The 55387-nt window shown below is 61.8% G+C and carries 56 protein-coding genes and 1 tRNA gene (1 of these 57 cut by a window edge); 9 read left to right on the top strand and 48 right to left on the bottom strand.

Features of this window, described 5'->3' with window-relative positions:
- From ACH2DG_RS08665 to secA, 3 genes are all read right to left on the bottom strand, one after another.
- On the bottom strand, positions 1-786 hold the 5' portion of the coding sequence (locus ACH2DG_RS08665; protein WP_395025518.1) for an ATP-binding protein. 171 nt of this gene lie to the left of the window's left edge; 786 of the gene's 957 nt are visible here — the first part of the coding sequence; it begins with the start codon at positions 784-786; the stop codon falls past the left edge of the window.
- 204 nt (positions 787-990) lie between these two features.
- The gene (argJ, locus tag ACH2DG_RS08660; RefSeq protein WP_395025517.1) at positions 991-2232 is read right to left on the bottom strand and encodes a bifunctional glutamate N-acetyltransferase/amino-acid acetyltransferase ArgJ; all 1242 of its coding nucleotides are present in this window, start codon (positions 2230-2232) and stop codon (positions 991-993) included.
- A gap of 97 nt (positions 2233-2329) precedes the next feature.
- A complete protein-coding gene (secA, locus tag ACH2DG_RS08655; protein WP_395025516.1) occupies positions 2330-5071 on the bottom strand; it encodes a preprotein translocase subunit SecA in 2742 nt (913 codons plus the stop codon).
- 209 nt (positions 5072-5280) lie between these two features.
- On the opposite strand from secA, the gene ACH2DG_RS08650 reads away from it, so the two are divergent.
- Positions 5281-5619 carry a hypothetical protein gene (locus ACH2DG_RS08650; protein ID WP_395025515.1) on the top strand — a complete coding sequence of 113 codons (339 nt, stop codon included), beginning with the start codon at positions 5281-5283 and terminating at the stop codon, positions 5617-5619.
- 94 nt (positions 5620-5713) lie between these two features.
- Here ACH2DG_RS08650 and ACH2DG_RS08645 read toward each other — a convergent pair.
- The 6 genes from ACH2DG_RS08645 to petA all read right to left on the bottom strand — a co-directional run bounded on the left by ACH2DG_RS08645 (position 5714) and on the right by petA (position 10045).
- A tRNA-Thr gene (locus ACH2DG_RS08645) sits at positions 5714-5789 on the bottom strand.
- Between the two features lie 49 nt (positions 5790-5838).
- Positions 5839-6360 (bottom strand): ClpXP protease specificity-enhancing factor, encoded by a 522-nt coding sequence (locus ACH2DG_RS08640; RefSeq protein WP_395025514.1) that lies wholly within the window; start codon positions 6358-6360, stop codon positions 5839-5841.
- A gap of 81 nt (positions 6361-6441) precedes the next feature.
- Entirely contained in the window at positions 6442-7053 is a 612-nt protein-coding gene (locus ACH2DG_RS08635; protein WP_184707100.1) for a glutathione S-transferase N-terminal domain-containing protein, read from the bottom strand.
- 124 nt (positions 7054-7177) lie between these two features.
- Positions 7178-7942, bottom strand: a complete 765-nt coding sequence (locus ACH2DG_RS08630; RefSeq protein ID WP_395025512.1) for a cytochrome c1 — start codon at positions 7940-7942, stop codon at positions 7178-7180.
- Positions 7943-7960: 18 nt separating this feature from the next.
- The gene (locus ACH2DG_RS08625) at positions 7961-9439 is read right to left on the bottom strand and encodes a cytochrome bc complex cytochrome b subunit (protein WP_395025511.1); all 1479 of its coding nucleotides are present in this window, start codon (positions 9437-9439) and stop codon (positions 7961-7963) included.
- Positions 9440-9448: 9 nt separating this feature from the next.
- Entirely contained in the window at positions 9449-10045 is a 597-nt protein-coding gene (gene petA / locus ACH2DG_RS08620; RefSeq protein ID WP_224150183.1) for a ubiquinol-cytochrome c reductase iron-sulfur subunit, read from the bottom strand.
- A gap of 126 nt (positions 10046-10171) precedes the next feature.
- Here petA and mscL point away from each other — a divergent pair, with 126 nt between their 5' ends.
- Positions 10172-10600, top strand: coding sequence for a large conductance mechanosensitive channel protein MscL (gene mscL / locus ACH2DG_RS08615; protein WP_395025510.1), 429 nt, complete (start codon positions 10172-10174; stop codon positions 10598-10600).
- 150 nt (positions 10601-10750) lie between these two features.
- Here the strand turns inward: mscL and pdxA are convergent, their stop codons facing one another.
- Positions 10751-11782 (bottom strand): 4-hydroxythreonine-4-phosphate dehydrogenase PdxA, encoded by a 1032-nt coding sequence (gene pdxA, locus ACH2DG_RS08610; RefSeq protein ID WP_395025638.1) that lies wholly within the window; start codon positions 11780-11782, stop codon positions 10751-10753.
- Positions 11783-11867: 85 nt separating this feature from the next.
- Positions 11868-12620, bottom strand: coding sequence for a Nif3-like dinuclear metal center hexameric protein (locus ACH2DG_RS08605; RefSeq protein WP_395025508.1), 753 nt, complete (start codon positions 12618-12620; stop codon positions 11868-11870).
- 112 nt (positions 12621-12732) lie between these two features.
- On the opposite strand from ACH2DG_RS08605, the gene ACH2DG_RS08600 reads away from it, so the two are divergent.
- A complete protein-coding gene (locus ACH2DG_RS08600) occupies positions 12733-13215 on the top strand; it encodes an AmiS/UreI family transporter (protein ID WP_395025507.1) in 483 nt (160 codons plus the stop codon).
- Here the strand turns inward: ACH2DG_RS08600 and ACH2DG_RS08595 are convergent.
- The gene (locus tag ACH2DG_RS08595) at positions 13199-14527 is read right to left on the bottom strand and encodes an MFS transporter (RefSeq protein ID WP_395025506.1); all 1329 of its coding nucleotides are present in this window, start codon (positions 14525-14527) and stop codon (positions 13199-13201) included. The two genes, ACH2DG_RS08600 and ACH2DG_RS08595, sit on opposite strands and share 17 nt — an antisense overlap.
- 7 nt (positions 14528-14534) lie before the next feature.
- A complete protein-coding gene (locus tag ACH2DG_RS08590; RefSeq protein WP_395025504.1) occupies positions 14535-14873 on the bottom strand; it encodes a hypothetical protein in 339 nt (112 codons plus the stop codon).
- 24 nt (positions 14874-14897) lie between these two features.
- Between ACH2DG_RS08590 and ACH2DG_RS08585 the strand changes: the two genes are divergently transcribed.
- The gene (locus tag ACH2DG_RS08585; protein WP_395025503.1) at positions 14898-16070 is read left to right on the top strand and encodes a S1C family serine protease; all 1173 of its coding nucleotides are present in this window, start codon (positions 14898-14900) and stop codon (positions 16068-16070) included.
- A gap of 279 nt (positions 16071-16349) precedes the next feature.
- Here ACH2DG_RS08585 and tatC read toward each other — a convergent pair whose 3' ends face one another.
- The 17 genes from tatC to ACH2DG_RS08500 all read right to left on the bottom strand — a co-directional run bounded on the left by tatC (position 16350) and on the right by ACH2DG_RS08500 (position 35859).
- Positions 16350-17144 carry a twin-arginine translocase subunit TatC gene (gene tatC / locus ACH2DG_RS08580; protein WP_395025502.1) on the bottom strand — a complete coding sequence of 265 codons (795 nt, stop codon included), beginning with the start codon at positions 17142-17144 and terminating at the stop codon, positions 16350-16352.
- Between the two features lie 74 nt (positions 17145-17218).
- Entirely contained in the window at positions 17219-17755 is a 537-nt protein-coding gene (gene tatB, locus ACH2DG_RS08575; RefSeq protein ID WP_184707079.1) for a Sec-independent protein translocase protein TatB, read from the bottom strand.
- Positions 17756-17833: 78 nt separating this feature from the next.
- Positions 17834-18082, bottom strand: a complete 249-nt coding sequence (gene tatA, locus ACH2DG_RS08570; RefSeq protein WP_395025500.1) for a Sec-independent protein translocase subunit TatA — start codon at positions 18080-18082, stop codon at positions 17834-17836.
- Between the two features lie 100 nt (positions 18083-18182).
- Positions 18183-18539: a histidine triad nucleotide-binding protein gene (locus ACH2DG_RS08565; RefSeq protein WP_395025498.1), complete on the bottom strand. Its 357-nt coding sequence runs from the start codon at positions 18537-18539 to the stop codon at positions 18183-18185.
- A gap of 109 nt (positions 18540-18648) precedes the next feature.
- Positions 18649-19761: a patatin-like phospholipase family protein gene (locus tag ACH2DG_RS08560; RefSeq protein WP_395025496.1), complete on the bottom strand. Its 1113-nt coding sequence runs from the start codon at positions 19759-19761 to the stop codon at positions 18649-18651.
- Complete coding sequence (locus ACH2DG_RS08555; protein ID WP_395025494.1) at positions 19754-20143, bottom strand: DUF4870 family protein; 390 nt, start codon at positions 20141-20143, stop codon at positions 19754-19756. Before ACH2DG_RS08555 ends, ACH2DG_RS08560 begins: the two co-directional genes overlap by 8 nt.
- The gene (locus tag ACH2DG_RS08550; RefSeq protein ID WP_395025492.1) at positions 20140-20544 is read right to left on the bottom strand and encodes a phosphoribosyl-ATP diphosphatase; all 405 of its coding nucleotides are present in this window, start codon (positions 20542-20544) and stop codon (positions 20140-20142) included. Before ACH2DG_RS08550 ends, ACH2DG_RS08555 begins: the two co-directional genes overlap by 4 nt.
- A gap of 66 nt (positions 20545-20610) precedes the next feature.
- Positions 20611-21000 carry a phosphoribosyl-AMP cyclohydrolase gene (gene hisI / locus ACH2DG_RS08545; RefSeq protein ID WP_395025490.1) on the bottom strand — a complete coding sequence of 130 codons (390 nt, stop codon included), beginning with the start codon at positions 20998-21000 and terminating at the stop codon, positions 20611-20613.
- A 265-nt stretch (positions 21001-21265) separates the two neighbouring features.
- Positions 21266-28579, bottom strand: a complete 7314-nt coding sequence (locus ACH2DG_RS08540; protein WP_395025488.1) for a beta strand repeat-containing protein — start codon at positions 28577-28579, stop codon at positions 21266-21268.
- A gap of 805 nt (positions 28580-29384) precedes the next feature.
- Positions 29385-30185 (bottom strand): imidazole glycerol phosphate synthase subunit HisF, encoded by an 801-nt coding sequence (hisF, locus tag ACH2DG_RS08535; protein WP_395025487.1) that lies wholly within the window; start codon positions 30183-30185, stop codon positions 29385-29387.
- Positions 30186-30426: 241 nt separating this feature from the next.
- Positions 30427-31437: a UDP-glucose 4-epimerase GalE gene (gene galE, locus ACH2DG_RS08530; protein WP_395025485.1), complete on the bottom strand. Its 1011-nt coding sequence runs from the start codon at positions 31435-31437 to the stop codon at positions 30427-30429.
- Positions 31438-31756: 319 nt separating this feature from the next.
- A complete protein-coding gene (hisA, locus tag ACH2DG_RS08525; protein ID WP_395025483.1) occupies positions 31757-32500 on the bottom strand; it encodes a 1-(5-phosphoribosyl)-5-[(5-phosphoribosylamino)methylideneamino]imidazole-4-carboxamide isomerase in 744 nt (247 codons plus the stop codon).
- Between the two features lie 47 nt (positions 32501-32547).
- Positions 32548-33216, bottom strand: a complete 669-nt coding sequence (gene hisH, locus ACH2DG_RS08520) for an imidazole glycerol phosphate synthase subunit HisH (protein ID WP_395025481.1) — start codon at positions 33214-33216, stop codon at positions 32548-32550.
- An 81-nt stretch (positions 33217-33297) separates the two neighbouring features.
- The gene (hisB, locus tag ACH2DG_RS08515) at positions 33298-33921 is read right to left on the bottom strand and encodes an imidazoleglycerol-phosphate dehydratase HisB (protein WP_395025480.1); all 624 of its coding nucleotides are present in this window, start codon (positions 33919-33921) and stop codon (positions 33298-33300) included.
- Positions 33918-35036 carry a histidinol-phosphate transaminase gene (gene hisC, locus ACH2DG_RS08510; RefSeq protein ID WP_395025479.1) on the bottom strand — a complete coding sequence of 373 codons (1119 nt, stop codon included), beginning with the start codon at positions 35034-35036 and terminating at the stop codon, positions 33918-33920. The genes hisB and hisC overlap by 4 nt, the downstream gene beginning before the upstream one ends.
- Before the next feature lie 101 nt (positions 35037-35137).
- Complete coding sequence (locus tag ACH2DG_RS08505; RefSeq protein ID WP_395025478.1) at positions 35138-35578, bottom strand: PIN domain-containing protein; 441 nt, start codon at positions 35576-35578, stop codon at positions 35138-35140.
- Positions 35575-35859, bottom strand: a complete 285-nt coding sequence (locus ACH2DG_RS08500; protein ID WP_395025476.1) for a DUF6364 family protein — start codon at positions 35857-35859, stop codon at positions 35575-35577. The genes ACH2DG_RS08505 and ACH2DG_RS08500 overlap by 4 nt, the downstream gene beginning before the upstream one ends.
- 121 nt (positions 35860-35980) lie before the next feature.
- Between ACH2DG_RS08500 and ACH2DG_RS08495 the strand changes: the two genes are divergently transcribed.
- Together ACH2DG_RS08495 and ACH2DG_RS08490 are read left to right on the top strand one after the other, a co-directional pair.
- The gene (locus ACH2DG_RS08495) at positions 35981-36853 is read left to right on the top strand and encodes an NAD-dependent protein deacetylase (protein WP_395025475.1); all 873 of its coding nucleotides are present in this window, start codon (positions 35981-35983) and stop codon (positions 36851-36853) included.
- 110 nt (positions 36854-36963) lie between these two features.
- Entirely contained in the window at positions 36964-38487 is a 1524-nt protein-coding gene (locus ACH2DG_RS08490; protein ID WP_395025474.1) for a glycosyltransferase family 39 protein, read from the top strand.
- Between the two features lie 64 nt (positions 38488-38551).
- On the opposite strand, the gene hisD is transcribed toward ACH2DG_RS08490, so the two are convergent.
- The 14 genes from hisD to ACH2DG_RS08420 all read right to left on the bottom strand — a co-directional run bounded on the left by hisD (position 38552) and on the right by ACH2DG_RS08420 (position 49587).
- Positions 38552-39871 carry a histidinol dehydrogenase gene (gene hisD / locus ACH2DG_RS08485; RefSeq protein WP_395025473.1) on the bottom strand — a complete coding sequence of 440 codons (1320 nt, stop codon included), beginning with the start codon at positions 39869-39871 and terminating at the stop codon, positions 38552-38554.
- Between the two features lie 93 nt (positions 39872-39964).
- Positions 39965-40609, bottom strand: a complete 645-nt coding sequence (gene hisG, locus ACH2DG_RS08480; RefSeq protein ID WP_184707169.1) for an ATP phosphoribosyltransferase — start codon at positions 40607-40609, stop codon at positions 39965-39967.
- 99 nt (positions 40610-40708) lie between these two features.
- Positions 40709-40951: a BolA family protein gene (locus ACH2DG_RS08475; protein ID WP_395025471.1), complete on the bottom strand. Its 243-nt coding sequence runs from the start codon at positions 40949-40951 to the stop codon at positions 40709-40711.
- Position 40952: 1 nt separating this feature from the next.
- Positions 40953-41708 (bottom strand): ABC transporter permease, encoded by a 756-nt coding sequence (locus ACH2DG_RS08470; protein ID WP_224150211.1) that lies wholly within the window; start codon positions 41706-41708, stop codon positions 40953-40955.
- Complete coding sequence (locus ACH2DG_RS08465; protein WP_395025469.1) at positions 41705-42655, bottom strand: ABC transporter ATP-binding protein; 951 nt, start codon at positions 42653-42655, stop codon at positions 41705-41707. Before ACH2DG_RS08465 ends, ACH2DG_RS08470 begins: the two co-directional genes overlap by 4 nt.
- Before the next feature lie 90 nt (positions 42656-42745).
- A complete protein-coding gene (locus ACH2DG_RS08460; RefSeq protein WP_395025468.1) occupies positions 42746-43024 on the bottom strand; it encodes a lipid asymmetry maintenance protein MlaB in 279 nt (92 codons plus the stop codon).
- Positions 43025-43027: 3 nt separating this feature from the next.
- Entirely contained in the window at positions 43028-43675 is a 648-nt protein-coding gene (locus ACH2DG_RS08455) for a phospholipid-binding protein MlaC (protein ID WP_395025467.1), read from the bottom strand.
- Positions 43676-43783: 108 nt separating this feature from the next.
- Positions 43784-44566 (bottom strand): VacJ family lipoprotein, encoded by a 783-nt coding sequence (locus ACH2DG_RS08450; protein ID WP_395025466.1) that lies wholly within the window; start codon positions 44564-44566, stop codon positions 43784-43786.
- Between the two features lie 25 nt (positions 44567-44591).
- The gene (gene mlaD, locus ACH2DG_RS08445; RefSeq protein ID WP_184707030.1) at positions 44592-45071 is read right to left on the bottom strand and encodes an outer membrane lipid asymmetry maintenance protein MlaD; all 480 of its coding nucleotides are present in this window, start codon (positions 45069-45071) and stop codon (positions 44592-44594) included.
- 38 nt (positions 45072-45109) lie between these two features.
- On the bottom strand, positions 45110-45892 hold the full coding sequence (mlaE, locus tag ACH2DG_RS08440; protein ID WP_395025465.1) for a lipid asymmetry maintenance ABC transporter permease subunit MlaE: 783 nt from the start codon (positions 45890-45892) through the stop codon (positions 45110-45112).
- Entirely contained in the window at positions 45892-46764 is an 873-nt protein-coding gene (locus tag ACH2DG_RS08435; protein WP_395025463.1) for an ABC transporter ATP-binding protein, read from the bottom strand. Before ACH2DG_RS08435 ends, mlaE begins: the two co-directional genes overlap by 1 nt.
- Before the next feature lie 354 nt (positions 46765-47118).
- Entirely contained in the window at positions 47119-47910 is a 792-nt protein-coding gene (locus tag ACH2DG_RS08430; protein WP_395025462.1) for an amino acid ABC transporter ATP-binding protein, read from the bottom strand.
- Positions 47891-48544, bottom strand: coding sequence for an amino acid ABC transporter permease (locus ACH2DG_RS08425; RefSeq protein ID WP_224150217.1), 654 nt, complete (start codon positions 48542-48544; stop codon positions 47891-47893). Before ACH2DG_RS08425 ends, ACH2DG_RS08430 begins: the two co-directional genes overlap by 20 nt.
- A gap of 224 nt (positions 48545-48768) precedes the next feature.
- A complete protein-coding gene (locus tag ACH2DG_RS08420; protein WP_395025461.1) occupies positions 48769-49587 on the bottom strand; it encodes an amino acid ABC transporter substrate-binding protein in 819 nt (272 codons plus the stop codon).
- Between the two features lie 259 nt (positions 49588-49846).
- On the opposite strand from ACH2DG_RS08420, the gene ACH2DG_RS08415 reads away from it, so the two are divergent.
- From ACH2DG_RS08415 to ACH2DG_RS08405, 3 genes are all read left to right on the top strand, one after another.
- Complete coding sequence (locus tag ACH2DG_RS08415; RefSeq protein ID WP_395025460.1) at positions 49847-50284, top strand: DUF3293 domain-containing protein; 438 nt, start codon at positions 49847-49849, stop codon at positions 50282-50284.
- 96 nt (positions 50285-50380) lie between these two features.
- Positions 50381-50680 carry a putative quinol monooxygenase gene (locus ACH2DG_RS08410; protein WP_395025458.1) on the top strand — a complete coding sequence of 100 codons (300 nt, stop codon included), beginning with the start codon at positions 50381-50383 and terminating at the stop codon, positions 50678-50680.
- Positions 50681-50720: 40 nt separating this feature from the next.
- Positions 50721-51353 carry a LysE family translocator gene (locus ACH2DG_RS08405; protein WP_395025456.1) on the top strand — a complete coding sequence of 211 codons (633 nt, stop codon included), beginning with the start codon at positions 50721-50723 and terminating at the stop codon, positions 51351-51353.
- Between the two features lie 33 nt (positions 51354-51386).
- Here ACH2DG_RS08405 and fghA read toward each other — a convergent pair whose 3' ends face one another.
- From fghA to ACH2DG_RS08385, 4 genes are all read right to left on the bottom strand, one after another.
- On the bottom strand, positions 51387-52253 hold the full coding sequence (fghA, locus tag ACH2DG_RS08400) for an S-formylglutathione hydrolase (RefSeq protein WP_395025455.1): 867 nt from the start codon (positions 52251-52253) through the stop codon (positions 51387-51389).
- Between the two features lie 17 nt (positions 52254-52270).
- On the bottom strand, positions 52271-53569 hold the full coding sequence (locus ACH2DG_RS08395) for a DEAD/DEAH box helicase (protein WP_395025453.1): 1299 nt from the start codon (positions 53567-53569) through the stop codon (positions 52271-52273).
- 84 nt (positions 53570-53653) lie between these two features.
- Positions 53654-54769 carry an S-(hydroxymethyl)glutathione dehydrogenase/class III alcohol dehydrogenase gene (locus ACH2DG_RS08390; protein ID WP_395025452.1) on the bottom strand — a complete coding sequence of 372 codons (1116 nt, stop codon included), beginning with the start codon at positions 54767-54769 and terminating at the stop codon, positions 53654-53656.
- Between the two features lie 59 nt (positions 54770-54828).
- The gene (locus ACH2DG_RS08385; RefSeq protein ID WP_395025451.1) at positions 54829-55095 is read right to left on the bottom strand and encodes a metal/formaldehyde-sensitive transcriptional repressor; all 267 of its coding nucleotides are present in this window, start codon (positions 55093-55095) and stop codon (positions 54829-54831) included.
- Positions 55096-55387 lie beyond the last annotated feature (292 nt).

Genomic DNA, 55387 nt, shown 5'->3' with positions numbered 1-55387 from the left:
TTCAATCTCGTCGGTCGGCACGCCCAGCGCCGACATCCACTGGGCCACCACACGCAGGTACTCATCCTGGCTGAAGGGGTAGAAGCTCACCCACAGGCCAAAGCGCTCCGACAGCGAAATCTTCTCTTCCACCACTTCGCCCGGGTGGATCTCGCCGTTCTCGCCCTTTTGCTGCGCCAGGTTGTCCGTCATGTATTCGGGCAGCAGGTGGCGCCGGTTGCTGGTGGCGTAGACCAGCACGTTGGGCGTGGCAGCGCTCACCGAGCCGTCCAGGATCGATTTCATCGCCTTGTAGCCGGGCTCTCCCTCTTCAAAGCTCAGATCATCGCAATAAATGATGAACTTCTCGGGCCGGCCCGCCACCACATCCACAATATCGGGCAGATCGGTCAGGTCGGCCTTGTCCACCTCGATCAGGCGCAGCCCCTGGGGGGCGTAGCTGTGCAGGCAGGCACGGATCAACGAGGACTTGCCCGTGCCGCGCGCCCCCGTCAGCAACACGTTGTTGGCCGTCCGCCCTTGCACAAACTGCTCGGTATTGCGCGCAATCTTGTCTTTCTGAACATCAATGTTCTGCAAATCGCTCAATTGCATGGCCCCTACATGGCGTACAGGCTCCAGCACACCGCAGCCGTTGGCGCGCTTGCGGTAGCGCCAGGCAATCGCGTCATTCCAGTCGGCCGGAGCCTGGAGCGCCTGCGGCAGTACCGCCTCGATACGCTGCATCAGTTGCTCGGCACGCACCACCAGGCGTTCCAATGGAGAAAAAGAGGAATCCAAGGACATGGTATCTGTCTCCGATTTACTATATTTTCAATAGCTACCAGCGCTTGACGGGCAGGCACCAGAACGCAATAACGCTTAAAAATACCACAATACAAAGCACAAAGGGCCCGTAGGCCCTTGGTGGTATATCGCAAGCTGCGGAGGCTGCCTTTCCCACTGCAGAGGGGCGGCAGGGCCGGGAGCCGCAGATGCCGGCTGCACTGCTCAGGAGCGGTAGTCGGCGTTGATGCTGACGTAGTCGTGGCTCAGGTCGCAGGTCCACACGGTGGTATTGGCCGTGCCACGGCCCAACTGCACACGCACCACGATTTCCTGCTGCTTCATCACGCGCTGACCATCGGCTTCTTCGTAGGACGGGTTGCGACCGCCATGGGTGGCCACATGCACATCGTCCAGGTACAACTCGATCTTGGTCTGGTCCAGGTCTTCAATGCCGGCATAGCCCACAGCGGCCAGAATGCGGCCCAGGTTGGGGTCGCTGGCGAAGAAGGCGGTTTTGACCAGCGGCGAATGGGCAATCGCATAGGCCACCTGGCGGCATTCCTCCTCGGTACGGCCCTGCTCCACCTCGATCTGGATGAACTTGGTAGCCCCTTCACCATCGCGCACGATGGCCTGCGCCAACTTCTGCGCAACATCACGCAACGCAGCCATCAAGGCCTGCCCGTCGGCGCTGCTCCAGTCGGTCACCACCGCGTTACCTGCCTGGTTGGTGGCAACCACCACAAACGAGTCATTGGTCGAAGTGTCGCCGTCAATCGTAATGCGGTTGAAGGACTGGTCTGCCAGTTGTTTGGCCAGCGCGGGCAGCAGTGCCGCATCAATGGCGGCATCCGTTGCCAGGAAGCTCAGCATGGTTGCCATGTTGGGGCGGATCATGCCAGCCCCCTTGCTGATGCCAGTGACATGCACCGTCTTCCCGCCCACCACGGCCTTGGCAGAAAACGCCTTGGCAATGGTGTCGGTCGTCATGATGCCTTCGGCCGCCTTGGCCCAGTTGCCAGCCTGCGCGTCTGCGATGGCGGCGGGCAGACCAGCCGTGATGCGGTCCACCGGCAGCGGCTCCATGATGACGCCGGTCGAGAACGGCAGCACCTGCTTGGCATCGATTTTCAGCAAGCCCGCCAATGCGTCGCAAGTGGCATTGGCACGGGCCAGGCCATCGGCACCGGTGCCCGCATTGGCGTTGCCGGTATTGATGACCATGGCGCGAATGCCGCCATCTGCCTTGCCCTGGACAGCCAGGTGCTCGCGGCAGATCTGCACGGGTGCAGCGCAGAAGCGGTTTTTGGTGAACACCCCGGCCACGTGGCTGCCTTCATCAAGCAGGAATACGGTCAGGTCCTTGCGGTTGGCCTTGCGCACACCGGCCTCCGTCACACCAATGCGAACACCGGCGATCGGTGCCAGATCCTGCGCCACAGGGGCTTTCAAATTGACGGGCATGTCAGTCTTTCAAAAATGAATGAGAAAGAAGGGAAAAAACCAAGAAAAAAAACGGGCTCTGCACCTGTCAAAGCCCGTCTTCTACAGCATTACAGTGTCAAGCGAGTTTACCGTGGCAGAGCTTGAAACGTTTGCCGCTGCCGCATGGGCAGGGATCGTTGCGGCCCACGCGCATGCCTTCGGGCAGCTCCAGCGGCTCCATGGCGGCAGCCTCTTCCGCTGAAGGCTCCTCCGCACCGCTGTAGTGGACGCTGGTGCGGGCATTGCTTTGCTCCAGCTGTTCGGTGGCTTCGTCGAGCTGCTCGGGTGAGCGGATCTGCACCTGCATCATCACACGGGTGACCTGGTTCTTGACGTGGTCGATCAGCTGGCGGAACAACTCGAATGCTTCGCGCTTGTATTCCTGCTTGGGCTGCTTTTGCGCATAGCCGCGCAGATGGATGCCCTGGCGCAGATAGTCCAGTGCAGCCAAGTGATCACGCCACGAGGAGTCCAGCGTCTGCAGCAGCACGGCACGCATGAACTGCATGAAGTTTTCCTTGCCCGCCTGCTCCAGCTTGCTGCTGAAAATGCGCGCGCCTTCGGCGACGACCTTTTCCTCGATCTCTTCGTCGGTCAGCGATTCGGAGCCATCGAGCAGTTGCGCCAGTGGCAGGTCGATCTGCATTTCCTCGCGCAGCGCCTTCTCCAGGCCCGGCAGGTCCCATTGCTCTTCCATCGACTGCTCGGGCACATACTGGCGAACGATGTCGGCCAGGGTGCTGTCGCGCATGCCGTCGATCATGGGCGACAGATCGGCGGAGTCCAGAATTTCATTGCGCTGCTGGTAGATGACCTTGCGCTGGTCATTGGCCACGTCATCATATTCCAGCAGTTGCTTGCGCATGTCGAAGTTGCGCGCTTCCACCTTGCGCTGTGCGCTTTCGATGGAGCGGGTCACGATACCCGCTTCAATGGCTTCGCCATCGGGCATCTTCAAGCGCTCCATGATGGCCTTGACGCGGTCACCCGCGAAGATGCGCATCAGTTGGTCGTCCAACGACAGATAGAAACGCGAGGAGCCCTTGTCGCCCTGGCGGCCTGCACGGCCACGCAACTGGTTGTCGATGCGGCGCGATTCGTGGCGCTCGGTCGCAATGATGCGCAAGCCACCCAGCTCGGTCACCTTGTCATGCTCCAGCTTCCATTCGGCGCGCAAGGCTTCCACCTTGTTCTTGCGCTCCGACTCGGACAACGACTCGTCGGACTCGATGGCGGCAATCTGCTTTTCGATGTTGCCACCCAGCACGATGTCGGTACCACGGCCGGCCATGTTGGTGGCGATGGTGATCATGCCGGGGCGGCCTGCCTGGGCAATGATGTCGGCCTCGCGCTCGTGCTGCTTGGCGTTGAGCACCTGGTGCGGCAGGTTTTCCTTCTTCAGAAGCTCGTCGATGATTTCCGAGTTCTCAATCGAAGTGGTTCCCACCAGCACTGGCTGGCCGCGCTCGTAGCATTCGCGGATATCTGCAATCGCGGCCATGTATTTCTCGGGCGTGGTCTTGTAGACCCGGTCGAGCTGGTCATCGCGCTTGCTGGGGCGGTTCGGCGGAATCACCACAGTCTCAAGGCCGTAGATTTCCTGGAACTCGTAGGCTTCCGTATCGGCCGTCCCCGTCATGCCGCCCAGCTTGGCGTACAGGCGGAAGTAATTCTGGAACGTGATCGAAGCCAGCGTCTGGTTTTCGGCCTGGATCTCCACACCTTCCTTGGCCTCCACGGCCTGGTGCAGGCCTTCGCTCCAGCGGCGGCCCGACATCAGACGTCCGGTGAACTCGTCCACGATCACCACTTCGCCGTTCTGCACCACATAGTGCTGGTCGCGATGGTAGAGGTGCTCGGCGCGCAGCGCCGCAAACAACTGGTGCACCAGGGTGATGTTGGTAGGGTCGTACAGCGAAGCGCCTTCGGCAATCAGACCCTTCTCGGCCAGGATGCGCTCGGCAGCCTCGTACCCCGCTTCGGTCAGGTTGATCTGGTGGCCCTTTTCATCGACCGTGAAATCGCCCGGCTTGGTGACGCCTTCACCCGTGCGCGGGTCAGCTTCGCCTTCCTGGCGGGTGAGCAGCGGCACCACGGTGCGCATGGCCAGATAGGCGGCCGTATGGTCTTCAGCCTGGCCGGAAATGATCAGCGGAGTGCGCGCCTCATCGATCAGGATCGAGTCCACCTCGTCAACGATGGCGAAATTCAGATGGCGCTGTACGCGCTCCGTCTTGTCCTGCACCATGTTGTCACGCAGGTAGTCGAAGCCGTATTCGTTGTTCGTGCCGTAGGTGATGTCTGCGTTGTAGGCAGCCTGCTTTTCATGCTTGGGCAGTTGCGACAGGTTGATGCCCACCGACAGCCCCAGAAAGTTGTAGAGGCGGCCCATCCAGGTCGCATCGCGCGTGGCCAGATAATCGTTCACGGTCACCACATGCACGCCATTGCCCGCCAGCGCATTCAGGTACACCGGCAAGGTACCGGTCAGCGTCTTGCCCTCGCCTGTGCGCATTTCAGCAATCTTGCCGTAGTGCAGCGCCATGCCGCCCAGCATCTGCACATCGAAGTGGCGCATCTTCATCACGCGCTTGGAACCCTCGCGGACCACGGCAAACGCTTCCGGCAGGATGTTATCCAGCGATTCGCCCCCGGCAATGCGGTCCTTGAATTCCTGGGTTTTCTGGCGCAATTGCTCGTCGCTCAGCTTTTCGTACTCTGGCTCCATCGCATTGATGCGCGCCACGACCTTGCGGTATTGCTTGAGCAGGCGATCATTGCGACTGCCAAAAATTTTGGTGAAGAAATTGGTTGCCATGCGAACAAAACCACGCGGCGCAAATCAGCACTGGTGCCAATTCCGCCGCGCGACCGGAATTCCTAGTGATTAGTGTTGTGTCAGATGGAGACTATGCACCCGGATTCAATACCGGCTGCACCACCTGCTAAATAAAACATTCTACAACCCTGACTAGAATACGTCGTGGCAGGTTCACCAATCCATGGTCATCCGCCAGCGCACAGCCTATGACACCCTCCAACCGCAGGCATTACGCCATCACCGTCGAACAAGCCGCCAGCGAGGCGCCAACGCTCGCAAGCCTGGCCGCGCTGACACGCGAATCCACCACCCGGTACAAGCTGGTGGAGTTCCTGGTGCCTCCGATGCTGCGCCCTGCCATCAAGCCCGGCCCCATTGACGGAGATCAATGGTGCCTGCTGGTGGCCAACAATGCCTGCGCCGCCAAGCTCAAGCAACTGCTCCCCGCCATGGCCGCACACTTGCGCGTCAAAGGCTATCCAACGGCCGACATCCGGCTGAAAGTGCTGGGCCAGGGGACAAATCGCCCCTCCACTCACTATTAAATCAATAGCGGTCAGCACGCTCCTATCAATCACCCAAGACTTGTTTTGGCAATAAAAAAGGCCTGCATCGCAATGCAGGCCCCGGGGATTGGGATGGTGCCGATTATCGGAATCGAACTGATGACCTACCGCTTACAAGGCGGTTGCTCTACCAACTGAGCTAAATCGGCAACATGCGGCATTCTATACGCGAAAGCGCGCAAAAAAGCCGAATTCTGCCTATTTCACCAGCTTGAGCGAAGGTTTGCCAGCCTTGGGGGGCTTGCTTGGTCCATCGCCCTCGGGCGGAGCCGTGTCGTCACTGGACGATACGACCTGCATCACCGGCGGCGATGAAGCCGAAGCATCGAAGGCATCCTCCTCATCGGCCGGACCTTGCAATGCCTGCATTGCAATACCTGCGTCGTCATCCAACAGGTCCTCGGGTGGCGGAAAGCCCATGCCCTGGCCGGTTTCACGCGCAAAAATGGCAATGACGCGGGTGACTGGCACCATGATTTCACGCGGCACACCGCCAAAACGGGCAGTGAACTCAATGTAGTCATTGCCCAGCTTGAGCGCATTGGTGGCGTCGTAGCTGATGTTCAGCACAATTTCACCATCTTTGACAAATTCGCGCGGCACCTGCACGGTCTTGTCCACGCGTACGCTCAGATAAGGCGTGAGCCCGTTGTCGTTGCACCACTCCACCCAGGCGCGGATCAGATAGGGCTGGGTGGAGGTTGTCTGGATTTCACTCATTCGGCACTTTCTGCTTGTCACCCAGGCTGCCGCACAGGGCCAGCCCGGGGAGCCCGGCCGCCAAGCCGGGCCAGGCGGTCATCACTTGCGCATCACCTTTTCCGAAGGCGTCAGTGCCTCAATGTAGGCAGGGCGCGAGAAAATACGCTCGGCGTACTTGAGCAGAGGCGCAGCATTCTTCGACAGTTCAATGCCGTAGTAGTCCAGGCGCCACAGCAGCGGAGCAATGGCCACATCCAGCATGGAGAAGTTCTCGCCCAGAATGAACTTGTTCTTCAGGAACACTGGCGCCATCTGGGTCAGGCGGTCACGGATTTGCGAACGCGCCTTTTCCAGCGCCTTTTCATTGCCCTTGGCCGCACGCTCTTCCAGGGTGTGCACGTGGGTGAACAGCTCTTTTTCGAAGTTGAGCAGGAACAGGCGCACGCGGGCACGCTCCACAGGGTCACCAGGCATCAACTGGGGATGCGGGAAGCGCTCGTCAATGTACTCGTTGATGATGTTCGATTCGTACAGGATCAGATCGCGTTCCACCAGAATGGGCACTTGCCCATAGGGATTCATCACGCTGATGTCTTCGGGCTTGTTGAACAGGTCCACATCACGGATTTCGAAGTCCATTCCCTTCTCAAACAGCACAAAGCGGCAGCGGTGGGAGAAAGGGCAGGTCGTTCCCGAATAAAGCACCATCATGGTGGAAGGCTCCTAAAATCAAAAAGAGTGGGTAGCAGTCAATGCCGCCCACTCTACACAAATCGGCAACCAGAATTCAAGCCCTGAAAACAGGGCGGGGCCTGGCTGCTCGCAAAAACAGTGATTACTTCACATCTTTCCAGAACGCTGCATTCAGGCGCCAGGTGATGAGAATCAGACCCAGCAAGAAGATCAGCACCCAAACACCCACGCGAATGCGGGTGTTTTGGCTGGGGTCACCCATCCATTGTAGATAGTTCACCAAATCACCCACATTCTTATCGAATTCGGCCGAACTCATCTTGCCGGGGGTCACTTGATTCCAGCCCTTGAACAGCTGCACCTTGTGGCCGTGTTCGTCCACTTCCTCATACACCGGTGTGCGCACCCCCTGCAGCTCCCACAGCACATGCGGCATACCTACAGACGGGAAGGCCATGTTGTTCCAGCCTGTGGCTTTGGTGTCGTCCTTGTAGAAAGTTCGCAGGAAGGTGTAGAGGTAGTCCGCGCCCGTGCCCTGGCTGCCGGCACGCGAGCGCGCCACCAGGGTCAGATCGGGCGGATTGGCTCCGAACCACTCCTTGGCCTGCCTGGGATCAATGGCCGCCTTCATGGTCTCGCCCACCTTGTCGGTGGTCAGAAGCAGGTTGTCCTTGATCTGCTGCTCGGTCAGGCCAATATCCTTGAGGCGGTTGTAGCGCACGAACGAGGCGGAGTGGCAGCTCAGGCAGTAATTGACAAACAGCTTGGCGCCATTTTGCAAGGACGCCGTATCGTTGGTGCTGGTCTTGAACTTGTCCCAGGCAACACCGCCTTCAGAGGCCTGCACCGGGGCTGCCCCCATCCAGACACCAACGGCCAGCAAGGTGGAAAGAATTATTTTTTTCATCGTGATGCTCTCCCGGGCTCAGTGCGCATGAAAGGTGACCCGATCAGGCACCGGTTTAGGTGTTCCCTTGCGGCTCCACCAAGGCATCAGCAGGAAGAAACCAAAATAGAACAAGGTACCTACCTGCGATACTTTTTCGCCAATGGGCGACGGCGGTTGCACACCCAGGTATGCCAGCACGATGAAATTGACCACGAACACCGCGTACACATATTTGTGCCAGTGCGGACGGTAGCGGATCGACTTGACCGGGCTGTGATCGAGCCAGGGCAGGAAGAACAGGATGATGACCGCCAGACCCATCACCACCACGCCCCAGAACTTGGCATCAATCCCCGACAGCGCCTTGATGCCCGTGAAGGCAAAGGCACCAAACATTGCCAGCACCACGACAGCCACCGCAATCAGCAGGCCCTTGAGGGCGCCTGCCATGCGCGTTTTCACGCAGACAAAGGCAACGGCAATGATAAGGATGGCCGAGAGCGCAACCATCATTTCGCTGGTGATGGCACGCAGCATCGAATAGAACGGCGTGAAGTACCACACAGGTGCAATGTGGTTCGGCGTCTTCAATGGATCAGCCGGGATGAAGTTGTTGTATTCGAGGAAATAGCCCCCCATCTCCGGCGCAAAGAACACGATGGCCGAGAAGATGAACAGGAAAACAGCCACACCGAAGATGTCGTGCACCGTGTAGTACGGGTGGAAGGGCACGCCATCGAGCGGGTTGCCCTTGGCATCCTTGGGCGCCTTGGGGCCCTTGATCTCGATGCCATCCGGGTTGTTCGATCCCACATCATGCAAAGCCAGCAAGTGGGCCACCACCAGGCCGAGCAACACCAGCGGCACGGCAATCACGTGGAAGCTGAAGAAGCGATTCAGCGTGGCATCGCCGACCACATAGTCACCACGGATCAGCAGCGCCAGATCAGGGCCGATGAAGGGAATGGCCGAGAACAGGTTCACGATCACCTGCGCGCCCCAATACGACATCTGGCCCCAGGGCAGCAGGTAGCCCATGAATGCCTCTGCCATCAGGCACAGGAAGATGGCGCAGCCAAAGATCCAGACCAGCTCGCGCGGCTTGCGGTAGCTGCCGTACAGGAGGCCACGGAACATGTGCAGATACACCACCACAAAGAAGGCCGAGGCGCCCGTGGAATGCATGGTTCGGATCAGCCAGCCCCAGGGAACGTCTCGCATGATGTATTCAACTGAGGCAAAAGCCGCAGCTGGCGCCCCAATCACGCCACCCACCGGATTGGCGTCTGGCTTGTAGTGCATCACGAGGAAGATGCCGGTGACGATCTGGATCACCAGCACCAGAAGCGCCAGGGAGCCAAAGATGTACCAAAAATTGAAGTTTTTCGGAGCGTAGTACTCCGACATGTGAACGCGATAGGCATCAAAAGCCGTGGGAAAACGGTTTTCCAGCCAGTTGCTCGCCTTGGCCCCAATGGAGGCATTGGGCGATATGTCCTTGAATTCGTGTGCCATGCCGCCTCCTTATGCCTTTTTGTCTTCGCCGATCAGCAGCCTGGTATCCGAGAGATACATGTGCGCTGGCACTTCGAGGTTGTCGGGTGCGGGCTTGTTCTTGAAGACGCGGCCAGCGAGGTCGAATGTCGAGCCGTGGCAGGGACACAGAAAGCCGCCCTTCCAGTCATCGGGCAGCGAAGGCTGCGGGCCGGGTGCCAGCTTGTCGGTCGGCGAGCAGCCCAGATGGGTGCAGATACCAATCACCACCAGTACATCGGGCTTGATGGAGCGGGTTTCGTTCTTGGCGTAGTCCGGCGTGGGATACGCCGTACGCTCTGATTTGGGATCGGCCAGCTGGCCGTCTAGCTTGGGCAATTCGGCCAGTTGCTCCGGGGTGCGACGCATGATCCAGATGGGCTTGCCGCGCCACTCTGCAGTGATCTTCTCGCCGGGCTTGAGCTCCGAGATATCCACCTCGACCGCTGCACCGGCGGCCTTGGCCTTTTCCGAAGGCTGGAAAGAACTGACAAAGGGAACGGCAGTGGCGACTCCACCTACTGCACCTGCACATCCTGACGCTATCAGCCACGTCCGCTTACTGGAGTCGATGGAAGAATCACTCATGGGGCTCCTTGATCAACAATTGTGTCTCGGTTTTCGCGGATTGTACGGATGGAGCTGGCAGTCATGCAATGCGGCAAAACCTGAGCGATACTGTAGCCCATGTTTATTTTTTGACAGGAGCCAACAATGAGCTTCATGAAGGAATTCCGTGAGTTCGCGGTCAAGGGCAACGTGATGGATCTGGCCGTCGGCGTGATCATCGGCGGTGCATTCGGCAAGATTGTCGATTCGGTCGTGAACGATTTGATCATGCCGCTGGTGGGCATGATCTTTGGAAAGCTGGATTTTTCCAATCTTTTCGTGGTGCTGGGCACTATCCCCGACGGCGTGCCACGCACGCTCGATGCCCTGAAGAAGGCTGGCATCCCGGTCTTTGCCTATGGCAACTTCATCACGGTCGCGGTCAACTTCCTGATCCTGGCTTTCATCATCTTCATGATGGTCAAGCAGATCAATCGCCTCAAGCGCGAAGCACCTGCAGAAGCACCCGCTGCGCCTGCAGAAGACATCGTGCTGCTGCGTGAAATTCGCGACAGTCTGCAGCAGAAACGTTGATCTTTCGCAACGATGTGTGTTGCATAAAATCCTGAAAAAGAAGCAGCCGCCTGGCTGCTTTCTTTTTTACGGCTTGGGCTGCCTGCGGCCAAGAGATGGTTTCTCCGGCCCATCCCGCTCCTCAGAAGGAGCTTCGCGAACTGAACTCGCTCAGGCAGCCACCAAGCGCCGCGCCACCTGCACCGCTTCTATCAAACTTGCTGCATCAGCCACACCCTGCCCGGCAATGTTGAAAGCCGTGCCATGATCCGGACTGGTGCGCACCAATGACAGACCCAGGGTCACGTTCACCCCCTGATCCAGGCCCAGGTACTTCACCGGAATCAGGCCCTGGTCGTGGTACATCGCCACCACCACATCAAACTCTCCGGTCTTGCCCGGCACACTGCGGGCACGCATGAATACGGTATCCGGGGCTTCCGGGCCTGCCACATCCATGCCCAGCGCTCGTGCCTGTGCAATGGCCGGGGCGATCTGCTCGATCTCTTCGCGCCCCATGTGTCCAGCCTCGCCTGCATGCGGGTTCAGCCCTGCGACCGCAATGCGCGGCGCGCGGCCGAGTGATCGGGAAAGCGCAGCATGCGTGATGCGCAGTGTTTCCAGCACATTGGCACTGGTCACTGCATCAATCGCGTCGCGCAGAGAGACATGGATGCTCACCAGCACGGTACGCAGCGATTCATTGGCCAGCATCATGCGCACCGGCATCTGTGCAATGGGCACACCGGCATGGATGGCAGCTTCCGCCTGCAAAAGCTCCGTATGTCCGGGGAAATCCACTCCCGCCAGATGCAGTGCCTCCTTGTGCAGGGGGGCTGTCACCAGACCATCGATCTCTCCGCGCAAGGCCGCGCGTGCCGCCCACTGCACACAGGCAGCAGCAGCGCGCCCCGCCTCTGCCTGCACCTGCCCAAAGGGCAGCGGGCCGGGCAAACCGGGCAGCGGCAGCACCGGCATACAACGCTGCGGTACCTGCAGCGCATCTTGCGCAGTTGCAATCACCGCGACGGGCAAGGCACACCGACCGGGCCCTTGCAGCACCTGCGCGGCGCGGCGCAAGGTGGCTACGTCGCCCACAACAAAACAGCCGCGCATGCACTCAGGCGCATCACGAAAGCCCTTGGCAATGATTTCGGGGCCAATACCTGCGGGATCGCCCTGGGTGATAGCCAGAAGTGGGATGCGGCTCACAACACAAACCTTTGAGAGAAAACAAGCTACAGCGCGCAACCATTGAGCGCTTTAAGCTATTAAATATATAGCTAAATCAAGCTGGGTTATCAATGTCGATGAACTCGTGCGCAATGCCCAGTTGCTGCGCGACCAGCGATGCCGCAGCGGGCGCACCATAGCGCTCCGTGGCATGGTGACCACCGGCAAAAAAACTCACCCCTGTCTCGCGTGCCAGATGCGCCTGCGGTTCCGAGATTTCGCCCGTCAAAAAGCCATCGGCACCGGCCGCGATGGCGGCCTCAAAAAAGCTTTGCGCCCCTCCGGTACACCAGGCCATGCGACAGATGGGGCGAGGGTTTTCGCTTGTCGCCAGCGTGACGGAGCGACCCAGGGCCTGTTGTATCTGCGCCGCAATCTGCTGTGCAGGCGCTTCCGGGATACTGCCGATAAAGCCGAGATCCTGCTCCCCGAAGCGTCCGTCTGCCTGCCAACCCAGGCGCACGCCCAGTTGCGCGTTGTTCCCCAGCTCGGGATGGGCGTCGAGCGGCAGGTGGTAGGCAAACAGGTTGATATCGTTCTTGATCAGGCGCTCGATGCGCTGCTTCATCCAGCCGGTGATGCGCCCGTCATACCCACGCCAGAACAGGCCATGGTGCACAAAGATGGCATCTGCACCGGCAGCAATGGCCGCATCGATGAGCGCACGCGATGCGGTCACGCCGCTCACCAGCTTGCGGATCTCGGTCTTGCCCTCGATCTGCAGGCCATTGGGGCCGTAGTCCTTGAATCGTTCGGGTTGCAGCAGGGTATTGAAGGCCTGCAGCATGTCTTGGCGGGTGGTCGTCATGGCGCGATTGTCTCAGAAGGGAATTTCTCTTATGCCTGAAACACGCGATAACCACCGCAGAGTGGCCATTACACTGGCGCGCCCTCCTCCTGTCCCTCCACCTGATTTCCCCATGCTTGGCGTTGCACTTCTTTTCATCGGCGCAGTTCTGATCGTCAATGGCCTGTCGCTGGCAGGCCGCATCGAGCCCAAGGACACGGTGATGCTCAACTTGCTGGTGGGGCTGCTGGCGCTGTTCACCAACCTGCTGGGGCTGGTGCGCGCAGACGGCACGCCGGATTACCTTGCAAGCGCGGGCGGCCTGCTGTTCGCCTTCACCTACCTGTATGCGGCGGCCACCCACTGGTTTGGCCTCAAGGGTGAGGGCCTGGGCTGGTACAGCGGCTTCGTGGCTGTCAGCGCCCTGGCTTTTGCTGCAGTGCAACAGGACTGGCGCATGGCGACACTCTGGTTGCTGTGGGCCAGCCTGTGGCTGCTGTTCTTCGTATCCATGGGCCTGGGCCGCCGCCTGCGCCTCCTGCCACACTACACCGTTGCCTGCGGCGTAGGCACTTGCTGGGCGCCGGGGCTGCTCATGCTCACCGGCCGCTGGTAGACCCCGGTTGCCAGCCCTTGCTGGCCAGGGGCCAAAAACCCAGCACCGCGCCCAGAATGCCCATGGCTGCCACGTAGTGGGCGGGCGCCATCACATCGGTCTGCTGCCAGACGGAAACCAGCATGGGCGTGAGCCCGCCAAACACCGCATAAGCCATGTTGTAGGCAAAGGACAGTCCGGTGAACCGCACCGGCGCCGGGAAGGCGCGAACCCCCACCACCGGCAGCAGCGAGATACTGCCCACAAAGAAACCCACCAGCGCATACGACCACAGCAGCGACGCATCGGTGCCCGGCAGGCCCAGGTAGAAGATATAGGCGGTAGCACTCATGCCCAGCCAGCCCACCACCATCACCACGCGGGTGCCCAGGCGGTCCGACAGCCAGCCCCAGAACACGCAGCCCAGCGTCAGGGTGACCGTGGCGAGCGCATTGGCCTTCATGGCCGAGGCCGGAGCAATGTGGAACACCTTCTGCAGATAGGCGGGGGTGAACAGCACGACAACCACGATGGCGGTGGAGAGCACCCAGGTCATCAGCGCCACCAGCACACAGGCCGCGCGGTGCTCGCGCAGAATGGTCTTGATCGGCAACTCGCGCCCGGCCTCCTTGCGTGCCTGCAATTCTTGAAAGACCGGCGTCTCGTGCAGAAAGCGGCGCAGGTACACGGACACCAGGCCGAAGACACCGCCCAGAATGAACGGAATGCGCCATGCCCAGTCGTGGATCTCGGTGGCGCTGTAGCTGCTGTTGAGCCATACGCCAATGATGGAGCCCAGGAAAATGCCGCCGGTAATGCCTGAGGTGAGCGCGCCGATGGCAAAGCCGTAGTGCCGCGTCGGTGCGTGCTCGGCCACAAACACCCAGGCGCCAGGCATCTCGCCGCCAATGGCTGCGCCCTGCAGCACGCGCATCAGCAAGAGCAGCAAGGGCGCGGCAATGCCGATGGAGGCATAGGTGGGCAGCAGGCCGATCACCAGCGTGGGCACCGCCATCAAAAAGATGGACAGCGTGAACATCTTCTTGCGGCCCAGGATATCGCCAAAGTGCGCAATCAGTATGCCGCCCAGCGGCCGTGCGAGGTAGCCGGCAGCAAAAATGCCCAGCGTCTGCAGCTGGCGCAGCCAGTCCGGCATTTCGGCTGGAAAGAACAGCGAGCCAATCACGTTGGCAAAAAAGACGAACACCACGAAGTCATAGAACTCCAAGGTGCCGCCCAGGGCGGACAGGCCCAGAGTCTTGTAGTCGCCGCGCGTCAACGCGCGGGCAGGCGCTGCAGCGGCAGCGCCTTGGGGGAAGGTTTGCGAAGTCATGTGTCCTCTAGCGTTCAGAAGACAGCGCGGTGCAATGCGGCGCAGTTATGAGCGCAATCACCGGGTTCGGGATCGCCGGGGTACGGGATCGTGGCAGGCAAGCCTGGAGGATGGCCAGTTCGCGAGGAACCGCAATGTGCAGGAAAGGCGCAGTCAAAACGACGATTTTAGGTATAAACCCTGGCAGCAATCGCCGCCCAAGCACCCACCAGCCATCGCCATCAGCGATGCCCGCAGCCTCCGTGCGCGATACAAAGGGGTGGCGCGGCCGCAAAAGCAGAGGCGTCCGGACACGAATGACATAATCACCCCATGCGGGGCCGCCACCGGTGCGCTCCAGATCCATGGCTTCCTCATCCCTCTCGCCTCTATGAAACGCCTCTGGCTTCTGTTTACCCAGGTGGTCACCGTACTGCTTGGCATCTATTTCGTCGTGGCTACGCTGCAGCCCAGCTGGCTGCAGCGCAATAAAAATGTGCGCAGCAATGCGGGCATCGCCCTGATTGAAGCGCCCAAGGACGACAGCACCCATGCCGCAGTCGCCACCAGCAGTTTCAGCCCAGCGGCCAAGAAGGCCGCCCCCGCCGTGGTCAGCATCAATACCAGCACCGAGGTCCGCCATCCGCGTGCCAACGATCCGTGGTTTCAGTTCTTCTTTGGCGACCAGGGCGTACAGAACCAGGCAGGCCTGGGCAGCGGCGTCATCATCAGCCCCGATGGCTATGTGCTGACCAACAACCATGTGGTGGAAGCAGCCGACGACATCGAAGTAACCCTGACCGATGGCCGCAAATCCAAGGCACAAGTGATTGGCACCGACCCGGAAACCGATCTGGCCATTCTCAAGATCACGCTGGACAAGCTGCCCGTGATCGTTCTGGGCAATTCGGAATCGGTCGAAGTCGGTGACCAGGTGCTGGCCATCGGCAACCCCTTCGGCGTAGGCCAGACGGTTACCAGCGGCATCATCAGCGCACTGGGCAGGAGCGAGCTGGGCATCAACACCTTCGAGAACTTCATCCAGACCGATGCCGCCATCAACCCCGGCAACTCCGGCGGCGCGCTGGTCGATGTGAATGGCAACCTCGTGGGCATCAACACCGCCATCTATTCACGCTCGGGCGGCAGCATGGGTATCGGCTTTGCCATCCCCGTGGCCATTGCCAAGAATGTGCTCGACAGCATCGTGCGCGACGGCAAGGTAACGCGCGGCTGGATCGGTGTGGAACCCAACGACCTGACGCCCGAGCTGGCCGAAACCTTCGGCGTGAAAGCCGACGAAGGCGTCATCATCACCGGTGTGCTGCAAAATGGCCCGGCAGCCCTGGCCGGCATCCGCCCTGGCGACGTAATCACTCAGGTGGGCGAAAAGCCCGTACGCCATGTGCAGGAGCTTTTGACCGCCGTGGCCGGCCTGATGCCGGGCACCGAAGCGCAGATGCAGATTCGCCGTAACGAAAGCAGCCTGACCATCCGCATCACGCCGGATACCCGCCCCGCCAGCGGGCGCGCCGTGCCGCAGATGCCTCAGGGGCGACGCTGAACCGCTGTCCATAGGAACCGGCCTCCAGGCCCTGGCAGAGTACATTCCCGGCATTTCAGCTGACACCGCTTGCTGCAATGCCGCTGCCAACGCCAAGGGAAATCGCTGAAATTCTATAGCCTCAAGCACAAGAAACTCTGCTTTTTGTAGCAATCTTCAACCGAGAGGCCCCCCGCAGCGAGTATCGGCAAAAACAAAGAACAAAGCCCCGTGCTCGCAAGCATCCGGGGCTTTTTTTTGCTCTTGAGACCCGTAACGGGCCATCGCATCTGCAGCCGCTCAGGCTGCGCTGTTGGAATCCGCCTCTTCGTCTTTCTTTGGCGCGTTGCGCGAGAACCAAGTTGCACCCCAGATGCCAATCTCGTACAGAATGCACATGGGCACCGCCAGCGAGATCTGCGAGAGCACATCGGGCGGCGTCACCACTGCGGCAATGATGAAGGCCAGCACGATGAAGTACCCGCGAAAGGACTTGAGCTTGTCAATTTCGACAATGCCCAGACGCACCAGCAGGATCACCACGATCGGCACCTGAAACGCCAGGCCGAAAGCCAGATACAGCGACAGAATGGCTTCGACATAAGAGGCGATATCCGGCGTTGCCGCCACGCTCGACGGCGTGAAATGCTGGATGAAGCCGAACATGCGGTCCAGCACGAACAATTGCACAAAGGCAATGCCCGCGTAGGCCAGCAGGCTGCCAAAAAAGATCAGTGGCAGTGCAAAGCGCTTTTCATGGCTGTAGAGCCCGGGAGCCACAAAGGCCCACAGCTGGTACATGATCCAGGGCAGGGCCAGCAGCACCGCCGCCATCCCCAGCACCTTGAGCGGAACGATGAAGGGCGAGAACACGCCAACGGCAATCAGCTTGGCGTCAGGCGGCATGTGTGCCTTGATGGGGTGGGCGATGAAGTTCATCAGCCCATCGGGGCCCGGCCAGATGGCCAGCAGGATCAAGGCCACGACAATGCCGCCAATGCTGTAGACCAGGCGGTTGCGCAGCTCCATCAGGTGCTGCACGAAGGGCTGCTCGGTGCCGGCCAGTTCGTCTTCTTGGGAGGGAGTTTCGGACATGGAAAAATTCTTGTGAACAGGTGCCTGCCGTCAGTTGCGGGCGCACGCGAAGCCGCTACCCTGCATTTTCCGCATCACGCCTTGGGTCCGCGTGACTTGGGCCGGAAACGGGCGACCCGGGCTGCCCCCGATTGCACGTGGGTACGCACGCCTGCGCGGTGCTTGTACCACTGGGGGGTCGCGCCGCGTTTGACACGCCAGTTCTTGCGCGGGTGCTGGTACACCGGAGAGACGGACGAAGCCGTGCTGCCATAGCTCTCGGCATAAGGGTCTGCGGTGTAGAAGCTGTCTTCGCCCGCCGACGACTCCCCCGACAGTGCGCCCTTGACGCCATGCGCCTCGTCGTTCAGGTTCTTTTCGAAATCGGAGGCATTGGTGCGGATCGTGCTTTCCACATCGCGCGCTGCCGATTCGACGCTGTCCTTCATCTTGCGCAGCTCGTCGAGCTCCATCGAACGATTGACCTCGGCCTTCACGTCATTGACATAGCGCTGCGCCTTGCCCAGCAAGGTGCCAACCGTGCGGGCCACGCGCGGCAGTTTTTCAGGGCCGATCACGATCAGTGCCACCGCACCGATCAAGGCCATTTTGGAGATACCGAGATCAAACATTCCAGTCCCAACGATGGCAGGCCAGCGACTGCGGCCGCACGGGCATGGCCAGCACGGTCGTCACGAGCATGCAGCGCATCAGCCCTTGTTCTTGGCTTCGACGTCGATCGTGGTCTTGTCCGCCACGGGAGTCTGGCCCACCTGCTGCTGAGCCGTAGTGGTAGATGTTGGGGCAGCGGCGCTTTCGTTGCCGTCCTTGATGCCATCCTTGAAGCCCTTGACGGCACCGCCCAGGTCCGAGCCGATGTTCTTGAGCTTTTTGGTGCCAAACACCAGCACCACGATGGCCAGAACGATCAGCCAATGCCAAATAGAAAAGGAACCCATGAATTTCTCCTTGCGAATGCAAACATTTTAGACGCCCCGGGCGCCTGCAAGTTTCGTAATACTGTCACGCAGCGCGGTATTACCTGAGCGATGGCTGCAATCAGCCCTTGCGCCAGGGGCGCGCGCCTCCCAGGATGTGGATGTGCAGGTGGTGCACTTCCTGGCCGCCCTCTTCGCCCGTATTCACCATCAGGCGAAAACCGCCTTCGGGATAAGGGTTGCAGCCATTGGCCCGGGCCAGTTCGGGCGCCTTGACCAGCATGCGACCCAGAAGGGGGGCATCGTCGGCGCTCACCTGGGCCATCGACGGGATGTGGCCCTTGGGCACCATCAGCAAATGCACGGGTGCGGACGGGTGGATGTCCTTGAAGACCAGCATGTCCTCGTCTTCATACACCTTGCTCGAAGGGATATCGCCCGCAATGATTTTGCAGAAAATGCAGTTTGGATCGTGCATAAGATTCATGAGTAAAAAGATGCCTTGGCGCGCATCCACTGTGCGCATGCAGCTATACCAAGCATAGCGCAATCTATCTCCTGCACCCGCAGCACGGGCGACAGCGACGTCACACCTTGAAGCCTGAGCGCACGCCGACATCGGCGCGGTGGCGCTTGAGCCACGCAAGGCCCGATTCGCGCCCCTTGTCCATCAACTCGCGCACAAAGGCCATGTCGGAGCGGTTTTTGCTCGATGCCCCATAGGCCTTGAGCACCTTGCCGCCATCCACATGGTGCATCAGCATGTATTTGTAGCGCTCGGAGTCGAGCTTGCCCTCTTCCAGCAGACGACGCACAAAGCCCATGGCACGCAACTCGGCCAGCAGGCTGGCGTTGAATGTGATCTCGTTGACGCGGTCCATGATTTCCTGCGCGTTGGACGGCACCTCGTCATACTCGATGGGGTTGAGCTGCACCAGCAATACATCGCTGTTGCCCGTCTGGTAAATCAGCGGATAGAGCAGCGGATTGCCGGAATAGCCACCGTCCCAGTAGAACTGGTCACCCACCTCGACTGCCTTGTACAGCATGGGCAGGCAGGCGGACGCCATCACTGCGTCTGCCGAGAGCCGCTTGCCGCTGAAGACTTCGCCCTTGCCGGTGCGGACATTGGTGGCGCAGACGAAGACGCGCGGTGCGCTCTTGCCCTGCTCCTGCTGCAGAAAGTCAAAATCCACCACGCGTTCCAATAGGCGGCGCAGCGGATTGATATCGAGCGGGTTGGTCTGGTAGGGCGAGAACCACTGACTCATCATGTCCATGATGGCCTTGCCCGCCGCAGGCACGCCCGCCATCAGGCTGCCCATGGTGCCCACGCCTTCCCAGAACTGGCGCAGGCTGGCCCGGGCGGCTTCACAGCCCGCTTCATGGGCTTCGCGCCGGTCCTTGATTTCGACGGCCGCGCGGCCATAGCCATAGGCCATCACCACGGCGTTCATGGCCCCGGCACTGGTGCCGCTGACACCTTCAAACCACAGGCTGCGCTCTTCCAACAGGGCGTCCAGCACCCCCCAGGTGAAAGCGCCGTGCGAACCGCCGCCCTGCAGCGCCAGGCTGATGGGCGGCGTATTCTCGTCAACGCCCTTGGACCGTGCAAGCCGTGTGCGCTGCGGCGCAGTTCCGCCCGCCTCGGCTGCCTGCGGGGACAGCGCGCCGTCTGCCGGCTCGATGTGGTTAGCCATGGATGGCTTGGTCCTTGTTCATGGCGACCATGCCGCGCACGATGCGGTAGAGAAACCAGATCGAGATAATGGTCCAGGCGATCCAGCCCGGCACCAGAAAGAATATCCACAGCGGTGCCGTCACCACATACAGGATGCCCGCCCAGATCACACTGCGGATGCGCCAGGAAAAATGGCTCTCCTGCCAGGTTCCCCTGGCATCGCCACGCTTGACCAGATCAATCACCAACGCCACGACAAGCAGAAATACGCTGACCTGCGCGCTCGGCACCACCGCAGCCACTGCCACGATCAGGTGCAGAAAATAGCTCACCCAACCCCAGGTTTTCAGGCTTTCCATTTCGGCCGCATCCACGGCTTTGACTTCGATCACATCACTCATGGAACACTCCCTTCTTCGGCTTCACGACTCTTGACCTTGCGCATGGCCTTTTCTTCCAGGCCGCTCAAGCCTTCACGGCGCACCAGTTCATTGACCACATCCTGCGGGCTGAGGCCATAGTGGGCCAGCGCCACCATGGTATGAAACCACAGATCGGCCACTTCGTACACCAGCTTGGCTGCGGGCGCGCCGTGGTCGACATCCTTGGCAGCCATCACGACTTCGGTAGCCTCTTCGCCCACTTTCTTCAGAAATGCATCCGGCCCCTTGTGCAGCAGGCGGGCCACGTAGCTGGACTCTGGATCGCCACCATTGGCGGGCTTGCGCGACTCCAGCAGCTCCGCCAGGCGCATCAGCGCATCGGTTGCAGGCAGGGCAGAAGAAGAATTCTTTTCGGTCATAACAACAATGTATTTCGCCCTGCCCTTATGGCGAAGGCTTCGGGCCAGGGCTTTGGGCCATGGCAATTATTTATAGATGGATTCGGGATCTTTCAAGACCGGATCGACCGGTTGCCACTGGCCTTCGCGCAGCACGCTGTAGAAACAGCTGTGGCGGCCCGTGTGGCAGGCAATGCCCGGCTCATGGCCGGTTTGCGTCACGGTCAGGAGGATCACATCATTGTCGCAGTCGATGCGGATCTCGTGCACCTGCTGCACGTGGCCGGATTCCTCGCCCTTGAACCACAGCTTGCCACGCGAGCGGCTGAAGTACACCGCCCGCTGCAGCTCTGCCGTCTTCTGCAGCGCCTCGCGGTTCATCCAGGCAAACATCAGGACGTCGCCCGAGCCTTTTTCCTGCGCAATCACGGGCACCAGACCCTGCGCATCCCACTTTATGTCGTCTAGCCAAGTCATGTGGCGATTGTCGGCGATCTGCGATACCCCCTGAACCCGCCAAACGATGTCCCGGGCATTGATTTTTCTTCGTAAAAAAGTGAGCAAAGTGCGCTTATCCAGCAATAGATTTCACATTTTCAGTAGCTGTATCGCATATCCATAAAGCGCAGACAGCTCATTCTTTTATAGCAATCAGTAATTCCGGGTTGACAAGGAAAAGAAATAAAAAAGGCTGGCGCTCCGCACGCCAGCCTTCCACCGTCAGTTCAACGCCTATCGCGCCCTATCGCCTGCCGCTCCTGCTCTGCCAGCCTGCAGCCAGCATCAGCAGTACGGCCAGCAGCAACAGCATCGTGCGCGAATCCACCGGCACGGGCGCAGGCACTGCGGGCGGTTTCGGGCCCGGCGTGTAGGTGGCGGCAGCCGAAAGGCTCGCCGTACAGGCATTGATGCCTGCCGGATCATTCTGCGTGTCCCAACAGGCCTGCGCCGTATTGGTGACAGGGGCGGGAGTGGCCACGAACTGCGCCTCAAACACCACCTCGACCCGGTTTGCACCTGTGGCAGTTCCGTTGTCCGGTGCCAGCGTGGCATCCACGACAAGGCGGTTGTTGGCCTGATCGTAGTAGCAGCCCGCAGGCGGCGCCACTACCGTGGAGGCGCCATTGGCCGCGCAGCTCACGCTGCCGCTGACAAACGTCATGCCATCGGGCATCGGGTCACGCATCTGCACCACCATCGCCGCAGGATTGGGATTGTCCAGCACGATGCTCCACTTCACATGTCCGTCACTGCCCAGTGCGGCAGCCTTGGTGATGAAAGGCGGGTCGACGACCACCGGCGGCACCGGCTCGATCGGATCGCTGTCAGTGGCGGTACAGCTCGCTGGCGTGCTGGGCTCAGTGCCAACACCGGCTACGCAGCCGCCGCCCACCACGTTGGCCGTGTTCACGGCCCGCGCCCCAGGTGCTGCTGCCCCGACGGTGCCAGTCACGGTGTAACTGACTGAGCCACCATTGGCCGCCACCGTGATACCCGTGCAAGCCAGGCCTGCGCAGGTGCCAAGATCAGACCCGGCCGAAGCAGCCCCCGGGGCAATGCTGGTGATGCCCGACAGGCCGCTGACCACCGCGTCGCGCCACTCCACCCCGTTTGCCACCGTGCCGCCGGTATTGGTGATGGTCACCGTGTACGTGGTCTGGGTGCCCGCCGTCAGCTGGTTCACGCCATTGGTCTTGCTCACGAGGAGCGCCGCTGGCATGTTCACCGGTACATCCTCCGTGCTGGGGTTGCAGGCCAGCGGGTTGCCATCGAGTTTGCAGGCTGGGTCGCCTCCGCCGCTCAGGTGCGCTGTGTTGGTGCCCGCTGTCGTCCCCACGGTGGCATCACTCGTGTCGATGGGGATCGTGATGATGTAGGTGCCCAGGCTCAGAGCCACGCTTGTAGTGCCACTGAGTACGCAGTTCGCTCCCAGGCTGGTGTCTCCCGCTGCACCGCAGGCTTCCAGCTTGGGCACGCTCGCTCCCGTGCCCGCCTCTACCGTCGGCGCACCCGACAGCTTGATGCCGCTGGGCAGTGCATCGGCAATCGTGATCACGTCTGTGGTCGGCGCACCGGCCACCGTCACGGTGATCACGTATTTCTGGCCCGACGCTCCCTTGATCAGCGCAGCAGGCTCTGCCACCTTGGTGGCCGAGACCTGCGGCAAGCCGCTGTTCTTGTAGGTACACAGCAACTCAGGCGCACCGGCTGGCACCGTCAGATCCTTGCCCGCCAGGCTGCCAGCACTGCACGACACCGTCTTGGTGTACTTTGCTGCGTTGTCAGGATTGGAGAACACTTCTTCGGGCAGCGTCAGCACGTCGCCCGCATACACGGTAGCCGCGTTGGTGCCGGTATCGGTCTTGTCCGAGTCCGTGGCGGTCGAGATGATGGAGGCCGTGGTGCCGTTGTAGGCCGCCGTGATGTTGACCGTCTCACCGCTGGTGCCGTTGATCCACTGCTTGGCCAGCTTGAGCTGCGCGCTCTTGCGCGTGTTGGTGACCGTGCAGGTGACTGCCGCATTGGGCATGGCAAAGCTGGTGACAGCGCCAATGCCGTTGTCGCAGCTGTAGGCCACGTCATAGTTGGCACTGTTGCCTGCCGTCCAGCCTTCTGCAATCGCCACGGTGCTACCCACGATGGCCGTCGCCGTGGCATCCACCACTGCGCCGCCCACGGCCGAGCTGCCGCCCACCGCACCGGTCACGCCGGAGCCAGTGATGGCCAGGCTCACCGCATCACCGCTCTTGCCGTTACTCCATGCCTTCTTGAGCGTGATTCCAGCTGTGGCCTGCCCTGTCAGGTCGCCGCAGGCATTGGCACTTGCAGCCGTTGTACCCGTAATGCTGGCGGTATTGAAGGCGCCATTGCCGGCACTGCCGTTGCAGGCCAACGCCGTGCCCCCCACCATCGTGTAATCAATGGTGACCGTATAGGTGTGCGTTGCACCGGCTGCGATGGGCAGGCTGGATGCGCCAATCTGCTGCTCGGCTCCGTTGGCTGGGTTGCTGCGCGGAAAGGCACTGCCTCCCAGCACACCGCCGCCAGCTGGCTGGGCATTGATGCTGGTCAAGGTGGCACTGCCGGCAAAGCCAGGGGTGTCAGAGAGCGTGTAGCTGCCCTCCGAGCCGCCCGTGTTCCTCACCGTCAGCTGGTAGCTTGCCGTGTACTGGTTAAGACCTGCGGCGGCATTGATCGCAGGTGCAGACTTCTCCACCGTCAGCGCAGCTGGCGTATTCACCGGTACATCCTCCGTGCTGGGGTTGCAGGCCAGCGGGTTGCCATCGAGTTTGCAGGCTGGGTCGCCTCCGCCGCTCAGGTGCGCTGTGTTGGTGCCCGCTGTCGTCCCCACGGTGGCATCACTCGTGTCGATGGGGATCGTGATGATGTAGGTGCCCAGGCTCAGAGCCACGCTTGTAGTGCCACTGAGTACGCAGTTCGCTCCCAGGCTGGTGTCTCCCGCTGCACCGCAGGCTTCCAGCTTGGGCACGCTCGCTCCCGTGCCCGCCTCTACCGTCGGCGCACCCGACAGCTTGATGCCGCTGGGCAGTGCATCGGCAATCGTGATCACGTCTGTGGTCGGCGCACCGGCCACCGTCACGGTGATCACGTATTTCTGGCCCGACGCTCCCTTGATCAGCGCAGCAGGCTCTGCCACCTTGGTGGCCGAGACCTGCGGCAAGCCGCTGTTCTTGTAGGTACACAGCAACTCAGGCGCACCGGCTGGCACCGTCAGATCCTTGCCCGCCAGGCTGCCAGCACTGCACGACACCGTCTTGGTGTACTTTGCTGCGTTGTCAGGATTGGAGAACACTTCTTCGGGCAGCGTCAGCACGTCGCCCGCATACACGGTAGCCGCGTTGGTGCCGGTATCGGTCTTGTCCGAGTCCGTGGCGGTCGAGATGATGGAGGCCGTGGTGCCGTTGTAGGCCGCCGTGATGTTGACCGTCTCACCGCTGGTGCCGTTGATCCACTGCTTGGCCAGCTTGAGCTGCGCGCTCTTGCGCGTGTTGGTGACCGTGCAGGTGACTGCCGCATTGGGCATGGCAAAGCTGGTGACAGCGCCAATGCCGTTGTCGCAGCTGTAGGCCACGTCATAGTTGGCACTGTTGCCTGCCGTCCAGCCTTCTGCAATCGCCACGGTGCTACCCACGATGGCCGTCGCCGTGGCATCCACCACTGCGCCGCCCACGGCCGAGCTGCCGCCCACCGCACCGGTCACGCCGGAGCCAGTGATGGCCAGGCTCACCGCATCACCGCTCTTGCCGTTACTCCATGCCTTCTTGAGCGTGATTCCAGCTGTGGCCTGCCCTGTCAGGTCGCCGCAGGCATTGGCACTTGCAGCCGTTGTACCCGTAATGCTGGCGGTATTGAAGGCGCCATTGCCGGCACTGCCGTTGCAGGCCAACGCCGTGCCCCCCACCATCGTGTAATCAATGGTGACCGTATAGGTGTGCGTTGCACCGGCTGCGATGGGCAGGCTGGATGCGCCAATCTGCTGCTCGGCTCCGTTGGCTGGGTTGCTGCGCGGAAAGGCACTGCCTCCCAGCACACCGCCGCCAGCTGGCTGGGCATTGATGCTGGTCAAGGTGGCACTGCCGGCAAAGCCAGGGGTGTCAGAGAGCGTGTAGCTGCCCTCCGAGCCGCCCGTGTTCCTCACCGTCAGCTGGTAGCTTGCCGTGTACTGGTTAAGACCTGCGGCGGCATTGATCGCAGGTGCAGACTTCTCCACCGTCAGCGCCGCTGGCGTGTTCACATCGGTGGACCAGTTGGCGCAGCTGGTCGTTGTCGCATCGCAGGCGGCGCCTGGCGGGCTTGGCGGATTGCCGCTGCCGCTGGGGTGGGTTGCTGCGTAGTTGGTCAAGGCCCCCGCCGTGGCCGGTGCCTTGACCGTCACGGTGAAGGTTGCCGAAGGCGTGGCGCCGCCGGCCTCGGTCAAGGGGCCAGGCACGGCGCAGGTCAGCAAGGTCTGTTTGTCGCTGGCAGCGCCAGTACAGATGTCGCCCTGGGCCGACACGAACTCCATGCCTTCAGGCAGCAGATCCTGCACGGTCAGGACCGGTCCCGTCGGCAGCTCGCCAGTGTTGGTCAGCGTCAATGTGTAGTTGAACTGCTCACCGGTCAGTACGACACGTGGACCCGTCTTTTGCAGGGTGACCTTGGCATTGGTCTTGAGCGGGTTGACGATGCTGCCCACGGCACCAGTGGCGATGGCGCCCGCTGGCGGGGTCGTGCTTTCCGCAGCCCAGCTGTAGTTCGCAGGCGGTGTGGCCTTGCCGGTTTCATTCAGGGCGGAACATGTGGCTCCTTTCGGCACCTGCACCGTGGTGCTGCCGGAGACGCCATTGGCCGCAATGCCCACCGCGCCGGTGTAGGTGCCGGTATCGCAGACCAGCGAGAAACCATAGTTGCCTGGCGCACCAGTGGCTGGCGCGCCCGTCACCGTCTTGTTGATGGTGACGCTCACCTGATCGCGTGTCAGGGAGTTGGCGATCGTAGCTGCCAGCGTGCCGCCCGCTGCCATGGGGCCACCAGGATTCGTGATCTGCTCTGTTCCCCAGGTGTAATTGGCTACCGGCGGCTTGGCCCCTTCAGTCACCGTGCAGCTGGAGCCGGCTGGGATATTGCCAACCGATGCCGAGGACCCTACAGACACACTACCGCTCGCGGAGAAGCCGCCAGCGGGTGCTGCACCACCGGTGCAACTCACGCTGAAAGGAAAGCTCAGGGCAGGCAGCGGGCTGGGGCCGCCTGTCACGGTCTTGCTCACCGTCAAGGTGCCTGGATTGGCACTGAGAGAATTGGCAATGCCTGCCGCCAATGCGCCACCGGGAGCCATGGCCCCCGAAGGGTTCGTGATTTGCTCTGCCCCCCAGGTATAGCCAGGCACGGCAGGCTTGCTGCCTTCGGTCACGCTGCAGGTGGAGCCTGCGGGAATGCCGGTCACCTGCGCCGAACTACCGGCGGACACACTGCTGCTGGTACTGAATGGAGCCGAGCCCCCTGTGCAATTCACGGTGAAAGGGAAGCTCAGCGCGGGAAGCGGGCTGGGGCCACCAGACACAGTCTTGCTGACCGTCAAGGTACCCGGCAGTGGCGAGAAATTGGCCACCACGGCCATGTCGGCGTTCGTGGGCGTCAAGGTGCAGTTGTTTGTGTTCTGGCCCTGACTGCAGGCGGCGCCCGTCCAGCCTGTGAAGCTCCAACCCGGTGTGATGGTGGTGACCTGGCAGGTGCTGGAGACGCCGCTCGCTACCGGTGATGGCGTGCAACTGGCGCTGCCGCCATTGACAACGCCCCCGCCCACCGGGTTGACCGTGGCCGTGACGTTATAGGTGATGGGGGCGTTGGTGATGGTGCAGACGATGTTGTCACCGGCTACGGGGTTGAACTCGGGCCATTGCAATTGCGTGCCCTGCGCGGTTCCCGGGCCGCTGGGCGCTGCTGCCGTGGAGCCCGTGCAACTGATGCTGGATGTGTACGCGCTGGGCAACTGGTCTGCACCCGTGCCATTGGCCTTGAGGGCCTCAAAGAACTGCAGCGTCTTGCCTGCCTGGAGCACCTGCAGGCCAGTGGTTGCAGTGGCGGGTACGGTAGTGCCAGTCGTGGTTGCGCTGGATGCCGGAATGCCTCCGGAAGACATGCGGATCTGGAACTGATCGGTTGACGCGATACGGCCCGTCAGGCTCTTGTTGAGCGTAACCCACACCGGGGTGGGCGTGTTCTGGCAGGCAGCGGCGCTGCTGCTGCCCGCACCCGAGCCTGTGACATTGGCCGTGACACTGTTGAACAAGCCCTTGCCGGCGGTGCCGTCACAAATGTCAGCCCCCACCTTGCCCGGCTTGATCGTGAAGCGCACAACCATCGAATAAGTTTCGGTCTCCCCGCTCGCGAGGACATGGGATCCCCTCAATGCCCATGGGCCTGCGCTGTTGACAGGCAAGGTCGGGCCATTGCCACCGCAATTGGCATTGTTCCCTCCAGAACGAACACAAGTCAGGGACTGCAGGCTGTTGATGGTCACATCGCCATCAAAGCCCGGCGTGTCGGTCAGCGTGTAGTTTCTGGAGCTCACCGCGTCATTCGTTACCACGACGGTGTAGCCAATATCGAACTGATCGGGTTTGCCAGACACCGGTACAGGAGCCGATGCCACAGTCTTGGTCACGTTCAAGGGGCCATCGTCATCCACAATGGTGTAGACCGCAGGCGCGGCATCCTGGCCGCACACGTCATTGGAGCTGCGCGCATACTGGGCTGCTGGCTGAATTGCCATGCCGATGGTCCTGTTGGACTCCGCCACGGTATTGCCGGCGATGTAGATCGGCAGCTGGAACATGCTGGCAGACGATATGCCGTCGTAGATGCCGGCTGGCACAACGATCGTCAAGGTATCGCTGGTACCGTTGCTGGTGTTCGTGTAGTAATCGGTACCTCGCACCGCACTTCCGCCGGTAATCTTGACGGTGACGGTCATGCCTCCCGCAGGAACCACGCCATTCACCCGAAAGGTGGGTCGGTCAGTTCCCAGCTGGGCGGCCCCGTCACCTTCCAGGGTGGAATAGCTGGTCTTGGAGAAATCGACAAACGGAGTCAGGTTCAACTGGACGTTGTCCAGAAAATTGCCCACCGAATTGTCTCCACCCGCAGAGCTGATGGACTCAAATCCAAAGTTGGTGCCGCCAGTCGCTCCGGTGTAGGGAAAGGAGCCGCTGTAGTCCCGCCAGCCACCATTCGGGCTCGGTGGCGTATTGATTGACCCCAGTATGGCCTGAGGAGTATCCATACTGCCATTCGATGTTGTCCCCACCCGTGCCACCGCCGTGGCGGCACCGATCTTGACCTCGGCGACATCTCTGGTTGTGGTGCTCGAACGCCCCCGGTGGCTGAACTGCCAGCCCACCGTCTCACCTTGGACCAGGCATATTCTCTGGTAGAGGCGGGAAGCCTGGTTGGCATTCAACTCCACAAAATTCCGGCCATCTCTTGCATTGACGGAGCTGAAGCCTGTGCTCCACATCTCGATCAGCCCGCCTGTCGTCAACAGGCCAGTCATGCTGCAGGTGCCACTGGTGGCGCCGGCTGGATGGGTCGTTTCCCAGCCCGGGACATTGTCACTGGGGATCAGCCTGTAACAGCCATTCGGAAGTGTCGGTGTCTCAAAACTCGGGTTGAGAAAAATACGCTGAACCTGCGCCTGCGCCGGTGCTGTAACGGCCGCAGCCATGGCCAGAACTCCCCCCATCACCCCGAGACGCCAGCGCGAGACATGCGTCGTTCTGAGGGCATCTGAGACCAAGGAAGACTGTGCCTGGGTGGGTGCCGGGTTCCGATGCGTTTTTTTCATGGTCATCATTGCTCTTCATCCAACAAAGCGCACCAGCAAATGCAAAGCGGCGGAGTGTGGGAGTGCGAGGACATATCCTCGACACCCCACCCTCCGCCGCTTTGCGTGCTGATACAGGCTCTTAAATATCAAATAGATCTAAGATCTGCTATTGTTTATTAATATTTGTAACTATTGTACAAATAAATCAACTTATAAGTTTTAATCGAATTGTTAATAATTCTATGCAAAAGCTTTTCTCCCTATGAAAAGGGCCGGAAATCCGGCGTGTGCTTGGGTCACAGCACACTCCTGCACGCAGGCAGCATTGGTCAGAATTTACAAAAAAACTGGTTAGATATATTTTAAAAATAATGACAAAGGCGTCTTCCCTGCTGACATGCCGAAGCGCAAAGAGACCCAGCAGCAGGGTGGAGATCAAAAATGAGACGACAAAAAAAGAGCTGCCAGCGCCCTGAAGCCAGGCGTTGGCAGCTCTTTTTTAGCGCGTCTGGCCCGCAAGGCCAGGAAGTGTCTACTGCCGCACAGGAATGCCCCGCTGCGCCATCAGTGCCTTGGCCTGCCCCACGGTGTATTCGCCGTAATGGAAGATGCTGGCGGCCAGCACCGCGTCCGCCCCCCCCACAGTGACGCCATCGGCCAGGTGCTCCAGATTGCCAACACCACCCGATGCGATCACGGGCACGCCAACGGCATCAGCCACGGCGCGCGTCAGTTGCAGGTCAAAGCCGCTCTTGGTGCCATCGCGGTCCATGCTGGTCAGCAGAATCTCCCCGGCCCCACGGGTGGCCATTTCAGAGGCCCATCGCACGGCATCCATGCCTGTGTTCTGGCGGCCGCCATGGCTGTACACATCCCACCCTGCGCCTACGGGCTGGCCATTGGCACCGATGCGTTGCTCGTCCTGCGCGCTGCGGCGCTTGGCATCAATGGCCACCACGATGCATTGCGCACCGTACTTGTCGCTGGCGGCGTTGATGACTTCCGGATTGGCAATGGCTGCCGAGTTGAAGCTGGTCTTGTCCGCACCGGCATTGAGCAGTCGGCGCACGTCTTCGACCGTACGCACGCCGCCGCCGACGGTCAGAGGGATGAACACCTGGCTGGCCACGGCCTCGATGATGGGCAGGATCAGGTCACGCCCATCGCTGGTGGCGGTGATGTCCAGGAAAGTCAGCTCGTCCGCACCCTGCGCGTTGTAGCGCGCCGCGATTTCCACCGGGTCGCCAGCATCACGCAGTTCGACAAAATTGACACCTTTGACGACACGGCCGCCCGTGACGTCCAGGCAGGGGATGATGCGTTTGGCAAGCATGGAGACTCTCGTGAAAGATGGAAGAAGGCAGGCGAATTTTCTACAGGGCAAAACCATACCACGCCAGGCCTTGGCGGTAGCCATTCGCCGGTGAAAAGCCCCTGCCCTCTTCACCTGTGCGTCACCGCAGCCACAGGGCACCCACACAAAGCTGCAGGAACCCTCTGCCAAGGTCTGACAATGAAAAACCGCCGCGAAATCAGCGATTTCTGCGGCGGTTTTCCGGAAGGGACCCACAGGATCAATGCACACTGCGGCCCATGCCGATCTGCCAGCGCCAGACGTCTTCCATCATGCGATCGAGCCCCAGCTGCGGCTGCCAGCCCAGCAGCGCACGCGCCTGGCTGATATCAGCCCAGCAGTGGGCCGCATCGCCATTGCGGCGCGGCCCGACACGGAAAGGCACGGCGCGGCCATTGGCATGTTCGAACGCGCGCACCAGCCCGAGCACCGATGTCGGCTGGCCCGACCCGATATTGAGCTTGAGCAGTCCCGCGTGGCCCCGCAGATAGTGCAAGGTGGCGACATAGGCACGCGCCAGATCGGTCACGTGCAGGTAGTCGCGCACCGGCGAGCCGTCCGGGGTGGCATAGTCGTTGCCGAAGATGCGCAGGCAGTCGCGCTTGCCCGCTGCCACCTGGGCCAGGTAAGGCGCCACATGGGTGGACATGCGTGGCGGGTCTTCGGCGATCAGGCCGCTTTCGTGGCAACCCACGGCATTGAAGCTGCGCAGCAACGCCATGCGCCAGCGCTTGGGGGAGGCCTCATCCAGGCTGGAGAGCACCTGCTCAACCATCAGGGCCGTCTGCCCATAGGGCGTGCTCGCGCAGACCTGCGCATCCTCGCGCACCGGCATGGCAGGCGTGTCGCCATAGACGATGGCCGACGACGAGACAATCAGATTGCGGATGCCAGCGGTCTGCATCGCACGCAACAGGCCCACGGTGCCAGAGACATTGTTGTCGTAATAACGCAGCGGCTCGCGCGCGGCGTCCGCTGATGATGTGAGAAAGGCGTTGTGGATCACCGCATCGAAATGCTGCTCGTCAAACAACTGCTCAAGCATGGCGGTGTCGCGCACGTCAGCATCGATACACGGAGGCGCGAAACCCAAGATCTTCTCCAGCCGCTGCAACACCGAGCGGCGCGCATTGCTGAAGTTATCCAGGATCAAAAAAGGCAGCCCTGCTTCTGCGAGGGCAACACAGAGGTGAGAGCCGATATAGCCGGCTCCGCCAGTCACGAGTATCACGGGGTGCTTTCTAACAGTCTGCGGAATGCGTGTCCAGCATCTGCTATGGATTCTGACATTTCGCGCGAGGCCTATTGTCCGATACGCCGGGAAATTGCGGCGAATTTGGCCCATATCATATGTGCCACGCGGTAACAACTGGCATTTGTTGACATTTATCAATGTTCAACCAGGATTCGCCAGTACGACAACGCGCCAGCATCGCCTTTCCACCGCTGCGGCTGGCATTTTTCAGACAGCCCCCTGACACACACGCCAACGGTTTGTTGCAATAGAAAAAGCCGCACAGCGTGCGGCTTGGCAAGCGGAGCAGCTGGCTTCAGCCTTCGCTCAACTCATCGGCGCGGCTCTGCGCCGCTTCGAAATCGAGGTCGCCGGTGTAGATGGCGCGGCCACAGATCACGCCTTCCACGCCTTCGGATTCGACCGCGCAGAGCGCCTCGATATCGGCCATGCCCGACAGGCCGCCCGATGCGATCACCGGAATGCGGATGGCCTGTGCCAGCTTGACCGTGGCATCTACATTGATGCCAGTCAACATGCCATCGCGGCCGATGTCCGTATAGATGATCGACTCCACACCCCAGTCCTCGAAGCGCTTGGCCGTTTCGATGACCGAGTGGTTGGTGATCTTGCTCCAGCCATCAGTGGCCACCATACCGTCCTTGGCATCGAGGCCCACGATGATGTGACCGGCAAATGCAGTGCAGGCATCCTGCAGAAAACCGGGGTTCTTGATGGCTGCGGTGCCAATGATGACGTACTGCATGCCGGCATCGATATAGCGCTCGATGGTGTCCAGGTCGCGGATGCCGCCGCCCAATTGCACCGGCAGTTCATCGCCGAACTCCTGGAGGATCGCCTTGATGACATGCAGGTTCTTGGGCTGACCGGCAAATGCGCCATTCAAATCCACCAGATGCAGGCGGCGCGCGCCCGCATCAAACCAACGGCGCGCAACCTCGACAGGGTCTTCGCCGAACGTGGTGGATTGATCCATATCGCCCTGTTTCAGGCGTACGCAGTGACCGTCCTTCAGATCAATGGCAGGAATGAGCAGCATGGTGGTGGTTGGCTGACGTTGAAAACAAAAAGGATTGAGAAAAAGACTTAGGGATTCCAGTGCAGGAAGTTACGGTACAGCGCCAGGCCCTGGTCCGCACTCTTTTCTGGGTGGAATTGTGTCGCAAAAATATTATCGCGGCCAATCGCACATGCAAAGCGCTCGCCATACTCGGCCGTGCCGTGGCATTGGCTGGCCTCTGCGGGCTCGGCATAGAAGCTGTGCACGAAGTAGAAATACGATTCGTCCGGCACCCCTTGCCAGACCGGATGCGGCTTGCCCGCCGGGGTCGCCTGGCGCACCTGGTTCCAGCCCATCTGCGGCACCTTGAACCGGCTGCCGTCTGCCTGCAAGCGGCCCGCCAGCTGAAATTTTCTCACCTGTCCGGCAATCAGGCCCAGGCCCGGGGTATCACCTTCTTCGCTGTGGTCGAGCAGCATCTGCATGCCCACGCACACGCCAAACAGCGGTTTGGTGGCCGCAGCTTCGAGCACGCTCTCCTGTAGGCCGGAGGCCCTGAGTTCGGCCATGCAATCGCGGATGGCGCCCTGGCCGGGCAGCACGATGCGGGTGGCAGCGCGCACCACATCCGGGTCCGAGGTGACCACGACCTGCACCGCCGAGCCGGCTGCGGCGGCCTGCACCGCCTGCGATACCGAACGCAGGTTGCCCATGCCGTAATCAACCACCGCCACGGTGTTGTCCTTCAAATTCATAGCAGCTACCGCTTTTTGATAGGGGATTTCAGAATGAATTCACATTAAAAACTATATGCAGCAATTGCTACACGCTCTTATTTAGAGAGCACCCTTGGTGGAAGGGATGACGCCCGCCATGCGCTCATCATGCTCCAGCGCAAAGCGTAGCGCACGTGCAAAGGCCTTGAAGATGGTTTCACATTGGTGGTGGGCGTTGAACCCCTTGAGGTTGTCGATGTGCAGGGTAACGCCCGCATGGTTCACAAACCCCTGGAAGAACTCATACACCAGCTGCGTGTCGAACTGGCCGATGCTACCTGCGGTGAACTTGACTTCCATGTGCAGGCCGGGGCGGCCCGAGAAGTCGATCACCACGCGCGAGAGCGCTTCGTCCAGCGGCACATAGGCGTGGCCGTAGCGGCGGATGCCTTTCTTGTCGCCCACGGCCTTGGCAAAGGCCTGGCCCAGGGTGATGCCGATGTCTTCGACTGTGTGATGCCCGTCAATGTGCAAGTCGCCTGCGCATTCGATGTCCAGATCGATCAGGCCGTGGCGGGCGATCTGGTCGAGCATGTGGTCGAGAAACCCGATGCCGGAGTGAAGGCGCGCCTTGCCGGTGCCGTCGAGGTTGACGCGCACGGCGATGCGGGTTTCCGCCGTGTTGCGCTGCACCTCGGCGATGCGGGGCAGTGGTTGGGCTGCAGAGGGGATGATATTGCTCATAGGCTTTCTTTCAATGCCGCCAGCATCTGGGCGTTTTCTTCGCGGGTGCCCACGGTCAGGCGCAGGCAGTTGTTCAACAGGGGGTGCATGGCAGAGACGTTCTTCACCAGTACACCGCGCGCCTTCATCTCGGCCTGCACCCGGCCTGCATCGCGCACGCGCAGCAGCACCATGTTCGCCTCGGACGGCCAGACTTTCTCGACACCGGCAATGGCCACCAGCGCGTCGATCAGCGGCTGGCGTTCAGCGCGGATGGCCGCGGCCTGCTCCGCGTAGAGCGCTTCGTGCTCCAGCGCAAAGATAGCAGCTTCGCAATTGAGCACGCTCACGTTGTAGGGCGGCCGCACCTTGTCCAGCTCATTGACGATGGCCGCAGGCCCGATCAGGTAGCCCAGGCGCGCGCCCGCAAGGCCAAACTTGGAGAGCGTGCGCATCAAAAGCACATGCGCGTTGCGCTGCGGCTCTGCCTGCATGCGGGTGATCCAGCTGCGGCAGGCAAAGGGCTGGTAGGCCTCGTCCATCACCACCAGGCCTCCCACCTGCGCTACCGCATCGATGACGGCCTGCACCTTGTCTTCATCCCACAGCGTGGCCGTGGGGTTGTTGGGATAGGCGAGGTAGGTGATGGCAGGCTGGCGGGTGGCTATCGCCGCCTGCATGGCGGGCACGTCCAGGTCAAAATCGGCCGTCAGATCGACACCGATGAAGTCCAGCCCCTGCAGCTTGGCCGACAGCGGGTACATGACAAAGCCGGGCATCGGCGCGAGCATGGTGGCGCGGCCGCCCTGGGCAGGCTGCGCAGTAGCCAGCGCCAGCAGAGTGATGAGTTCGTCCGAACCATTGCCCAGCAGCACGACCGAGCCCGCCGGCGCGCCTGCATAGCTGGCCAGCATGTTTTTCAGGACTTCCTGGCGCTCGCCCGGGTAGCGGTTGATTTCGAGGGCTCCCAGCCGCTCGCCCAGCTGCTTTTGCAGCTCGGAAGGCAGGCGGTACGGGTTCTCCATCGTGTCCATCTTCAGCAGGCCTTGCGAGGCCTGCACATGGTAGCCCTGCATGGCGCGCACATCGGCGCGGATGCGTTGCAGGGCTTTGGACTGGGTGTCTGGAACGGTCATGGGGTGGAGTCTTTCACACAGGGCACGGGTTGACCAATTGGGACGGCGCTTAGAACGTGTTTACGATCTCTACGCAGCACGAGGAGATCGTAAACACGTTCTTACGCCTTCTCTTCTTGGGGAGCGGACTGCAGCAGCGGGTGCAGCACGGTCACGCCGCCAAACTCTGCACCATGGGGCAGGTGCAGGCTCAGCATGTGGCGGCAGCCGCTGTGCTGGGCGCAGGCCACAGCCAGACAGTCGCCAAAATCCAAGGCATGGCGGGCCTGCACGGCCCATGCGGTCTCCAGCGTGGCGGCATCGGTTTTCCATGGCGTCCAGGTCTGGTAACGGCGGATGGCAGCCCGGGCATCGCCCTGGGGCATGGGGTTGGCGGCAGTGGTGACCTGATCGTAGAACTCGGTGAGGGCCTGGCTGCCGGTGCGGCCCGTGCGTGTGCGCCAGAGCCAGTCGAGCCAGCCCAGGGTGGCCTCGTACAGCGCGCCGTCCGATACGTTTTCGGATGCGATCAGGACCGAGGTGTCCACAAACACCGTGCTCATGCCTGCTCCTTCTTGTCGCTGGGGTTATTTTTGCCATTTTGGCCACCAGCGCGCACCAATTGTGCACTGCGCGCTTCCTTTTCAGCAGCGCCAACGCCGCCCTGCCAGGTGCGCTCGTCGGTACGCCAGGCGAGATAGGCCCGCTCGTAGGTGTCTTCGCGCTGCTTCATCTCGGCCATGAAGTCGCCTACCATGCGCGAAACACTGGTACCCCGGCGGGCCGCCTCTACGCGCGCCCACTCCAGCACACTGTCGTCCACGGTGATGGTCAAATTCTTCATGGATCGAAGTTTACACGAATTTCGTGCCACACGAAATTCGTGCTTCAAAACACAGCCCCGCCGACCCATTCACCCTGGCTTTCGGCCCATGCCATGATGGCGGCCATCTCTAGTGCCACCCATGTCGATCACCTCTTCCTCGCCCTCCTCCTGCACGCTGCAGGATCTGACCGCCGTGCTGACCCGCCACCACCCCTGGACGGTGCTCACCGGTGCCGGCATCAGCACCGGCAGCGGAATTCCCGACTACCGCGACGAGCACGGTGCATGGAAGCGCCCCGCCCCGGTCAATTTCCAGGACTTCATGGCACATGCCACCACGCGCCAGCGCTACTGGGCGCGCAGCCTGGCAGGCTGGCCCGTTTTTTCACAGGCGCGGCCCAATCTTGCACACCAGGCGCTCGCGCAGCTGGAGCACGCAGGCTTGGTGCAAGCCGTCATCACGCAGAATGTTGACGGCCTGCACCAGCAGGCAGGCAGCCGCAATGTGGTGGATCTGCACGGCCGCCTCGACGAGGTCATCTGCATGGGCTGCGGCACCATCAGCCCACGTGCCGCTTTTCAACATGCGCTGGTGGCCGCCAACCCGCATTGGCACCACCACAATGCACCTGCCGCACCGGATGGCGATGCCGACCTGAGCGGCGTGGATTTTTCAGCCTTTTCGGTACCTGCGTGCCCGGTGTGCGGCGGCATTCTGAAGCCCCATGTGGTGTTTTACGGCGAGAATGTGCCGCTTGCCCGCAAGCAATATGCGATGGAGCAGCTCGGTGCCAGCCGCGCCCTGCTGGTGGTCGGCAGCTCGCTCATGGTCTATTCCGGCCTGCGCTTCGTGCATGCGGCCAAGCAGCAGGGATTGCCAGTGGCAGCCATCAACCTGGGCGCCACGCGAGCCGATGCCGAGCTGGATTTCAAACTGCGCGCGCCCTGTGACGAGGCCCTGGCCCAGCTGTCTGCCGTGCTGAAAGCGCCTGCGGGCAACCCCAGCCCGTAGCCACACCGCCAGCAACCGCTGTCGATCCAGGCCACCAGTGCGGCCCGGAGCGTTTACAGTGTGCCCCTGCATCGCCCGTTCATCCGCCATTTGATTTTGCTCAACCTCTCATGACCAGCGCCTCTCTGCCGTCAACACCCCTGCCGCGTGCCCTTTTCTGGATCGCAGCCATTTATGCGCTGGCCTGGTCGCTCGTACCGCCCTTTCTTGCACCCAGCTTTCCACTGGACGTTGTGGAGAGCCTGGGCTGGGGCCGGGAGTGGCAATGGGGTACCTACAAGCACCCACCGCTACCCCCTATTGCGCTGCATGTGTTCTGGGTGGCGTTTGGCCGCTTTGGACCCTTCATTCTGAGCCAGCTGTGCGTTGGCCTGACGCTGTGGCTGGTGTGGCTCACGGCCTGCCGCCTCGTCTCGCGCGACCGCGCACTGATCGGCACGGTGTTGACCATGGGCGTGGTCTTCTACACCCGGCCTGCGCTGGAGTTCAACCACAACATCGCGCAGATGCCTTTCTGGGCGGGCATCTGCTACTTCTATCTGGCCGCCTGGCAAGACGGAAAACTGCGCCAGTGGCTGGCCCTGGGCCTGTTGGCGGGCGTGGGGCTGCTGTGCAAGTATTCCATCGGCCTGCTGCTGGCATGCCTGGCGCTTTTCACCGTGCTGACACCGGCGCGCAGCGTGTTGCGCCAGCCCGGCCCGTGGCTGTCCATTGGGGCCATGGCGCTCGTCTTTGCCCCGCACGCTCTCTGGCTGCAGCAGAACGACTGGCTGCCTTTTGCCTATGCGCAGGGGCGCGCCGCCAAGGTCGGCTCCTCGCCGCAGATGGGGGCCCTGTCCTTTCTGCTGACCCAGATGCTCAACCACCTGCCGCTCCTGCTGGTGGTGCTGTTCGCCTGGGCGCGAACCCGATTCACCAAGCAGCTGCCACCTGTGCAACCCGGCTGGCACATCCACAGCAGCCAGCCGCGTTACCTGCTGCTGATCGCTCTGGCCCCGGGCCTGCTGCTGGTACTGGTGGGCCTGCTGGCCGGAGTGCGCCTGCGTGACATGTGGGGCGTTCCCATCTGGCCCTTCACCGGCTTGCTGGTAGCCAGTCTGCTGCCTACGGCGTGGCTTGCCAGCATGCGGCCCTACCTGCTGCGCGGCATCACCGTATGGCTGGTGCTGATTTCGCTGCTCTCAGGCTCGTACCTGGCCTACGTGCACGACTGGCGCAAGCGCCCCGTGCGCTCCGACTGGCCCGCCGCAGCCCTGGCCCAGCAGGCCAACCAGACCTGGAACCAGCTCTCCACCTGCCCGCTGAACACCGTGGCCGGCGATGCCTGGACCGCTGGCTTGATTGCCATCCACACGCCCAGCCAGCCATCGGTACTGCTTTTTGGCGACCCGCGCTTTACCCCGTGGGTGACGGCCGAGCGCGTGCAGCGCCACGGCGCGCTCTGGGCATGGAGACCGGAAGACGCCGAGGACGGAGAGCCAGCGCCGGTGGCCGTTCTGCAAGACCTGGGCAGCCGCCCCGATATGCGGATGCAGGAAGGCACCTGGAGCATTCCCTGGCCACGCGCACAAAAGCAGCAGCCGCTGGTGGTGCAATGGCGGGCATATGTGCCTGCGGCCTGCGAGCGGCGTTGAACCAGTCGCCCGGCACAGCTGCTGGCGTGCCGGGTGGTTCAGGACACCGTACGGGCCAAGAGCCTTAACGCTTCAGCCGCATTTCCGCCGCGCGGGCATGGCCCTGCAGGCCTTCGCCATAGGCGAGCACGGAAGCTGTTTTGCCCAAAATCTGCGCACCGGCTTCGCTCACTTCGATGAGGCTGGAGCGCTTCTGGAAATCGTACACACCCAGGGGTGACGAAAAGCGCGCCGTACCGCTGGTGGGCAGCACGTGGTTGGGGCCAGCGCAGTAGTCGCCCAGGCTTTCGCTGGTGTAGGCGCCCAGGAAGATCGCGCCTGCATGGCGCAGCAATGGCTCCCAACGGTGCGGGTCGCTGCTGGAGACTTCCAGATGCTCAGGAGCAATGCGGTTGGAGATGGCGCAGGCCTCTTCCATATCGCGCGTCAGGATCAGCGCGCCACGGTCGGTCAGGCTCTTGGCGATGATGGCCATGCGCGGCATCTCGGGCAGCAGTCGGTCAATTTCGCGCTGCACGGCCTCGATGTAGGCGGCATCGGGGCACAGCAGAATGGACTGCGCCAACTCGTCATGCTCGGCCTGGCTGAACAGGTCCATCGCCACCCACTCGGGGGGCGTCGTGCCGTCGGCCAGCACCAGAATCTCGGAGGGCCCGGCAATCATGTCGATGCCCACGATGCCGAACACGCGCTTCTTGGCGCTGGCCACATAGGCGTTGCCGGGGCCGGTGATCTTGTCCACCTTGGGAATGGTGGCCGTGCCGTAGGCCAGGGCCGCTACGGCCTGCGCGCCGCCGATGGTGAAGGCCCGGTGTACACCCGCCACATAGGCGGCAGCCAGCACCAGCGCATTCTTTTCGCCTTTGGGCGTTGGCACGACCATGATGATGTCCTGCACACCTGCCACATGGGCGGGGATTGCGTTCATCAGCACGCTGGAGGGATAGGCCGCCTTGCCGCCCGGCACGTAGATGCCCACGCGGTCCAGCGGCGTGACCTTCTGGCCCAGCAGCGTGCCGTCTTCGTCGCGGTAGCTCCAGCTTTCGCCATTGGCCTTCTTCTGCGCCTCATGGTAGCTGCGCACGCGGCGTGCGGCCGATTCCAGGGCCTCGCGCTGCTCGGAGGGCAGGCCCTCGAAGGCCGCCTTGAGTTCGTCCTGTTTGAGCTCCAGCGCAGCCATGCCCTCGGCCTGCAGACCATCGAAGCGTGCGGTGTACTCCAGCACAGCCGCATCGCCGCGCTTTTGCACATCGGCCAGGATGTCTGCCACGCGCTGCTCGATGGCTGCATCCGTATCGGCCGACCAATGCAGGCGCTGCGCAAAATCATGCTCAAAAGTGGCACTAGCAGTTGACAGTCGGGCGGGAGCAGCTACGAATTCCATAGTGATTACCAGGGTGTGAAGTCCATCATTTTCCATGTCTTGGCCATCAGGATCCCGTGAGGAAGGCAATCGACCGGGTGGCCAAGAAAGGGATCAGTTGTTTTTGGCAATGCCTGCCGCAAACACATCAATGATATGGCGCAGGCGCTGCTGCTTGAGCTTGAGCGCGGCCTGGTTGACCACCAGGTGCGAGCTGATATCGATGATGTGCTCGACCTCCTTGAGGTTGTTGGCCTTGAGCGTGTTGCCGGTGCTCACCAGATCGACAATGGCATCGGCCAGGCCTGTGAGCGGCGCCAGCTCCATGCTGCCGTAGAGCTTGATCAGGTCGACGTGTACGCCCTTGTTGGCAAAGAACTCGCGCGCGATCTCGGTGTACTTGGTGGCCACGCGCAGGCGGGCACCACGCTTGACGGCCTGCTCATAGTCAAAATCGTTGCGCACTGCCACGCTCACGCGGCACTTGGCAATCTGCAGATCCAGTGGCTGGAACAAGCCGCTGCCGCCATGCTCCAGCAAGGTGTCCTTGCCGGTCACACCGGCATCGGCGCCGCCATACTGCACATAGGTGGGAACATCGGTGGCACGCACCAGCACCACCTGCACATCGGGCTGGGTGGTGGGGAAAATCAGCTTGCGCGACTTTTCCGGGTCTTCCAGCACCTCGATGCCGGCAGCGGCCAGCAGTGGCAGGGTTTCGTCAAAGATGCGGCCCTTGGAGAGGGCCAGGGTGATCATGGTGTTCTTGTCCATGGAAGCACTTTCGCTGCTGATTTTGAATGAAACCAGCCATCAGCGCATGGTGGATGCGCGCCAGCAGCTATCAAAACAATAGTATCAAACCGATTGCGCCGCCCACTCGGCGGGCGTGAGGGTCTTCATCGACAGGGCATGCACCTCGTCGGTGTGCATTTTCTGGCCCAGCGTGGCGTAGACCAACTGGTGCCGCTGAATCAGGCGCTTGCCTTCAAATGCGGGCGAGACGATGGTGGCAAACCAGTGGCGGCCATCGCCTTCCAGCGAGATATGGTCGCAGGCGAGGCCCGCGGCAATGATGTTTTGAAGTTCGTCAGCAGTCATTTCAGTTTCTGATTTTGTAGCCGGTGCGCAGCAGATGCACGGCCAGTGCGCTCACCAACAGCCATGCCACGCCCACAATGCCCAGGCTCAGCCAGGGCGAGGTATCGCTCTGGCCGAAAAAGCCGTAGCGGAAGCCGTCGATCATGTAGAAGAACGGGTTGAGGTGGCTGACCTTCTGCCAGAACGGCGGCAGCGACTGGATGGAATAGAACACGCCCGAGAGGAATGTCATTGGCACGATGACGAAGTTCTGGAACGCAGCCATCTGGTCGAACTTGTCGGCCCACAGCCCGGCAATCAGGCCCAGAGTGCCCATGAGCGCAGCGCCCAATACCGCAAACATCAGGGCCCAGGGCAGCGACGCGAAATGGGGCGGCGCAAAGAACAAGGTGACCACGTACACGCCCACGCCCACCGCCAGGCCGCGCACCACGGCCGCGCCCACAAAGGCAAAGAACCAGCCCCAGTGCGACAGCGGCGTGAGCAGCACGAACACCAGGCTGCCCATGATCTTGCTTTGCACGAGGCTCGATGAGCTGTTGGCAAATGCGTTCTGCAGCAGGCTCATCATCACGAGGCCGGGCACCAGGAATGCGGTGTAGCTGACGTCGTTGAACACCGTCACCCGGCCTTGCAGCACATGGCCAAAGATCAACAGGTACAGCACGGCGGTCAGCACCGGTGCCGCAATGGTCTGGAAGCTCACCTTCCAAAAGCGCAGCACCTCTTTGTAGAACAGGGTTTGCCAGCCGTTCATCGCGCCACCCCCTGGCCCAGCTGGGCAGTGGCGTGGGGGGATGCGGCATCGCGGGACATCACTTGCAAGAACACATCCTCCAGGTCCGCGCGGCGGATCTCCAGATCTTCCACGGGAACGCCCACGCTGCGCAACTGCGCCAGAATGCGCTCCACATCGACCGCGCTGGCAGCGGGCAGCTGTACGATGCGGCCGGTGATGCGGGCCTGCGCAGCCAGGTCGGCAGGCAACAGCGCATCGGTCTTGAACTGCAGCACGTTGGACGAGCCGCCCTGCAGCAGCTCGGCCATGGTGGAGAGCGCAACGATATGGCCCGAGCGCAGCATTGCGATGCGGTTGCACAGGGCTTCGGCCTCCTCCAGGTAATGGGTGGTGAGCAGCACCGTATGGCCCTGCTTGTTGAGCTTGCTGACAAACTGCCACAGCGTCTGGCGCAATTCCACGTCCACGCCTGCCGTAGGCTCGTCGAGCACGATGATGGGTGGTTTGTGCACCAGCGCCTGCGCCACCAGCACGCGGCGCTTCATGCCGCCCGAGAGCTGGCGCATGTTGGCGTTGGCCTTGTCGGCCAGGCCCAGGCTCTCCAGCAATTCGTCAATCCAGGCATCGTTGTTTTTGACCCCGAAGTAGCCAGACTGGATGCGCAGCGACTCGCGCACGTTGAAGAAGGGATCGAACACCAGCTCCTGCGGCACGATGCCCAGCTTGCGGCGCGCATTGGCATAGTCCTCCCGCACGTCGCTGCCGAGCACCTTGACGGAGCCGCCGCTGGCGCGGGCCAGGCCCGCCAGAATGCTGATCATGGTCGTCTTGCCAGCACCATTGGGGCCGAGCAGGCCAAAGAATTCGCCTTCCTCGATGTCGAGGTTGACGTTATTCAATGCCTGGAAAGAACCCTTGGCAGTCTGGTAGACCTTGGAGACGGATTGGAAGGCGATGGCGGACATGAGCCAGCCATTGTAGGCGCAGCGCGCGCGGGCTGCTGAACTGGGGAGAAAGATGCAACAGGGGTGCTTTAAGCGTAGCCTGCAGCAGGGTTATGCCACCTGCAGCATGCCATCGACGCCATAGAGGCGCGCCAGCGATGCAACGGCCGCCGGCAGGCCCGCCACCTGAAAAGTCTGGCCTGCGGCCAGCGCCGTGCGCCGGCATTCCAGCAATACGGCTAGCGCCGCAGAATCGAAGACCGCCAGCGCGCTGGCATCCACCACCGCTGCGCTGCCTGCTGGCAACTGCGCCAAGCCCGCCTGCAATTGCTGCAGGCAGGCGGTGGCCTGGGCGTTGGTGAGAGTGGATGGCAGGCGCAGCGCGGTCATGGCTTACTTGCCTGCGTTGGCCTTGTTGCGGGCCACGATGGAGTCGATCAGCGTCTGGGGACTGCCACCGGGCTTGTTCAGCTCCTGCTGGAACTGGTTGCGGTAGGTCTCCACCATCCAGATGCCCATCACGTTCAGGTTGTAGATCTTCCAGCCCATGCCTTGGCCAGGCGTCTTCTCCAGGCGGTAGTCGAGCTGAATCGGATCGCCACGGCCCAGGATCTCGGAGCGCACCACCACTTCCTTGTCGCCTTCCTGCATGCGCACGGGCTTGACGCTGATGGTCTGGTCGCTCACCTGGTGCAGGGCGCCCGCATAGGTGTTGACCATCAGCTTCTTGAACTCGTCCTGCAGCTGTTGCTGCTGGGCCGCCGTGGCAGTGCGCCACTTGGGGCCGACGGCAGACGCCATCATGCGACGGAAATCCACATTGGGCATCACCACGCTGTCGACGTAGGAGGTGATCTTGCTCACATCGCCTGCGCGGATGCTCTGGTCGGTCTTCAGGGTGTTCAGCACCTGTTCAGACAGTTGCTTGATCATGGCGTCGGGAGCCATGTCGGCAGCGCTCGCTGCCAGCGGCGCTCCCGCGAGGCATGCCACTGCAGCCCACGCGGCAGAGTATTGCACCCATGCGCGACGATTCATCATGTCCATTCCTTTCAAGCAGCCTTCTGCAAGTGCAGATGACTGCATTTTTGACGCGAACGCCGACGGAGAAGTTCAATCCGGCGTGTGTCTGGTGTAAATCTTTATGTCTTACTTCTTGAACACCTTGCCCATCGGGGCGGGCTCGGCAGCGGATTCGTTCATCCACTGGGTCTCGTCCTCCACCTCGTCAGGCGTTGCAGCACGGTGGCGCAGCTGCAGGTAGGCGTCGCGGGTGAAGCTGTACTTGTCGAGCGCTGCAGCCTCCACCAGCGAGGTGGTGCCCAGCAGGTTGGCGCGGGTGTTGACTACGCGCAACGCATAGATGGAGTTGCGCGCGCCTATGTCGTTGACGTAGCCAACGGGATCGCCTTGCCAGTCCACGACAAAGCCCACCGAGTCACGCACCGACGAAGGGCCGAGCAGCGGCCAGACAATATAGGCGCCAGCAGGCATGCCGTAATGCGCCATGGTCAGGCCAAAATCCTGCTTGCGGCGCTCGATGTCCATGTCCGAGGCGATGTCGATCAGGCCGCCGAGACCGAACACCGTGTTGGTGGTAAAACGCACCACGCTGTTGTAGGTGCCCTCGCCCTTGAGCTGCAAGGCGTTGTTGACGACAGACCACAGATCGCCCAAGTTGGAAAAGAAATTGGTCACAGCCGTGCGCACGGGCTTGGGCGTGATGTCCTTGTAGCCGGTGGCCACAGGCTCCAGCACCGCGTTGTCCAGCGCGTCATTGAACTTGAACACCGCACGGTTGTAGGGCTCCAGCGGGTCGCGGGGGTCGGCATTGGGGCCGGTGGCACAGCCGGCCATCAGGGCACTGGCACCCAGCGCCCCGGCCATCATCCAGCTGCGGCGCGCGCCAAATCGGGGTTGCGTCTTGGTCATCGTTGTTCTCTTGTTATATCTAGGATTATTCTTGCGGCTTGGCGCTCGCGCCTTCCGAAGCCTTGCCATACAGGAACTGGCCAATCAGATTTTCCAGCACCACGGCCGACTGGGTGTTGGTGATGGTGTCACCGGCAGCAAGGGTTTTCTCGTCATAGCCTGGCTCGACGCCCACATACTGGTCGCCCAGCAGGCCGCTGGTCAGGATCTTGAACGAGCTGTCCTTGGGAAAGGCATAGCCGTTGTTCAACTCCAGGTGCACATCGGCCTGGAAGGTCTTGTCATTGAACGTAATGTTCTTGACCTTGCCCACCTTGACGCCAGCGCTGCGCACCGCCGCCTGCGGCTTGAGGCCGCCAATGTTATCGAAGCGGGCAGTGACCTCATAGCCCTTGCTGAAATCCAGGGTCAGCAGGTTGCCCGCCTTGAGCGCCAGAAACACCAGCGCGGCAGCTCCCAGCATCACGAACAGGCCGACCCAAAAATCGGTTTTAGAGGGTTGCATATGCAAATCCGTTTCTTGTCACTCTATTTTCTATAGCATCAAATACTGAACATGGTTGCGGTGAGCAGGAAATCCAGCGCCAGCACCGCCAGCGATGCCATCACCACCGTGCGCGTGGTGGCGCGCGACACGCCCTCAGGCGTGGGCTTGGCCACGTAGCCCTGCAGCAGCGCCACAAAGGTCACCGTCACACCGAACACGAAGCTCTTGATGACGCCATTGCCCAGATCGGTCAGCACATCGACGCCATTCTGCATCTGGCCCCAGAAGGCGCCGCCGTCGATATTGAGCATCAGCACGCCCACGATCCAGCCGCCGACCACGCCCACTGCGCTGAACACGGCCGCCAGCAAAGGCATGGTGATGAGGCCCGCCCAAAAGCGCGGTGCCAGGATGCGCTCCACGGGATCGACCGCCATCATCTCCATGGCAGACAGTTGCTCGCCGGCTTTCATCAGGCCGATTTCGGCCGTGAGTGCCGTGCCGGCACGCCCGGCAAACAGCAAGGCGGTCACCACGGGCCCGAGTTCGCGCAGCAGGGTCAGTGCCACCATCATGCCCACGGCTTCGGTCGAGCCGTAGCGCTGCAGGATGTAGTAGCCCTGCAGGCCCAGCACAAAGCCCACGAACAGGCCCGACACGCCGATGATGGCGAGCGAATAATTGCCCAGAAAGTGAATCTGGTCGCGCAGCAGCGCCGGGCGCTTGAGTACGTAGCCCAGTGCGCCCACCAAGCGCAGCAGCAACCGCGTAGCCTGGCCTACGCCCACCGCCTTGCTGCGCAATGCAAAACCAATGTCGGAAGGGTGCCACCAACGCATCAGCGGCCTCCTTTCCTGGCAGCCGCGCCTGGGCCGGCTGCAACTGAGCCGGCCACGCCTGAGCCGCCCGCTCCGAAGTCTTCTTCCATGCTGGGCCCTGGAACATGAAAAGGCACAGGGCCCTGTGGCAGTGCTCCCACAAACTGGTGCACCAGTGGGTCGGTGCTGGCCTTCACCTCTTCGGGCGAACCTTGTGCGGCCACCACGCCCGGGCCCAGAATGATCACCTGATCGGCCAGCTTGAATGTTTCTTCAACATCGTGCGAGACGATGATGGTCGTCAGTCCCATGGCGTCGTTGAGCTCACGGATCAGCTGCGCCGAGGTGCCCAGCGAAATCGGGTCCAGCCCGGCAAAGGGCTCGTCATACATGATGAATTCGGGATCAAGCGCAATCGCCCGCGCCAGCGCCACGCGCCGCGCCATGCCGCCCGATATCTGCGAGGGCATCAGATCGCGCGCGCCACGCAGACCCACGGCCTGCAGCTTCATCAGCACAATGTCGCGGATCAGCGGTTCTGCCAGATCGGTGTGCTCGCGCAGCGGAAACGCCACGTTCTCGAACACGCTCATGTCAGTGAACAGCGCGCCAAACTGGAACAGCATGCCCATGCGGCGCCGTGCTGCATACAGCTGGGCCTGGCTCATCGCACCCACATCCTGCCCGCCCACCAGCACTTCGCCAGCCTGGGCGCGCACCTGGCCGCCAATCAGCCGCAGGATCGTGGTTTTTCCGCCGCCGGACGCCCCCATCAGCGCCGTTACCTTGCCGCGCGGAATCGTCAGCGACACATCGCGCAGGATGGTGCGGTCGCCATATCCAAAGGTGACGTTGCGTAGCTCTGCGAGTGGTGTGGAAGCGGTAGATGGCATAGAAAAACCGGATGGAACCGGCTTGATCATCATACGTGATCGCCGTCATCCTCATTGTCGTCAATTGGTGAACGCAGCGACCTTCTGGCAGCAACATTTGCAACAAACATTCACGCATGTATTTATAGCATCACATCGCCACTTTGCCAGCGGGAGGCCCCTTGCCGCCGCAGGCTATTGGCGCGGCGGTTGCACGATTTGCTGCAGTGCGGCAGCCCTGCGCCATCGACCCACGGCGCTGCTATGAAAAATTCTTTTTCAATAGCAAAAAGCGCCCGGCAGACGGGCGCTTGAGGTCAATATGGCCACTCCGGCAGCATCTTTCTGCGCGCTGGAGCTTTCCCTTTCGCTCGCTCAGAGCATGTTTTCCAGAAACGACCGGATGCGCGGGTGGCTGCATTCCTCAAAAAAGGCCCTCGCCTGCTTGGCCTCGATCAGCTCACCCTGGTCCATGAACACAACGGTATTGGCCACTTCCCGGGCAAAGCCCATTTCGTGCGTGACCACCAGCATGGTCATGTGCTCTTCGGCCAGCTCGCGCATGGTGCGCAGCACTTCGCCGGTCAGCTCCGGGTCCAGCGCGGAGGTCGGCTCGTCAAACAGCATGATGTCCGGCTCCATGGCCAGTGCGCGCGCAATGGCCACGCGCTGCTTCTGGCCGCCCGACAGGCGGGCGGGGTAGGCATCGGCCTTTTCCGACAGGCCCACCTTGCGCAGCAGCGCCTGCGCCTTGGGCATGATCTGGTCGCGCGTCATGCCCTTGACGATCATCGGTGCCTCGATGATGTTTTCCAGCACCGTCAGGTGCGGGAAGAGGTTGAACGACTGAAACACCATGCCCATGCGGCGCAGAATGGTGCGCAGTTCGGCGTCGGGCACATACTGCGCCACGCCCTGGGCATTGTTCTGCACCAGGGTGGCGCCGCCCACCACGACGGAGCCGGAATCGATTACCTCCAGGTGGTTCAGGCAGCGCAGGAATGTGCTCTTGCCCGAGCCCGACGGTCCGATCACTGCCACGACCTCGCCCTTGTGGATATCGAGCGACACGCCCTTGAGCACCTCGGCACCGCCGAAGGCCTTGTGGATGCCGCGGGCCTGCACCATGACGCCCGCCTGGGTGAAATCAAGCGTCGTACTTGGCATAGCGTTTCTCCAAACGGTTGAAGCCCCAGGTCAGCACCAGGGTCATGATGAGATAGAAGGCCGCAGCCACCACGAAAGGCGTGGTGGTGAAATCGCGCTGAACGATCCCACGCGCGGCGCGCAGCAGGTCGTTCAGTGCCAGCACGTAGATCAGCGAGGTGTCCTTGACCAGGGTGATGGTTTCGTTGCTGACCGGCGGCAGGATGGTGCGGATCATCTGCGGCAGCACGATGCGGCGCATGGTCTGGCCATACGACAGGCCCAGCACTTTGGCGCCTTCGTACTGGCCACGGTCCACGCTCTGGATGCCGGCACGGAAGATTTCGGCAAAGTAGGCGGCGTAGTTGAGCGCAAACGCCACCACGGCCGCAGGAAAATCAGGCAGGCGAACGCCGACCACTGGCACGAACGGCAGCGCAAAGTAGATGAACAGCAACTGCAGCATCAAGGGCGTGCCGCGCATCAGCCAGATGTAGCCCTCGACCAGGCGCGAGAGCCATTTGAAGGGCGAGATACGCGCCAGCGCCAATGCCAGGCCCAACGGCACCGACAGCACCAGAGTGATGACAAACAGCTTGAGAGTCACCAGGGCGCCATTGGAGAGCGGCCCCAGAAGTGAAATTACATAATCCATCGCATGCCCTCAGGTGGCGCCCTGCCTCGCGCGCCGTATGCCTGACGGTGTGCGGCGCATCTCGCCGCCACACACTTCTATCAAAAAGAGAGCTGGTGGCGCTCATCCACATTGAACTTCAATGGCTTTCATGCCAAAGAGTCAATATGGCTGCGCGCTACCAGCTATGTTTTTTGCAGATTTCTTGCACCAGCAGGGCGCGGTGTGCACCCTGCAATCCGCTATCAGTGCTTGATCACGTCCGCGCCAAACCACTTCTTGGCGATCTCTTCGGCCTTGCCATCCTTCTTCATTTCGCCCAGCACGTCGTTGATCTTGTTGCGGGTGGCCTCGTCGTCCTTGCGGAAGCCCACGCCATAGTCTTCGGTGCCGAAGTCGTCTGCGAGCACCACATAGTTGTCAGGCTTCTTGTTGACCAGGTAGCGGCCCACCACTTCGTCCACCACCACCACATCCAGGCGGCCGGCTTCCACGTCCATCAGCGCAGCAATGTTGTCGCCAAACAGCTTGGTTTCCTTGAACTTGGACGACAGTTCCTTGTCCTTTTCCATCGCCGTCACGGCACTGGAGCCTTCCTGAGCGCCTACCACCTTGCCAGCCATGTCGGCCTTGGTCTTGATGGGCGAGCCAGCCTTCACGATGATGATCTGCTTGTTGACCATGTACGGATCGGTGAACAGGATCTTTTCCTTGCGCTCTTCCAGAATCGTCAGGCCGTTCCACAGCGCATCCACGCGCTTGCCCAGCAACTCGGCTTCCTTGGCGTTCCAGTCGATGGGCTTGAATTCCACTTCGATGCCCGCGCGTTTGGCCGCTTCGCGGGCCATGTCGATGTCAAAACCCACGATTTCGTTCTTCTCGTCACGGAAACCCATGGGCGGGAAGTTGTCGTCCAGGCCCACCACCAGCTTGGAAGCCACAGCAGCGACCGGTGCAGGCGCTGGCGCCGGCGTTTCTGCCGCAGGCTTGGGAGCTTCATTCTTGCTGCAAGCGGCAAGCAGGGCAGACAGCGCCAGGGTGGCAACGAAGGAACGTTTTTTCATGGTGTCCAACAACGCAAAGAGAAAGACAAAATAAGAGCACCTGGCTTGTTCGGGACAAGATACCAAGTGCGGGCGAAGCGGGTATTGTCTCCGATCACACGAATTTCGTGTCGCCTTTATGGAAAACTCTGCCGGGCTAGTCGGACGTCGGCAAGCCGCTACGATGGCGACCCTGGCTGGCACAGGCTGGCCCCTGCCGTGATTTTCAATGGAATATGCCGCCAGCGCTTACCCAAAAAGCGCTGGCAGCTATCAAACTATGACCACCCTCTCGCCCGCACTGCGCAAGGCCTTTGAAGAAACCCAGTACCACGTGCTGCACCAAGCACCCTTTGGCTTGCAGGTGGGCCAGCCCCAGCCCGTGCTCACGGCTCTCTACCAGCAGCACCAGACCGATTGCGCCTGCCTCATCACCGCCTTCAACCCCATGGGCGAATTGCTGGACAAGGACGAAAACATCGAGCGCCATGCCCAGTTGGGCCGCGCCCTGGGCGCCGCCGGCTACGCGGCACTGCCCACCGTGGCCCAGCACCCTGCCAACGGCTGGCCCGCCGAACCGGGCTTTCTCGTCATCGGCATGGGCCGCGAAGATGCCCAGCGCTGGGCCGCCGAATGGGAACAGCTGGCGGTGCTGTGGACCGCAGCCGATACTGTGCCCCAGTTGCTGGAAACCCGGGTGCCAGGCTGGATGCGCTGACCGCCAGAATCGGCCCGGCTGAGGGGCGCGAATGCGGATCTCGATGGCGCCCCCCGCCCCTTGCCTGCTTGGCTTGCATCCATGAAAGGAAAACACATGCTGTTGATTGTTGGTACCGTCCGCCTGCCTGCCGCCAACCTGGAGCGCGCCAGACCTGCGATGCGTGCGATGGTGCAGGCCTCGCGCGCCGAGGCCGGGTGCCTGGAGTACAGCTATGGCGAAGACGTGCTGGAGCCGGGCCTGATCCATGTGAAGGAGTTGTGGAGTGACCAGACCGCGCTGGACGCGCATTTCGCATCCAGCCACATCCAAACCTGGCGCGCCGCATGGCCTGCGCTGGAGATGGGTGACAGAAACCTGCGCGTCTATGATGTAGGATCGCCGCGCAGCACCTGATGTGCGGCTTGCCCTCCAACCTTGCGGAAAAGTATTGACGATGCCTGATTTCAACAACTGGCTGGCCTTTGCCCTCATCTCGCTGGGCATGGTGCTGACACCAGGGCCCAACATGGTCTACCTGATCTCGCGCTCCATCTGCCAGGGGCGCACCGCAGGTCTGATCTCCCTGGGCGGTGTGGCACTGGGCTTTGTGTTCTACATGGTGTGCGCGGCTCTGGGCATCACCGCCATCGTGATGGCCATCCCATTTGCCTATGATGCGCTGCGCATTGGCGGCGCGCTGTATCTGCTGTACCTGGCGTGGCAAGCCGTCAAACCCGGGGGGCGCTCACCGTTCGAAGTGCGGCAACTGCCGCAGGACAGCCCGCGAAAACTGTTTGCCATGGGCTTTCTCACCAACCTGCTCAATCCCAAGATTGCCGTGATGTACCTGTCGCTGCTGCCCCAGTTCATCACCCCCGCGCATGGCAGCGTCTTTTCGCAGTCCATCGCATTGGGCTTGACGCAGATCGTGATCAGCGTCAGCGTGAATGCCGCCATCGCAATGCTGGCAGGCTCCATCGCCGTGTTTTTGGCGCAGCGCCCCAGCTGGATACAGGTTCAGCGCTGGTTGATGGGCACCGTACTGGCGGGTCTTGCCCTGCGGATGCTGACCGAGGCGCGCAAGTAGCCCGGCCGCAGCAGGTCGGGAGCGCGCACAAGCCTACAACTGGCGCGCGTGAAAGCGCAGGTGCTCATCCATGAAGGTCTGGATGAAGTAGTAGCCGTGGTCGTAGCCCGCATGGCGGCGCAGCGTGAGCGGCTGGCCTGCCTTGGCGCAGGCAGCCTCGAAGGCTTCGGGCAGCAGTTGCTTTTCGAGCAGAAACTTGTCGGCCAGCCCCTGGTCGATCAGGATGCCTGCCGGGTATGGCGCCTGCGACTGCGCGGTCATCAGCTCGGTGGCATCATGCTGCGCCCACGCTGCCTGGTTGTCGCCCAGGTAGCCGGAAAAGGCTTTCTGGCCCCAAGGGCAGTGAATGGGGTTGGCAATGGGTGCAAAGGCCGATACCGATTTGAACACCCCGGGATGGCGCAGCGCCAGGGTCAGCGCCCCATGGCCGCCCATGCTGTGACCCAAAATACCCAGGCGCTGCAGATCGACGGGCAGCCTGGCGCCCACCAGCGGTAGCAGGTCATGGAGGATGTAGCTTTCCATGCGCCAATGCAGCGCCCAGGGCTTGGCGGTGGCATCGAGGTAAAAACCGGCCCCCACGCCAAAATCCCAGCTCTCCGATTCACCTTGCAGGCCCGCGCCGCGCGGGCTGGTGTCACACGTCAGCAGAGCCACATTCAGCTCGGCAGCCAGGCGCTGCGCTGCAGCCTTGACCATGAAAGTCTCTTCGGTGCAGGTGAGCCCTGCCAGGTACATCAGCACAGGCACCTTTTCACCCTCAACTGCCTTGGGCGGCAGATAGATGGAGAACTTCATCACCAGACCCGTCTCGCTGGAGAAGTGCTCGTAGAAGCGCTGCGCACCGCCAAAAGAGGCATGGGCGGCGTTGAGCTTGAGGGTAGAGGTGGCGTCAACCATGGAAATCCTTTTTTAATTCACTGCGTCGTCTTGCCAGGGCGGGCCGCAGGCATGCCTGCCTGTTGTGCTGCCGCGCGCAGTTTGTCTTTCTTGCTCATGCGCTTGCCCTTGATGCCGCCGTTGTTTCCGTCTTCCTGCGGCTGGAGCGTGGGCTCGGGCTCGGTCACCGGATAGGAGGGCAACTGCTCCAGCTCCACAGCAAGCGCATTGCGTTTGGCAATCAGCTTCCAGTGCGCCAGGCTTGCGGGCGTGACGAGGCTGATGGCCAGGCCGCTCAGCCCTGCGCGGCCTGTGCGGCCAATGCGGTGGGTGTAATCGGTCGGCGAGCGCGGCAGGTCGTAGTTGACGACCAGCGGCAGCGCATCGACATGGATGCCACGCGCTGCCAGATCGGTAGTGATCAGCACCTGCCACTGGCTGCTGCGAAACTCCTGCAGCACCTGCTGGCGTGCGCCCTGGCTCAGCTCGCCATGGAAGGCCGTGGCGTTGATGCCCCGGTCGTACAGCTTGTTGGCCACGTGCTCCGCGCTGTAGCGGCTGGCCACGAACACCAGCATGCGCTGGCCCTTGTACTGCTCGATCAGATCGCGCAGCACCGGCGTGCGCTTGGCGGCATCCACGTACAGCGCGCGCTGCTCGATGGTGGCGTCTTCCAGGTGGGTGGATGCGATCTCGACCCGCGCATGGCCGTCGCACAGCAGCTGGGGCACCAGGGCCTGCACGGCGGGGGCAAACGTGGCAGACAGCAGCAGGGTCTGGCGCTGCGCCTTGGCGGGCACCAGGGCCAGCACGCGGTTCAGCTCGTCGGCAAAACCCAGGTCCATCAGGCGGTCGGCCTCGTCCAGCACCAGGGTGCGAATGGTGTCCAGCCGCAGTTTGCTGTGGTCCACCACATCCAGCAGACGCCCGGGGGTGGCAATCACCATGTCCACGCCCCCGCGCAGGGCCAGCAGTTGCGGATTGATGGATACACCGCCCGTGAGCACCGCCACCTTGGGGCGGCGGCCCAGTGCCTCGCCCACAAAATAGACCAGCTCTGCCACCTGCGTGGCCAGCTCACGCGTGGGCACCAGAACCAGGGCCTGGGTTTCACGCGTCCCGGGCCTGTCGCCCGCGTCGCTCAGCATCCAGGCCTGCAACAGCGGCAGCACGTAGGCGGCAGTCTTGCCCGAGCCTGTGGGCGCGCAAGCCAGCAGGTCACCACCGTCCAGAATGGCGGGGATGGCTTGCTGCTGGATGGCCGTGGGCGCAATCAGCCCCTGCGATTGGGCGGCATGGGCGAGCGATGGCGCAAGGCCGAGTGTGGAGAAGGACATGGAGACAAGGGCGCGGCTGCTGCCGCAATAAAGCATTCAGCCCGCCATTGTCGGGCCTGCGGGCCGATTGCGTGCGGCGAGGTTTTATTCGGCGTAATTGACGACCGAGCGGATCGACTTGCCTTCATGCATCAGGTCGAATGCCTCGTTGATCTGCGCCAGACCCATGGTGTGGGTGACGAACGGTGCCAGCTGGATCTTGCCCGCCATCGCGTCTTCCACCATGCCAGGCAGTTGCGAGCGGCCCTTGACGCCGCCAAAGGCCGTGCCCATCCACTTGCGGCCGGTCACCAGCTGGAAGGGGCGGGTCGAAATCTCCTGCCCGCTGCCTGCCACACCGATGATGACGCTCTGGCCCCAGCCACGGTGCGCGCATTCGAGCGCGGCCCGCATGACGTGGACGTTGCCAATGCATTCAAAGCTGTGGTCCACACCCCAGCCGGTCATCTCGACGATCACCTGCTGGATCGGCTTGTCATGGTCCTTGGGGTTGACGCAGTCAGTGGCGCCAAAGGTGCGGGCCAGCTCGAACTTGCCAGGGTTGGTATCGACGGCGATGATGCGGCCGGCCTTGGCCAGCTTGGCGCCCTGAATGACTGCCAGGCCAATCCCACCCAGGCCGAACACGGCCACCGTGTCGCCTTCCTGCACCTTGGCGGTGTTCTTGACGGCGCCCAGGCCCGTGGTTACGCCGCAGCCCAGCAGGCAGACCTGCTCGGGGTTCGCATCGGGGTTGATCTTGGCCAGCGACACGGCGGCCACCACCGTGTATTCGCTGAACGTGGAGCATCCCATGTAGTGGTAGATGGGCTCGCCGTTGTACGAGAAGCGCGTGGTTCCGTCGGGCATCACGCCCTTGCCCTGGGTGGCGCGCACGGCGGTGCACAGATTGGTCTTGCCGCTTTTGCAGAACAGGCATTCACCGCATTCGGCGGTGTAGAGCGGAATCACATGGTCACCAGGCTTGACGCTGGTCACGCCCTCGCCCACTTCCACCACAATGCCTGCGCCTTCATGGCCCAGCACGGCGGGGAAGAGGCCTTCGGGATCATCGCCACTCAGCGTGAAGGCATCGGTGTGGCACACGCCAGTATGGGTGATCTTGACCAGCACCTCGCCCGCCTGGGGCGGCGCGACGTCGATCTCGACGATCTGCAGGGGCTCTCCGGCTTTGAAGGCAACAGCGGCGCGGGATTTCATGGGTGGACTCCTTGGGTCAAAAACGGGTGGAACGGTCAAACGCTGCCAGGGCAGCGCGCCTATTTGAGGTACGAGCGCAGCAGCGCCAGCATCTCTTCGATATCAGTCTGCGAGGGCGCGGGCTGCCTGGCCATGGTCTCGCGCAGATGGCTGTCGAGCAGATCAGCCATCAGGCCATGCACGGCGCCGCGCATCGCAGCCAGCTGCTGCAGGATGGGCGCGCAGTCGGTGCCCGCCTCCACCGCGCGCGCCAGCGCATCAGCCTGCCCACGAATGCGGTTCAGGCGCGTAATGGCACGGCGTTTGTCTTCGACCGAATGGGGCATGATGCAGGTTTTTGCAGATACTGGTAGACAGTATAAAAGATAAGCGCACAGCCAGTAATCTCAAAATCCAGAAAATTCACCATTACTCAGGGGGAGTACACCACCTTACGGGCCCAACCGTTCACCAGTTGCCAACAAAAAAGCCGCACACCTTCCGGTATGCGGCTTGGTTTTGCGGCGGTGAGTCAAAGGCAACCGTTCAGCTTGCCGTTTCACGAGACCCAAAGGGCGACCGGGAAGGCCGCCCCACCCTGTCAACGTGGCAGGTCGCTCTCCCCCATCAGGAACTCAT

The sequence above is a fragment of the Comamonas odontotermitis genome (assembly GCF_040396735.1).
Classification (GTDB): Bacteria; Pseudomonadota; Gammaproteobacteria; order Burkholderiales; family Burkholderiaceae_C; genus Comamonas; species Comamonas odontotermitis_C.
This window is presented reverse-complemented; position numbering and strand designations above follow the sequence as displayed.

Excerpts from the sequence above, each read along its gene's own strand:
- argJ (WP_395025517.1), bottom strand. The coding sequence starts at position 2,232 with ATGCCCGTCAATTTGAAAGCCCCTGTGGCGCAGGATCTGGCACCGATC.
- secA (WP_395025516.1), bottom strand. The coding sequence starts at position 5,071 with ATGGCAACCAATTTCTTCACCAAAATTTTTGGCAGTCGCAATGATCGC.
- ACH2DG_RS08650 (WP_395025515.1), top strand. The coding sequence starts at position 5,281 with ATGACACCCTCCAACCGCAGGCATTACGCCATCACCGTCGAACAAGCC.
- ACH2DG_RS08640 (WP_395025514.1), bottom strand. The coding sequence starts at position 6,360 with ATGAGTGAAATCCAGACAACCTCCACCCAGCCCTATCTGATCCGCGCC.
- ACH2DG_RS08635 (WP_184707100.1), bottom strand. The coding sequence starts at position 7,053 with ATGATGGTGCTTTATTCGGGAACGACCTGCCCTTTCTCCCACCGCTGC.
- ACH2DG_RS08630 (WP_395025512.1), bottom strand. The coding sequence starts at position 7,942 with ATGAAAAAAATAATTCTTTCCACCTTGCTGGCCGTTGGTGTCTGGATG.
- ACH2DG_RS08625 (WP_395025511.1), bottom strand. The coding sequence starts at position 9,439 with ATGGCACACGAATTCAAGGACATATCGCCCAATGCCTCCATTGGGGCC.
- petA (WP_224150183.1), bottom strand. The coding sequence starts at position 10,045 with ATGAGTGATTCTTCCATCGACTCCAGTAAGCGGACGTGGCTGATAGCG.
- mscL (WP_395025510.1), top strand. The coding sequence starts at position 10,172 with ATGAGCTTCATGAAGGAATTCCGTGAGTTCGCGGTCAAGGGCAACGTG.
- ACH2DG_RS08605 (WP_395025508.1), bottom strand. The coding sequence starts at position 12,620 with ATGACGACCACCCGCCAAGACATGCTGCAGGCCTTCAATACCCTGCTG.
- ACH2DG_RS08600 (WP_395025507.1), top strand. The coding sequence starts at position 12,733 with ATGCTTGGCGTTGCACTTCTTTTCATCGGCGCAGTTCTGATCGTCAAT.
- ACH2DG_RS08595 (WP_395025506.1), bottom strand. The coding sequence starts at position 14,527 with ATGACTTCGCAAACCTTCCCCCAAGGCGCTGCCGCTGCAGCGCCTGCC.
- ACH2DG_RS08590 (WP_395025504.1), bottom strand. The coding sequence starts at position 14,873 with ATGGATCTGGAGCGCACCGGTGGCGGCCCCGCATGGGGTGATTATGTC.
- ACH2DG_RS08585 (WP_395025503.1), top strand. The coding sequence starts at position 14,898 with ATGAAACGCCTCTGGCTTCTGTTTACCCAGGTGGTCACCGTACTGCTT.
- tatC (WP_395025502.1), bottom strand. The coding sequence starts at position 17,144 with ATGTCCGAAACTCCCTCCCAAGAAGACGAACTGGCCGGCACCGAGCAG.
- tatB (WP_184707079.1), bottom strand. The coding sequence starts at position 17,755 with ATGTTTGATCTCGGTATCTCCAAAATGGCCTTGATCGGTGCGGTGGCA.
- tatA (WP_395025500.1), bottom strand. The coding sequence starts at position 18,082 with ATGGGTTCCTTTTCTATTTGGCATTGGCTGATCGTTCTGGCCATCGTG.
- ACH2DG_RS08565 (WP_395025498.1), bottom strand. The coding sequence starts at position 18,539 with ATGCACGATCCAAACTGCATTTTCTGCAAAATCATTGCGGGCGATATC.
- ACH2DG_RS08560 (WP_395025496.1), bottom strand. The coding sequence starts at position 19,761 with ATGGCTAACCACATCGAGCCGGCAGACGGCGCGCTGTCCCCGCAGGCA.
- ACH2DG_RS08555 (WP_395025494.1), bottom strand. The coding sequence starts at position 20,143 with ATGAGTGATGTGATCGAAGTCAAAGCCGTGGATGCGGCCGAAATGGAA.
- ACH2DG_RS08550 (WP_395025492.1), bottom strand. The coding sequence starts at position 20,544 with ATGACCGAAAAGAATTCTTCTTCTGCCCTGCCTGCAACCGATGCGCTG.
- hisI (WP_395025490.1), bottom strand. The coding sequence starts at position 21,000 with ATGACTTGGCTAGACGACATAAAGTGGGATGCGCAGGGTCTGGTGCCC.
- ACH2DG_RS08540 (WP_395025488.1), bottom strand. The coding sequence starts at position 28,579 with ATGACTGGCCTGTTGACGACAGGCGGGCTGATCGAGATGTGGAGCACA.
- hisF (WP_395025487.1), bottom strand. The coding sequence starts at position 30,185 with ATGCTTGCCAAACGCATCATCCCCTGCCTGGACGTCACGGGCGGCCGT.
- hisA (WP_395025483.1), bottom strand. The coding sequence starts at position 32,500 with ATGCTGCTCATTCCTGCCATTGATCTGAAGGACGGTCACTGCGTACGC.
- hisH (WP_395025481.1), bottom strand. The coding sequence starts at position 33,216 with ATGAATTTGAAGGACAACACCGTGGCGGTGGTTGATTACGGCATGGGC.
- hisB (WP_395025480.1), bottom strand. The coding sequence starts at position 33,921 with ATGAGCAATATCATCCCCTCTGCAGCCCAACCACTGCCCCGCATCGCC.
- hisC (WP_395025479.1), bottom strand. The coding sequence starts at position 35,036 with ATGACCGTTCCAGACACCCAGTCCAAAGCCCTGCAACGCATCCGCGCC.
- ACH2DG_RS08505 (WP_395025478.1), bottom strand. The coding sequence starts at position 35,578 with ATGAGCACGGTGTTTGTGGACACCTCGGTCCTGATCGCATCCGAAAAC.
- ACH2DG_RS08500 (WP_395025476.1), bottom strand. The coding sequence starts at position 35,859 with ATGAAGAATTTGACCATCACCGTGGACGACAGTGTGCTGGAGTGGGCG.
- ACH2DG_RS08495 (WP_395025475.1), top strand. The coding sequence starts at position 35,981 with ATGTCGATCACCTCTTCCTCGCCCTCCTCCTGCACGCTGCAGGATCTG.
- ACH2DG_RS08490 (WP_395025474.1), top strand. The coding sequence starts at position 36,964 with ATGACCAGCGCCTCTCTGCCGTCAACACCCCTGCCGCGTGCCCTTTTC.
- hisD (WP_395025473.1), bottom strand. The coding sequence starts at position 39,871 with ATGGAATTCGTAGCTGCTCCCGCCCGACTGTCAACTGCTAGTGCCACT.
- hisG (WP_184707169.1), bottom strand. The coding sequence starts at position 40,609 with ATGATCACCCTGGCCCTCTCCAAGGGCCGCATCTTTGACGAAACCCTG.
- ACH2DG_RS08475 (WP_395025471.1), bottom strand. The coding sequence starts at position 40,951 with ATGACTGCTGACGAACTTCAAAACATCATTGCCGCGGGCCTCGCCTGC.
- ACH2DG_RS08470 (WP_224150211.1), bottom strand. The coding sequence starts at position 41,708 with ATGAACGGCTGGCAAACCCTGTTCTACAAAGAGGTGCTGCGCTTTTGG.
- ACH2DG_RS08465 (WP_395025469.1), bottom strand. The coding sequence starts at position 42,655 with ATGTCCGCCATCGCCTTCCAATCCGTCTCCAAGGTCTACCAGACTGCC.
- ACH2DG_RS08460 (WP_395025468.1), bottom strand. The coding sequence starts at position 43,024 with ATGACCGCGCTGCGCCTGCCATCCACTCTCACCAACGCCCAGGCCACC.
- ACH2DG_RS08455 (WP_395025467.1), bottom strand. The coding sequence starts at position 43,675 with ATGATGAATCGTCGCGCATGGGTGCAATACTCTGCCGCGTGGGCTGCA.
- ACH2DG_RS08450 (WP_395025466.1), bottom strand. The coding sequence starts at position 44,566 with ATGACCAAGACGCAACCCCGATTTGGCGCGCGCCGCAGCTGGATGATG.
- mlaD (WP_184707030.1), bottom strand. The coding sequence starts at position 45,071 with ATGCAACCCTCTAAAACCGATTTTTGGGTCGGCCTGTTCGTGATGCTG.
- mlaE (WP_395025465.1), bottom strand. The coding sequence starts at position 45,892 with ATGCGTTGGTGGCACCCTTCCGACATTGGTTTTGCATTGCGCAGCAAG.
- ACH2DG_RS08435 (WP_395025463.1), bottom strand. The coding sequence starts at position 46,764 with ATGCCATCTACCGCTTCCACACCACTCGCAGAGCTACGCAACGTCACC.
- ACH2DG_RS08430 (WP_395025462.1), bottom strand. The coding sequence starts at position 47,910 with ATGCCAAGTACGACGCTTGATTTCACCCAGGCGGGCGTCATGGTGCAG.
- ACH2DG_RS08425 (WP_224150217.1), bottom strand. The coding sequence starts at position 48,544 with ATGGATTATGTAATTTCACTTCTGGGGCCGCTCTCCAATGGCGCCCTG.
- ACH2DG_RS08420 (WP_395025461.1), bottom strand. The coding sequence starts at position 49,587 with ATGAAAAAACGTTCCTTCGTTGCCACCCTGGCGCTGTCTGCCCTGCTT.
- ACH2DG_RS08415 (WP_395025460.1), top strand. The coding sequence starts at position 49,847 with ATGACCACCCTCTCGCCCGCACTGCGCAAGGCCTTTGAAGAAACCCAG.
- ACH2DG_RS08410 (WP_395025458.1), top strand. The coding sequence starts at position 50,381 with ATGCTGTTGATTGTTGGTACCGTCCGCCTGCCTGCCGCCAACCTGGAG.
- ACH2DG_RS08405 (WP_395025456.1), top strand. The coding sequence starts at position 50,721 with ATGCCTGATTTCAACAACTGGCTGGCCTTTGCCCTCATCTCGCTGGGC.
- fghA (WP_395025455.1), bottom strand. The coding sequence starts at position 52,253 with ATGGTTGACGCCACCTCTACCCTCAAGCTCAACGCCGCCCATGCCTCT.
- ACH2DG_RS08395 (WP_395025453.1), bottom strand. The coding sequence starts at position 53,569 with ATGTCCTTCTCCACACTCGGCCTTGCGCCATCGCTCGCCCATGCCGCC.
- ACH2DG_RS08390 (WP_395025452.1), bottom strand. The coding sequence starts at position 54,769 with ATGAAATCCCGCGCCGCTGTTGCCTTCAAAGCCGGAGAGCCCCTGCAG.
- ACH2DG_RS08385 (WP_395025451.1), bottom strand. The coding sequence starts at position 55,095 with ATGCCCCATTCGGTCGAAGACAAACGCCGTGCCATTACGCGCCTGAAC.